This window comes from Shewanella sp. SM73, assembly GCF_025653795.1.
Classification (GTDB): Bacteria; Pseudomonadota; Gammaproteobacteria; order Enterobacterales; family Shewanellaceae; genus Shewanella; species Shewanella oncorhynchi.
Map to the genome: position 1 here is coordinate 230687 of NZ_JAKKRY010000005.1, position 57671 is coordinate 288357.

Below are 57671 nucleotides of genomic sequence, written 5' to 3' on the forward strand. Positions count from 1 at the left end.
GCACCTTTTTCAAGGGCCAACTCGATAGTCGGTAGAGAGGCGCGCAGACGTGCGTCACTGGTGACGACGCCGTTGCTGACAGGGACATTGAGATCTTCGCGGATAAGCACGCGCTTACCTTGTAGATCCAGATCTGACATATTGATAATTGCCATGGTAACGCTTCCTTTTATAATCAAAAAACAAACTGTTTCACACATAGCCGGTATGAATTGACTGCCGCTCGGCGCTCGACATCCCGTCGAATTGACATAAATTCAGTGACCCACAAGTGAATAATCTACTTTTATCAGCCTCGCTTGGCCGCAATCATCGCCAAACTCGTATCTAACATACGATTGGCAAAACCCCACTCGTTATCGCACCACAGGAGTAACTTCACCAACTGACCGGCGCTCACACGGGTCTGGGTACCATCGACAATACTGGAGCGCGGATCATGGTTGAAATCACATGAGACTAAGGGCTCATCAGTATAGCCTAAGATGCCGTTAAATCGCCCATTGGCGGCTGATTCCAGCACCTGATTGACTGTGGCAATATCGACGGTTTTTTCTAAGGTCACGGACAAATCAATGGCGGTCACGTTGATGGTGGGCACGCGCACCGAAATCGCTTCAAACTTATTTTTCATGTGCGGCAAGATCCGCTCAATACCGCGGGCAAGCTTAGTGTCGACAGGGATAATCGATTGGCCAGCGGCGCGGGTACGACGCAAATCATCATGATAAGCATCAATCACTTGCTGATCGTTCATCGCCGAATGGATAGTGGTAATGGCACCGCTTTTAACGCCAAAGTGGCGATCGAGCACATCGATCACAGGCACGATACAGTTAGTGGTGCAAGAAGCGTTGGAAACGACTGTGTGTTCGGCGCGGAGTAAATCGTGGTTCACCCCATAGACAATCGTGCCATCGACATCGGCTGAGGATGGATGACTTATCAGCACTTGTTTAGCGCCAGCATGAATATGGGCTTCGCAGCTTTGACGATCGACTAATACGCCTGTGGCTTCATAGACAATATCTATGTCCATCTCGTGCCAAGGGAGTTTTGCCGGATCGGGCTCGTGGAGGATTTTTATCGCATCGTCGCCAATCAGCATATGATCATCAACAAGCTTCACTTTATGCGCAAACCGACCGTGGGTGGTGTCGTACTGGGTCAGATGAATAATGGCTTCAGGTTTAGCTAATTCATTAATCGCGACAATCTGCATTTGCTGCCGTTTTCCAGACTCATATAAAGCTCGGAGAATAGAGCGGCCGATACGGCCATAACCATTGATAGCGACTCGGATCATTGAGGTCTCAATTTCCTCTTAATACAAAAACGGCCTGCAAACGATTGCAGGCCGCATTATACAGATTAACACTTAAAAAGTTTAACCTTTTGTATTGAATCTAATCCCTTGAGCGATTAGCCCAATGATTTTGCAGCATTCAGCACATTTTCAACGGTGAAACCGAAGTGATTCAATAGCACGTTACCCGGCGCAGACTCACCAAATGTGGTCATGCCCACAACTGTGCCTTCAAAACCGACGTACTTGTACCAGAAATCGGTATGCGCCGCTTCAATAGCCACACGTTTAGTCACAGCACGTGGTAATACAGATTCTTTATAAGCAGCATCTTGCTTATCGAACTCAGTCGTCGATGGCATAGAGACTACGCGAACGTGTTTGCCTTGCTCAGTCAGTGCAGCGGCTGCATCCATTGCCAATTGTACTTCGCTACCAGTTGCGATCAGGATCAGTTCTGGTGTACCCGCACAGTCTTGCAGTACATAAGCACCTTTAGCCACGTTGGCTAATTGCTCAGCGGTACGCGCTTGCGCTTTCAGGTTTTGACGGCTGAAGATCAGTGACGTAGGTGCATTACGGCGCTCAATCGCAGCTTTCCAAGAAACTGCCGTTTCTGCCGCATCACATGGACGCCATACGGCCATATTTGGCGTCATACGCAGGTTAGCTAATTGCTCAACTGGTTGATGCGTTGGGCCATCTTCACCTTGACCGATAGAGTCATGGGTATAAACGAAGATGTTTTGAATACCCATCAGCGCCGACATACGCACTGCGTTACGAGCATATTCCATGAACATCATGAACGTTGCGCCGTAGTTGATGAAACCACCATGCAGCGAAGCACCGTTCATAATGCCACTCATGCCGAATTCACGCACGCCGTAGTAAATGTAGTTACCAGCTGGGTCGTCTTGAATACCTTTAGAACCTGACCACAGTGTCAAGTTAGAACCTGCTAAGTCAGCGGAGCCACCTAACAGTTCAGGCAACATAGCGCCAAATGCACCGATAGCATTTTGTGAGGCTTTACGGCTCGCAATACCTTCGGCTTTGTCCTGTGATGCTTGCACGAATGCCTGCGCTTTTTCTTCGAAATCAGCCGGTAATTCACCTTTCAGAACGCGACGCTCATATTCAGCAGCCAGTTCTGGGTGAGCAGCGCGATAAGCTGCAAACTTCTCGTTCCACGCAGCTTCACGTGCCGCACCGGCTTCTTTGGCATCCCAACCGGCATAAACATCAGCAGGGATTTCAAATGGTGCATGTGGCCAGCCAAGGAATTCACGGGCGGCTGCAATTTCTGCATCGCCTAGTGGCGCGCCGTGACAATCGTGGCTGCCAGATTTGTTGGGTGAACCAAAACCGATAATGGTTTTGCAGCAAATCATTGTTGGTTTATCGGTAACGGCTTTAGCCGCTTCGATAGCAGCACGGATTGCCGCGCTATCGTGACCGTCGACACCGGCAATAACATGCCAGCCGTAAGCTTCAAAACGTTTTGGCGTATCATCGGTGAACCAGCCTTCAACATGGCCATCGATAGAAATACCGTTATCATCCCAAAATGCGACCAGTTTACCTAAGCCTAAAGTACCGGCTAATGAACAGGCTTCGTGGGAAATACCTTCCATCAAACAGCCATCGCCGAGGAAGCAGTAAGTGTAGTGATCAACGATATCGTGACCATCACGGTTAAACTGTGCCGCTAAGGTTTTCTCAGCAATCGCCATACCGACAGCGTTGCTGATGCCCGCACCGAGTGGACCCGTTGTGGTTTCAACACCTGGGGTGTAACCGTATTCTGGGTGACCCGGTGTTTTAGAATGCAATTGACGGAACTGTTTTAGCTCTTCAATTGGTAATTCATAACCAGTCAGGTGAAGTAAAGAGTAAATCAGCATTGAACCGTGACCGTTGGAGAGGATAAAACGATCTCTATCTACCCATTTCGGATTGTTCGGGTTGTGCTTAAGGAAATCATTCCACAGCACTTCAGCAATATCTGCCATACCCATTGGGGCGCCGGGATGGCCTGAATTTGCTTTTTGAACTGCATCCATACTTAACGCACGGATTGCGTTTGCGAGTACTTTACGGGAAGACATGCTCTCTCCTGCTTGTTTGTGGGGTCTAGCGGGCAATTTGGATGCATATTTTCCCCTACATGCCAGTGTGACGCAAACTAAAATTACCATTCACTCAGCAAAAGATGGCCGAATATATACCCAAACAACTTGAAGATGCAGGATTCAGGTCGCTTGGGTATACAAGTCGCAGAAACAAGCCAGTCACTTTGCTCGCGTTTACTTGAGAGGGCATAGCAAGGATCACTTGTAATGGAGAAATAAATTTCTCAAAAACATAGCAAACTTAATACTATGAAATATAAGAAAAATAACCTATTTATGACTGAGCGTAGTCGTTTTCAGGTCACAATCTGAGAGGATTTTTTATTATCGGGGGTGATCGGCAATCGGATTTAAACTAAAATAGCCGTCTAGATGTAGATGCTTCTACACGTTTGAATGCTAACGACGAGATTTTCCTACTATGGCAAAGCACTTGTTTACTTCTGAGTCGGTCTCAGAAGGTCATCCCGATAAGATTGCAGATCAGATTTCTGATGCTGTGCTAGATGCAATTCTGGCTCAAGATCCAAAAGCACGCGTAGCGTGTGAAACTTATGTCAAAACTGGCATGGTATTAGTAGGTGGTGAAGTAACTACCTCTGCCTGGGTTGATATTGAAGAAATCACCCGTAAAACGGTGCGTGAAATTGGTTATACCCATTCAGATATGGGGTTTGATGCAGACTCATGCGCAGTATTAAACGCCATTGGTAAGCAATCACCCGACATTAATCAAGGTGTAGACCGCGCAGACCCTGCAGAGCAAGGTGCTGGCGATCAAGGGTTAATGTTTGGCTATGCCAACAACGAAACCGACATTCTGATGCCTGCACCTATCACCTATGCCCACGCATTAGTGAAACGTCAGTCTGAAGTGCGTAAAAATGGCACGCTACCTTGGTTACGCCCAGATGCGAAAAGCCAAGTCACGTTTGCCTATGATGATGGCAAAATTGTCGGTATTGATGCTGTCGTATTGTCGACTCAGCACAGAGATGACGTTTCACAAGCCGACTTAATTGAAGGCGTGATGGAAACCATCATCAAGCCAGTATTACCAGCTCAATGGCTAAACAAAGACACTAAGTTCTTTATCAACCCAACTGGCCGTTTTGTTATCGGTGGCCCAGTAGGCGATTGCGGCTTAACCGGTCGTAAGATCATCGTTGATACCTACGGCGGCATGGCCCGTCATGGTGGTGGCGCATTCTCTGGTAAAGATCCATCAAAAGTGGACCGTAGCGCAGCATACGCTGCCCGTTATGTGGCAAAAAACATAGTTGCAGCAGGTCTTGCTGATCGCTGTGAAATCCAAGTGTCTTACGCTATTGGTGTAGCAGAACCTACCTCTATCAGCATCGAGACCTTCGGTACCGGTAAAGTGTCTGAAGAAGTGCTGATCAAGTTAGTCCGTCAACACTTTGAACTGCGCCCATACGGTTTAACGGCCATGCTAGATTTAGCACGTCCAATTTATCAAGCGACCGCCGCTTATGGCCACTTTGGTCGCAGCGAATTCCCATGGGAAGCGACTGATAAAGCCGAAATATTGCGCGCTGACGCGGGTCTATAGTCTTAATTCATTTCAATTTTTACACTTAAGACCCATAAAAAACCGCTACCCAGCGGTTTTTTTATGCCTGACATTTAGTTAGATTAATAGTGCTAAGACAAATATGGCAAGATAAAAAGCAGCATATACACAGACCATTAGAGTGCACTGATCCCATGACCGATAACGCCATCTTATTACAGCAACTTCAATCTTGTGCATGGGCTGCCAACGTAGGTCAGCCAGAGGAAACAGCAAAGACATACGGCACATTAGAGGAGATCGCCGCTTTTCTTGAATCCGATCCTGAAGCCTTTTTTGAAACACCTTACGAAATCCAATATGAAAGCCTGTGTGTAACAGATCATGACTTGGCTAATTCGTTAAAAACAAAGGCAGTAGTAAATGATGTGCATGCTTGGATTTCTGACAGCGAAGTCGATGAAATTTCTAAGTCAGCTTACCTCGCCACTTGGAAAATTATTCCCGTTGCAGAAATATGCGCGCTGACATCCGATGACGCTAATACGCTCGCAACACTGCTCCTAGCTGACGTTAAACTTTCAGCCTTTACGAGTGAACGCCTATCTTGGTATCTCTGTGGAAGAATACCCTTTGGTTATATTGGTACTTACCCAAACGGGCAATGGCTGATTCTTTAGGCTTATACGCTAGCACCTTTAATGTTTCTGACTTCATCTAGGATCTATTGAGCTTTCGAGGATGATTTTTAGAGAGCATGCCAATACTGATGCTAACCAATGCACGCTGGGAAACACTATTTCATTTAATGAAAAGCACAGGCCGTGTTTATGATAAACCTGAACATAGACAAACATTCGAAGGCATTCTTTACCACCTTCTAGCAGGCCCCCCTTAGCAAGATTTACCCAAAGAGTTGGACCATTGGAATACGGTCTTTAGACGGTTTTATTTATGATCTAAAAAAACATTCAGGCCTATTTATTCAAAGCTTTAGTGAAAATGGCCGACACGGAATGGGTCTTTATTGATGGCTCGATAGTGCAGACTCACCAGCACAGTGCAGGTGCACTGAGTCATGAGTCATGAGAGTTACCTTATTGTTTAATTGGTAGTGGATACCTTTATCAAACGGGTAACTCTCAGTTTTATCTGTCGCCCATGAATATCAAATAATGGCTAATGCACAGAGTATTCGTTTAGAAACGTACATTCATACCAACCCAGAAGTTACGGGCCTTATCTTTGTTATTAAAATCATCAACGTAAGATGCTGTGTATCCGTTTTGGCCATTGTCGTCAGAGACACAAGTGGTGCTAGTGTCACTACATTCGGTGAAGACAATATCGTATGAAGTAAAATCTTTATCAAACAAGTTATTTACTCGCATGTTGAAGGTGACAAACTCACTCGCCTGATAAGAACCACCAAGATGGAACACGTTATAACCCTTATAGTAGAGTGCAGCATCATTAATGATATCCCAAGAGCGATAACGTTTAGCACGGTATTCAGAGGTCAAGAATACGTTAAATGAGTCGGTCAACTCCCATTTTAATGTCGCGTTTGCCATATGCTTGGCACTGTTGCCGAGTGGACGGCCTTGCTCTGCACCGCTTTTCTGCTCGCTATCTGTGTAGGTATAATTAGCATTTAACGTTAAGGCATCTAGAATTTCCCAACGTCCCGCGAGCTCAGCACCTTGAATAGTAACTTTATCTATGTTGACTGTTTTGCTACTGACTGCATAACCTAAATCAGCATATTCACCCGCATCGGAACATTCTATGCTCGTACCTTTACCACAGGGTTGTGAAGCAATCTTATCGTCAAAGTCATTTTTAAAGATAGTGACGTTAAAATTATGGCCATCGGGATGAGACCAATACAAGGCGACTTCGCTGGACACACTGGTTTCAGCTTCGAGATCTGGGTTACCAAATTGCGGTGAGGTTCCTTGGCCACCAAAGCCAACGACACCATCATACAATTGTGTGGTTTTAGGTGTTTTAAAACCTGTGCTCACCCCACCTTTTACTGTCCACTCATTATTAATGGTGTAAACACCGTATAGACGTGGGCTGAGTTGGTTGCCAAATATTTCATGATCATCATGACGTAAACCCGCAGTAACAGATAAATCAGAAGTCATGCTCCATGTATCTTCAGCAAAAACAGACCACATATTGTGTTCTTGTACTGCGCCCGGCGTACCTTCTTCCATACCAAATACACCGTCTTTCAACTCACCACGAATCACCTGCGCCCCCGTCACTGCGACATGATTTCCTGCAGCTTCAAATGGAATATCGAGTTTCATATCAAGCGTATATTGATTACTTGCCATTTCGCGTTTAGGTCTAGGCAGGAAAGTGGATTCAGCAATCGCTTTACGTTCGGCTTCAGTCATGCCGGTGTAATCCCCTTTACCATCAATCATCTGCAGTAGTAATACTCTTTCAGCAGTGGTAAATGGCAGTGTGCGGCCATTATTTTGTGTGTCTACATAGGATAGTGACACAAAGCTTGTACCAAAATCCCAAGCACCTTCATGGGTTAACGCCCAAGCATCACGGGTAAATTTTTGAGTCTCGCTGTAACCCGCTCGCGGATTTGATCGTCTTGCCCATTCACCACCGCTGGCTAGACAAGCAGCCTCACGGGAACCTACGCCGCCTTTACAGAAGTTACTGGCAATCCAGAGACTATCGATATTATCAACAGTACCAAGCGGATACTCGCGTTCACCGTTATCATTGATCAGTGGCGTATTATCATAATCTTGAGATGAGGAATCTAAATCAAACCAAATTTTGTGATGTTCATTTAGCGTCCAACTTAAACTCCCACCTAACATATGATTTTCGTTATCGACGGTTTTACCGCCACCACCAAAACCGAGTGAACGAGTGCGTACTTCTCCATTGGGATAATCTACTGGTGCATACTCTGGTGTAGACCCCATTCGATCATAAATACTGCCATGAATCGATAACCCAAGAACGCCTTTAATGAGGGGACCCATCACGCTGAAATCGGTAGTGATATCTTCGCCATAGGCATCATTGGTTTGATGAGTTCGGCTGTGAGTGATAGAGCCAGACCATTCGTCGCCCACTTTTTTAGTGATGATGTTCACCACACCACCTAGAGCATCTGCACCGTATAACGTTGATGCTGGCCCACGAATAACTTCAATTCGATCAATAGCATCAAGTGGTGGTACATGACCAAATTGATTGCCACCAAAACTGTTTGGATAAATATCACCATGGTTATTCTGACGCTTACCATCGACAAGGATTAAGGTATAGTCAGATCCCATACCGCGTAGACTGATGGTACCTTGCCCTGTTTTATCACGGGTTTCACCAATATCAACCCCTTCCAAGTCACGCACTGCATCTAGGAGAGTGGTATAAGGTTTTATCATCAAATCTTCTTGGGTGATAACAGAAATACTGGCGGGTGCATCAACCAATTTCTGTTCATATCCAGAGGCAGTAACAACCATAACTTCCATTTTTCTGTCGGGAGCCTCTTCGGCTTGGACAAAATTACCCGTAAATACAGCGGTAATGGCAACTGCCAAGCAAGTTTGACGAAATAACATAAACCTCTCCTGTTTAGTAAACTTAGTTTACAAATGTAACTTATAAATGATTTCGCGAATGATAATGATTAACATTAGCGAGATCAATCAAAAGTTGAATACAACAGAAATAACATTTACGTTTATAAAGTAATCACATTCCAGAAAGAGTTTTTGACATGAACTTTGAAGTTATGAGTGAAGAAAATATCGCGATTGTGGATGCGCTGGTAGACGGCGTTAGGCAATTTAATGCTGGGCTGTTAGGACCTGAGAAATCAGTGCCTTTGACTGTCATTGCACGTGATGAAGCTGGCAAGTTGATTGGTGGTGTGGGTGGCCGGACTATCTATAAAAACTTCTTAATCAATGTTGTCTGGGTTGATGAGCAAACCAGAGGCACTGGGCTTGGGCATAAACTGATGGCACTTGCCGAAGCTGAGGCGAAACAACGCGGTTGCCTAGTAGCCCAAGTGGATACCTTATCGATTCAAGCCCCAGTATTCTATGAGAAACAAGGTTTTGAGATCATAGGCACAGTCACCACGACACCTGAGCGCTACTTTATGGTGAAAAAGTATTGATAATTGGTAAAAGTACTATTGATAAAAATGCACAAATAATATCAATGACTATAAACAGACGAATAAAATAGATTTACTCTATAAAAAAGGAAATTAAATGAAGTTATTTCTTTCCACAATAATATCTTTTCTTATGTTTGGCTGCATGTCTTATACTTCATCGATACCAGAAGGGTATACAGGAGAGCTTGCTACAATTGATGATAGTTTTCAAAGACTAAGTCGAAGTAAAGCAAGTTTTTATTATATAAAGCTAATCGATGGAGAACCTATCCATAATAGCTTAACAGCATCTTCAGCGGCTTCTAATGGAAAAGGCTCGCAATTGATTGCAATGGGCGCATCAAGGTCGATTCCAATCAAACCCATAAACTTATATCTCATCGGCCAAGTCCATCACTCCGCTCCAATCGGATATATTTTTAGCTCAACCTCAAACTATATCATTGAGGGAGAAGTTAATTTTACACCGAAGAAAAACGAAAAATATCTTATTAATGGGAGTTTAAGTGAAGATTACTCTGCGGTATGGATAGAGGATATTAACGGAAATGTTGTATCAAAAGTTATTGAGAAAAGAGGCCTATCTCATGTTTCAATAATTGACTCAGGTCTTCAACCCAAAAAGATAGAACTTTCAAAAAAAGAATTATTCCTCAAATTGGCTAGCGGAGAAAGTGAAAACTTGGTTGTTTCAAAACTAGGCAAGCCGGACAAGATTACCAAATATGGTGGAAATTTCCTGATAGAAAAACCACCTAGCGTAACCTATCAGTATGAAGGCCTTGGAAGTATCCAGTTCAGTGCACAAAAGTCAGCAGCTCTCTTTATCGAACGAGTGACCCCAAACATTGAATGGTCAGATGATATATCATCAATAAAAATGCAGTTAAACAGCACAGGAGCAACATTACAGAGTTTAGCCAAAGGCTATTATCAACAAGATCATATCAAAATAGAGGTGCTAGATTTATTTGCTGAAAAAATCTGGACTGAGAAAAAGAATGAAGATCCCTACGTGATCGATGCTGTTTCTTGGCTTTGTAAAGTGTTAGCCAAAAGCAATAACTCACGCTACAGGTCAATATTACAAAACATTGCAACTGAGGCAAACGAAAATAAACTACGAAAACATGCCAAAAATAGCTTAGACCTATTACCAGTCACGGATGTTGATCAATTCATTCCAACGGAAAATAAATTTTACTGAAAATGAATTAAAACGTGTTTGTGCCTAGTGTTAACTAGGCTTTTATATTAAAAATTGTAAATACTAAACCTTATTTTAGTACAATCTCACTTCAATTTTATATTGAGTTAATTGGCAGTGATTCTATGTAGTTTAATTATGTCGTCAGCAAACATAGACTTACCACAGACTTCTTTGGGGGGAATGTTAAAAGTAGCAATCCAAGACAAGCTGCTGAAAACCTGTTCACCTTTAGTGGCGACCTGAAGGTCAAGTATGAATTTAGCAATGATCGAAATGGGCATTTTGCATGCAGAGTAGACCGATCTGCTCTTGGGATAAAATAGCGCATTCTAACGCGCTTTTGGAGTTTACACGGCTAAGTTCCTTATCGGTCAGTCGCGTAATCACCGTCGAATAGGCATTGGTTCGACCACAATCGAGCCAAATATTCCCCACTTGTACCCAATAATGCTGCACTTGCCCTGAATCGGAGATAAACTCGACTTCAAATCCCCTCGCCTCACATTCATGGTGAGCGCACTCAGATAGGACCAATCTCAAGTTGTCCCAAGCCGATAAATTGACTTCGGCATAGGCCGTTAATAGTGACTCAACAAATTGTACATTCATGTATTTATCTCCGTTATTTAACCTGAACTCGGGTTATTTACACAGTAGAGATTGAATCCTTAATTTCTATCATCGAACAACTAAGCTTGGGTCTTTGCCGCCATTAAATAATAATCTCTTGCCGAAACGGTGAAAAAATCCACAACCTGCATGTGCGCTTTACCCGAGTGAGCGGCAAAGGAACGTTCATTATCTTCAGCAATAAAGGTCAACATATAGCTAAAATGCGGAGCAACTTGGCGACGAATTTCATGGACTAATGCCTCGAAAATCCCTTGCCCACGGTAGGCTTGCTGCACCCATATCGGCCCGTATTGGCAAGAATTGACCTTAGTTAATTTAGGTCCATCCCAATCGAGTTGCCCCAAACGATTCAACAAAGTGCGGTAAATGGGCCAATGTTCGAAAAAAACCCAACGGCCTGCAATCACGTAACCGACGATCTGCTGCTCAACCTGCGCCACTACAATCCAATGGTGCTGCACTAATTCGCTCAATTCACTGTGGGAAAAAGCTTGCCCTTGTAACCCCATACTGGCGGAAGCTAATTCATCATTAAGATGTTTTTTCTCTAGCATCGCTAATAAATCAACATCTTGAGGTAAGGCTAGTCTAATTTTCACAGTGTTCTCACAGCATTATTTCGGCTTTGGGCCCAATTTCAGCCCGCCAGTATACTCGGTTGGGTTAATAGGCACAGCAAGAACAAGGCAATATTTAGGGCTTTGATTTGCTAAATATCCTTTTATTTCCCAAACTTAATGGATATTTAGCCATAGTTAGGCGTTTGTATGTTGCCAGAAACCATTAATCCCAACTTGAGTTTACTTGATACCGATAATCAACAAGTCAATCTCACACGCTGGATGCACCAATGTGAGCTCATCAAAAGCTATTACAACGCCAACACGGTTTTCATATTCCAAAAAATCAGTGCAGGGTTTGAAATCATCGTCAGTTCAATCACTGAAACACCGCAATTTACCGCAGGCACTTTATATCCCCCAGCACTCGAACTCTTCAAACAGATACAAAACAGCCAACCTGATGGTTTATATCAAAACCTCGGCAGCTTTATGTTAGAGGATTTACCAAGGGATTTTGATGGTATTCAGCATATTCTCTCACGTCCTATCGCTTGGCCGGATGGTAGCCAATTTGGTGCCCTGTGTGTACTCAACCCGCATATAACAGAACCACTAGTCAATGCCGCTATGCTCGAACCGTTTCAGATATTGCTGCAACAAGAATTATCTCTGCTTTGCCAGAACCATCGCATTGAATCCCTTTCGATGCGCGACCAAGAAACCGGCATGCTCAATCATTATGGTTTTTTGATGATGGCGCCAAGACAGCTCAATTTAGGCCGCCGCTTTGGCGCCCATGCAGGTATCATCTTCTTTGAATTACTGAGCACGGATAACACTCCAATACCACTCGAAAATAATCACCACAGACTGTTAGGCAAGTTAATCCAAGATACGATAAGAACCGCTGACGTTGCCGCCCATTACAACAGCACTCAATTTGTGGTACTTGCTTTTGTGGATGGTGAACGGGATGTTCTACATATTATGAAGCGAGTAGAAAAGCAGCTAGAACAACAAAACCATCAGCTAAAACTCGATGTGAGCTACAGTTTTTTTACCCCAGAATCCAGCGCCAAACTTGCACCTATGATGGAACTCGCGCGGGGCAAACTCGATTCAATGCGCCCACCTGTATCCCAAGCCGCAGACACGCCAGTAGAACCCGCCATTGACTCAAGCTTGTACGATAATCCCGCCGCAGATTCGGCAGAGCTTTGATTTAATGAAATTTAGACTTAATTAGACAGTACAAAATTACTTGGAATGCTCATCTTGGCGCTTCGCCCATTGGATAAACAGCACCACAGGATAGGGCGACATTAAGACCAACCCTAAACCAATCAGACTTGAGATCAATAACATGCCGCTTATCTCTAGACTCCATTGCGTCAACATATAAAACCCAAGTCCACAAACTAGCATCAATACACCTAACCAATGTAAAAACTTCAACAAATTCAGAGTACTTTTAAATGAGCCTGTCATATAAACCCCTTTAGATCTTACGAAAAACTTGTCACACTATGGCCATAATCATGGAAAAAGGAACCGCAACGATGTTAAAACAAACATTCATTTTAGGTGCATTACTCTTAGGCATCACCGCCTGCCAAAGTGCCGATATAGCACCAAATGATACTATTCCATTAGAAGGCCGCTGGCACATTGAAATGGTTCAAGGCCAACCGACTATCGATTACAGCCCAGCGCAAATTACCTTTGAGGCCGAAGGTAAATTACATGGCAACAACAGCTGCAATAACTTTTTCGGTCAATATACTCAGCAAGGCGAAGAGCTTAAGCTATCTCCTGCCGGTAGCACAATGAAAGCCTGCGTGGATGCCCTAATGCAGCAAGAGCACAAAGTGATGCAAGCTATGCCATTAGTTACCAAAGCAAAATTAGTGCAAGGCCGACTTACCTTACTTAACAGCGACGACAAGCCAGTGTTAGTGTTAAGCCAAATGAAGTAACCATAAAACTTGTCAGCATAAAAAAACCGCCAATGGCGGTTTTTTAGTTAACGAACTAGCAATAAAAGCTCCCTATGCTTTGACACTCTTAGCCGCTGCAATTTCGAGGGCGATATTCTGTTCGGCTATTACGGCGCTTTGATCTATGTCGGCATTATAATGCGCCATATCCAACTCATCTTCAGACTTTGCAATGACAGTCGTCGCCACTAAGTCACCGGAGACGTTTACCACAGTACGCACCATATCTAAAATACGGTCAATTCCCGCAATCAATGCCACCCCTTCTAAGGGAAGCCCTACGGTTGTGAGTACTAAAGTCAACATCACTAAACCCGCACCGGGCACACCCGCAGTACCAATAGAGGCCAACGTCGCCGTTAAAATAATGGTGAGATAATCGACGACAGTCAGGTCGATACCAAACGCCTGTGCCACAAACAGCACTGTGACCCCTTGGTATAATGCTGTGCCATCCATATTGATTGTTGTGCCTAGCGGTAATACGAAGCTAGAGATTTTCTTATGAACCCCCAAATTTTCACTCGCACACTTCATACTCACAGGGAGCGTGCCCGCAGAGCTCGATGTGGTAAACGCCACTAACATGGCATTGCTAATCCCTTTAAAAAACTGCAGCGGGCTTAACTTTGCAAATCCGCGCAGTAAAAAACTATAGAATCCAAGCACATGAATAATACAGCCAAGATACACAGCAATAATAACTTTGATCAGTGGCCAAAGCATATCAATCCCATACTCCCCCGCTACCCAAGCCATTAGCCCAAATACACCGTAGGGTGCGAGCTTCATCACCATGTCGGCCATTTTATACATGGCCTCAGCTAAACTTTCGAACACTTTAATTGCAGGTTTGCCATGCTCGCCAATCAGCACTAAGGCGATACCTAAAACAATCGCAAATACTATAACTTGCAAAATTTGCCCGCTTGCTAAAGCCGCAATAGGGTTCGTCGGCACTATGTCGATCAAAGTATCGACTAAAGAAGGTATTTCTTTGGCAGTTTGAGTCGCGCCTTCTGCCAATGACAAACCTAAACCAGCACCGGGTTGAAGAACATAACCGACAATTAAACCGATAGTGATCGCGATAGCCGTGGTAAAGAGATAAAACGCAAAAGATTTAAAACCAATACGCCCCATCTTGTTCGTATCTTGCATCGAAGTGACGCCCACAATCAGTGAGCAAAACACCAATGGCACAATCAGCATCTTAATGGCATTAACAAACAAGGTGCCTATCGGCTTTAAGTGAGTCGCTTGCTCGCCGAAGATGATGCCCACTAAAATACCTAGCACCATACCGATAACAATTTGCAGCCACAGCGGCACTGACATCCAGCGAGACCAAACACGGCCTAATGCTGACGACTTTTGTTTTGTCATATTGATAACCTTGAATTCGAAACTATGATGGGGCAAAGACCAAAACTAGCGCGCTAGTTTCTCAGTCTAAATGGGGCAATCGCCGAGTCTAGCAGAGGGGTTTTAATCGAGAGATGATCTGGGTCACGTTGAGCTAAACCGCCTTAAAATCAGTAATATTAACCAAACCAACTTTGTTAAATTGGCCACCGAGATGTTAGTTTTTCTGCTTAAGCATCAAAATATTCTGTGACTTTTTTTGGTGCTATTTGCTGACGATAAAGCGACGCAGGCGGTTGCTCACGCTCAATCAAATAACTCCAATAATCGTCATCAAAACCACTGAAAATAAAGTCGGACTTACCGTTAGCTTTTAAGACCAACCACCACCAAACTAAACCCCATAAACCGAAGCTCAACAGCGTTAAAATAAAATGCAGACGATGATTTATCTGTTCATCAGCAGCAATATCATAGACGGGTAAAATTTTAAGTTTATAGCGGCGAGTAGACTTAATAAATCCCATCATTAACTCACTTAGTTCAGCGAAAGGACACTAAAGATAAGCCTAGAAGATAAGACTTTAGTCGTACAAATATCCACAGTAATAAATAATATCAGTGCCTAACCTGCCACTGCCAAACTCGTTATCCCTCGTCGTTCCATGATAAAGTGAATCACAAAATGTTGTTTACTAAACAAGAGCGGTATTGCCAAATAACCGCCTAGGAGTTGTAGTATGTTGATTCGTAAAGCTAAGGCTCAAGACCTAATCGCCTTAGTGCAGTTTAATCAGGCCATGGCCCAAGAAACCGAAGGCCTAGCCTTAGATGAAGCGACACTGGCTCGAGGTGTGGGCACGCTACTTGAGAGCCCGCAAAAAGGGTTTTACCTGGTCGCTGAAATCGCAGGTGAGCTAGTCGGCTCGCTCATGGTGACATTTGAATGGAGCGATTGGCGTGCGAAGGATTATTACTGGATCCAGAGTGTGTATATTCGCCCGAAAAATCGTCGCCAAGGCATCTATGCCAAACTCTACAGCGAAGTCAAACAACTGGCCGAAGCCAATGGTGGTGCCGCCAGCTTCCGTTTATATGTCGAGCAAGAAAATCTCGCCGCACAGCAGACCTATCAAGCGTTAGGGATGAAGCAGAGTTACTACTTAATGTACGAAGAAAAATAAGCGATTCAAATGTTATACGTAATAAAAAAGGATCGGGCCAATGGCACGATCCTTTTCTTTTTACGACTCACGATTCACATTCAAACCGCGTTCCTACTAAGATTAAAACTTAACGAAAGAAGCCAAACAGAATAGCCGTCATTGCCAATAAACCCGCTATAACCACGAAGATATTGCTGATGCGACCACGGTGCGCTTTTAATGCTGGCACTTTGTATACAGCGTACATAGGCATCAAGTACAGGATAGCCGCGATAATTGGGCCACCTAAAGCTTCAATCATATTCAAAATACTTGGGTTTTTGATTGCCACGGCCCAAATCGTCACAAACATAAACACCAGAATAAATTTGTTGATTTTTTGCTCTGAAATGCCTTTCTTATTCGTGTCTAACTGCTTAACAATAATCCCCTTCATGCCTTCTGTCGCGCCCATGTAATGGCCAAAGAAAGAAGACACAATCGCGATAAAGGCGATTAATGGACCAAAGTAGCTCACAAAACCACTTGAATGCACGTTGGCGAGATAAGACAAAATCGGTAGATTCTGAGCTTTCGCTTCGGCCAATTGTGCTGGCGATAATGACAGCACACAAGAGAACACAAACAACATCACAAAGCCCACTAACATCATGGAAGTATTACGTAAAATAACATCAGCTTTGCGAGAAGCATTCGCGCCATGGTCACGTTTCAATGACACAGAAAACTGTGAAATCGCTGGAGAATGGTTAAAGGCAAACACTAAAACTGGAATCGTTAACCAAACTGTGCCTAAAAATGCACCCGCTTCTGGTACAACGAGTAAAGCATCCATTTTCCATTCAGGGATCAGGTAGATAGACATAAAGGCCAAAATACCCACCAGCGGATACACCAGCAATTGTGTCACTTTGAGCATGAATTTCTCACCTGCGACCATTACAGCCATCATACCGAGGATCAATACACCCGATAGAATGAAGCGTGGTGGCGATGCCATGCCTAACTGATTGACGATAAAGCTATCAACAGTGTTGGTAATACCCACACCGTAAATTAATACAATCGGGTAGATAGCAAAGAAATACAGTACGGTAATGGCTTTACCCGCACCAACACCAAAATGCTCTTCAACTACTTGAGTAATGTCGCTACCAGGAATGCTTGATGAACAAACAAAACGAGATAAACCACGGTGGGCAAGATAGGTCATAGGACCGATGATCACTGCCATTAACACAAGAGGCCAAAAGCCGCCCATGCCCGCATTGATAGGTAAAAATAAAATTCCAGCGCCAACGGCAGTGCCGAACAAACTCAACATCCAAGTCGTGTCTTGGCGAGTCCAAGGTAAGTGTTTCGTTGAATCTAGATTCTGTGTGCTTTGAGGTGTTCCAAGAACACTGGTCGCATCTTTTTGCATATAAAAGTTACCTTACGGTGTGACTAGCATAATAAATTCGCGCTAAGGATAACCAAAAAAAGCCCATAAAAGTTGATCTGACACGGCTTTATGTAAGGGAATTTCATAATAAACTGATATTGAGATCTAGATCGCTGATTTAATGTAATAAGTTTTCAATGCAGCATCAAAACATATACATAAAAAGCCACTTAAAAATACAAGATATTCACCTCAAGCCAAATCCAGTGACATTGCATAAGCGCCGAGAAAAACAGCTAACCGGACATGTGTCACAAAAATCAACAAAACAAGACGCGTCACAGCATACTCACGTCTAAGGTAGATCAAGATCACAGTCGTTAATGTTAAATTTTTACAAATCGCTATCAGTCGTAAACACGCATAAAAAACGGCTCATCCGGATTCAACTCCGAAGTGAGCCGCTAACGATTAAAGCGCAAAATCTAACTTATGGTTTTTGTAGTGTCAGCTCAGTTGTCGACACTACAGCTGGGGCTATGTCAGCCTCTTTGAACAACAAAGGACGGAAGCTTTTAGCACTCGAGTACAAGATACTTTGATCGGCAAACGCAGGCGTTAAGATATTACTCGACTCAGAGTAAGTTAAAATCCCCCGCGCCACAGGCCCCTCGTCGGTAAAGTTCACCGCCATCATCCAACTTGACCCGTAACGCACTTGGTATCCTTTCGCCGTTAAACCAGAACTCATCGCCTTGCCAGTGACCACATCCATCACAGCAGCGTATTTGTGTTGCGGGATCAAAGTGTCATCACCCGACAAACTGGTTGAAAACACGTTGAATCCACCTTCAGCATTATGGCTACCCGGCCAAGGTAAACGCGACCCGCTTGGCGTTCCATCTGGCAGCGATTTCTCTACAAATTGCACATCCCCCAATGGCGCATCTAAGGCAAAGCCTGCGGCCTCAAGGTTAAGCGCACTGTGAGCCAAGGCCTTTAAGGCACTACCATCCGTAGTCAAGGTTTTAGGTGTCGTTGCCGCATTAGCGGGATCGAATCCTTGGGTCAACATGGTTGTTTGGCTGAATAGATGGGCAAATTCACGTAGTAAAGCACCACCTTTACTGTCGTTATCTTGCTTACCGTTCCACGCCTTTAATGCCGCACAAGCCGAAGAGACATCCTTAGATAAACTCGCCGACACCACCACAGGTGTACTGCCTTGGGCATCACACTGGGCAATCAAGTCAGGCAGCACTAACTCGGCGAGATAACTGCGATTCGACAGCACAGCTGCTTCGAGTTCTTCCAAGCTGAACTTGCCATCAGCCCCCGCGGCGTCCTGCATTAAACTCAAACCCATCCGTGTCCGCAGTGATAGCTGTCCAGCCTCTGCGCCGTACATAGGCGAGAAGTAAGTCAGCGGTTCATTCAAGTTAGTCGACCAAAAGGAGTCATTGGAGTTTTGCACAAAGTCGCTGCGCTCAAGCTTGGGCGCACGTTCATAGGGCGTAGGACCATCGAAGCTAAACAACGAAGTGTTACCGGGTAAAATCGTAAATCCGGCTTTTGCCTTAGCCGCTTTAATATCCGGTGAGGTTTTTAACAACACGACTGCAGATTCGGATAATCCTGGCACAGTTGAGTCGTCGATATAAAAAGCATTGCCCTCTTTATCGGCGTACATAGTGTTATTGAAGATGACACCATCGTAGTCCTTAAATGCCTGTTGGAACTCTTCTTTGTTCGTCGCCATGTTCATGGCTAACCAATGGTCAACAGGGTCCATAGTCCCCATATTGGCATCTTGGATCATAAAGGCACTGCCATCATCCCAACCAAAAGGCGCTAAAGCGGGAGGAGCTTCGACCATAGGGCCTTTGGCGGTAGTATAAATATCTTTCTCGGCGACCAGCATGCCCGCAGGACCTGCATTCACTAGAACCGATACTGTCTCTTTGGTGATCGGCATAGGTTTACCATCAAACAAATACTGCATCCGATCACCCGAGACTAACTCAAGGTTATACATCACAAAATGCTCAGCGGTAGAGAAGGTATGAGTCCAAGCGAGATCTTTATTGAAACCAATATTAATCGGTCCAGGCATACCCACTAACGAGCCGCCCATCATATCTAAATGCCCTGGGATCGTAATATGGGATTGCCAAAAACGCAGGTTACCCGTATGCGGGAAATGCGGATTACCTAGCACCATGCCCTTACCATTTTCGGTTTTATCCTTCCCTAAACCCCAACCATTTGAACCTAAATCGCGGGGATTGGTCTCTGGTGTCGTGATACGAGCCGCGCGGGCAATCAACTTAGACTGCATATCGGCCACAAACGCAGTTTGGTCTTGGCTAGGCGCAGGCCCAACGATACGCGGCATGTATTCCTGTGCATCTCCTGGGTTCGCGTAAAAAATCAGATCGAGAAAGTTAGCTGCGCCCGGTAATAAGGCGATAGAAAACAAATAAGTCACCACATCTTCTGGCACTATGGGTTTCACCCAAGGCTGACCACCACAGAAAGGTTCTGCCGTTTGTGTGCCCGCTTCGACATCAGCAAGATATTGGTTATAACCAGAGGCAAAACCTTGGATAAGTGCCCGAGAGTTTTCACTAAATTTCGGCCATTTTTCTTCGGCTTGCGCTCTGATCTTTAACGCTTTATAGGCAAAATCTGAGATAAGGTTACCGTTATCTTCCGCCGTAGGTTGACCCGTAGTGAAGTCAATCGACGCATGGGGGCCAAAGTACATAGAACGCTGTGAGTTCGCCTTGATAAAACCATCGGCTAATACACATAAGTTGTCCTGTGCCTGCGCATAACCACTACCAAAACCTAAACTTTCTAAGTTGTCGGCTTGGATATGCGGCACGCCGTAGGTCGTACGACGAATACTGGCTTTGAGTAAACCATTGGGGGCGAAAGCTTGCAGTTGAGTTTCAGGTTCGGTAGGCGTAGTGCTATCTTCGCTATCGTTACAGCCAGTCAGTATTACACCGCAGGCCATTCCCATAGCAATCACGAGTTTGTTGAATTTCATTATTATTATCTCTTGGTTTTGGTTCCTTCAATGACATAGCCTTACTGCCTATTCCAGCCCAAATTACTGAAGGAGCAATAGTTGCATGTCGCTTCCTAGTCCCTAAGGCTGGCTATTGCCTCCCCTACTGTTGGCTTTTTTACTGAGCTTCGCCGACGACTGTGGCAGAATAGAAAACCCAAACGCTTAGACACCTCAGACCATTTAAGCAATGATTCAAACGAGCGTCCACATTAAAATCCAAAATAAATAACTTATATGCAACAAAACATTATTAAGATAAAAGTGGGTTCTAAAAACCCGGTAAAAATCAACGCGGCAACTAACGCCATGGCACAGCTGTTCCCAGAGAGCATCATAGAAGCCAGCGGTATGGATGCCCCTTCTGGTGTTGCAGCGCAGCCAATGACAGATCTCGACACTCGACAAGGGGCGATCAATCGGGTGCGCTATTGTCAACAGCAGGACCCGCAAGAGACTAAAGCCGACTACTATTTTGCGATGGAAGGCGGTGTCGATTGTTTCGACTTTGGTCCTGCCACATTCGCTTATATCGCTATTGGCCATAAAGACCAGCTTGCCATTGGCCGCAGTGCGATTTTACCTTTACCAATGCAAGTTTATCGGGCATTAGAAGCGGGGGAAGAACTCGGGGATGTCATGGATAGGTTGTTCAATACAATCAATATTAAGCAAAAAGGCGGTGCCATAGGTTTACTCACCCACGGCCATGCGACCCGTGAAAGTAATTACACCCAAGCGATTATTCTCGCCATGGCGCCATTATTGAATCCTGATATTTACACAGCAGATTGTTATTAATATGTTGCAAGAGGAGTTAAAGCCCGCTAACTTAGTTGTGACATGCAACCAAACCTATTCGACTATGGCTCAAACAGACGCACCATTGGCTCAAGATCCCGCGAAGCCTGTGACTCAAACTAAGCAAACGACTGAGTCAGGCTCATCCGCCCAACTCAGGCATTTGTCTCGCTATCTGGTGAGAAATTTAGGCATGCTCAACGCCGCCTTTGGGGATTTACCCCTTTCTCCCGTGCAAGCCCATGCCCTGTTTGAGATAGGCAAGCAGTCCCTGACCATCAAAGAGCTTGCCTGCAAACTCAGCATAGATAAGTCCAATGCGAGCCGCGCTATCAAGCATTTGATCGATAAACATCTTGCCCAGAGTCAGGTACATCCACGGGACAGTCGCTGCTTAGTTGTGCAACTGACACCTGCGGGTAAGAAGTTACTCGTTAAATTGGATACTCAGCAGAATCAATTATTCCAAGGGATCTTAGCCCAACTGACTCCATTGCAAACTTCACAAATCGAAGAGGCCCTCGTGTTATATAACCAAGCCGTACATAACGCCAAGCAGCAAAGTGGTTGCCACATTCGCCAAGCCACAGCCCAAGATGATGCCGCAATTGCCAAAGTCATCCGCGATGTTTCGGCCGAATACGGCTTAACCGCGGATAAAGGCTATAGCGTGGCAGACCCGACCTTAGATTGCCTAAGCCAGATTTACTCCCAAGCGGGCGCCAACTATTGGATTATTGAATTAGAGGGCCGCATTTTAGGCGGCGCCGGTATTGCGCCTTTAGCTAACAATGATGGCGTCTGCGAACTGCAAAAAATGTACTTTATGCCAGAAATCCGCGGCAAAGGACTCGCAAAACGCGTAGCGTTAATGGCACTCGATTTCGCCCGCGAAACGGGTTATCAAAGCTGCTATTTAGAAACCACCGCTGTACTAAATGAAGCCGTAAAACTCTATGAGAAATTAGGCTTTGTACATCTGTCGGCTCCCCTAGGGAACACAGGCCACGACGCCTGCGAAATGCCGATGCTGCTAGATCTTAATCAATAGGATATGAAGCAGAATTCCAATCAAAGTAACAATGCCAAACATGTCATCATGCAACTTGTTTGGCATTATCAATTTGTATCACAAAATGTTATTCAAACAGGATCATTTTAATTATCAGTCTTAGGGCATAGTTTTTCTTAACTTAAATGCATTAATATATGGCAATTTTACCTCACTCAATTTTTAATAAATTGAAAGGTGTTTGATATAATTTTGTTAACGGCATTAAATAGGGAACATTATGCTCAGTTGGATTTTTAGTGATAAGAAACTCACACTTAGGGAAATATGCCTAGATAACACGCTTTCGACCTCGGCTAAAATAAAGAAAGTTGATCAATTTCTTGCCGATAGTGGAGATCTCAACTTTATTGATCTCAATGTTTCGCCCTGCAATATATTAGTTCCACTATCTTGCAGTCCTCAGTCCGATTTAGTGCTTATAAAATACTTGCTCAGCAAAGGCGCTAAAATCGAATGTAATGGTTTCAGTGCATTGCATTCGGCTATTGAATATAACAACTCAGAACTCGTTACCCTATACCTAGACTCTAGTGCCAATCTTTACTTTCAAAATCAATATAACAATTGCTGGCTCAACTATCTATTTCATCCTAATCCGCAATATATCTATCAACACCATCAACGTAGAGATATGATCGATCTTCTACTTGCAGCTAACTTAGATATCAATAAACCGGTGAGTTTCTGGACCAATGGTGAATTAAATCACCCACTAGAAATATTATATGATGAACGCAATAAAGATCTGTTCCTGCATATCATTAATAAAGATATCCCATTAGATATTGGCAAATTAAGCCTAATTGAAAATATTATTTCTTCGAGCGAATTTTGGAGAGTAGAAACATTTTCTCCCTTGGTTAAACGCTTCCCTGCATTTAAAAAGTCACGCTATATTATGGCCAACGATAGCAGCTTCTGGGATGATGCCAATTTACTCGAACTATGCGTTTACGCTAAAGCGCAAGACTACACTGAATACCTGTTAGACCATTATCCGCAGCTCAAAGCCGATTCTCACGCCAAAAGTTTGGTCTATGCGGCATTGACCTCAGAATTTGACCTTAGGATTATCGAAAAACTGATTAAGGCCACCGTCGATATCAATCGCATCTATAGGATGACACCGCCTGATGCCGACCATTCACCCTTGCTCAACCAATATATTAATAATGCCCAATTTACCGATCCGAATAAACGGAGTTACATCTACCAAGCCCTTGAACTGTTGCTCAAATATGGCGCTAATCCAAATGCCGAATTTGTGAATACGGGTAAATCCTATGAGATGTTAGTCTGGTCGAATTTACGACTATTGGTTTATCCAATGGTCGAAAAGAAAACCTTTCTGCCCGAGTTTTTCGATCTGTTCCTGCAATATGATATGGATATCAATAAAAAATTTGGTGCGGTGGATGAACCGACCTTACTGACTATCTGCCAGCGTGGTTCAGGGAAAGAAGATCAAGCAACGCTTATCCAAGTGATGGAATATCTGCTCACCAAGGGGCTGGATTTAAGCCTCACCAATATCTATAACACTAACTATGTGTCTGCGGCGGCCATCTCCTGTCGAAGCCAACTACTTGAATGGCTCATTCACCAAGGCGGGGATATTTTTACCCATTGTGGCCACGATAATTCGCCCATTCTACACAAGGCGATTTCGACCTACTGGTGGGATGAAATTACCGGCCATATGCGGCGAAAAACCGTAGAACTATTACTGCGCCATGGAGCAAAGTTAGAAGAATTCTCGGTGGATGAGCAATTTACGCCATTAATGTGCTCCAGTTACTACGGCGCGCAGTCCTGCGTAGAGGCGCTACTCGAACATGGCGCCAACCCCAATGCCATCAATGGTGAAGACACCACTCCTGCCCTTTGCGCTGTGATAGGCGGCAGTTCAATCGAGTTCCCCCGCTTTGAATCAACGGCGGTGCGGATCTTAAGACTTTTGCAGCAATATGGCGCCGACTTAACCGTGACCAATAGCTTAGGCAATAGCCCGCTAATAGCGGCTATTGAGCAAGAATATAAAGAGATTTTCGAAGCGCTGCTGCAAATAGCCTCCTACAGTGAAACTCAGCTTGAGCAAGCACTCAGCAAAGCCCTGCCGCAAAGCTATTTCCAGCGCCGCCTGCTACAAACACTGGGGCGCGAGATACCGCCAGCCCCCACAACCATAGCCCACAATCGCGCAATACCAGCAACAGCTTCGAGCAATGCCGATCCTATGACGGCCAATCCGCAAGCATCTGAGGTGAATGTGACACCTGCGCCCGTCAAGCAAACCAAATTAGAGGTGAGTAATGCGGCGGCAAATCGAGATCAAATCCCAACGCTATTCTATCTCAAAACCAAAGTGCAGAGCTTTTTTAAACTGATCGCCACCGATCCGACGATCACAGTTGAACAACTCAATTCGGTGAGAGTCCTTATTGATCAATTGATAGAAAAACTCGACAACTTTAGCTTTTTCCGCAATCAAGCGACAAAGGCCGAATTTGAGGAAGGTGTTCAGGAATATATCGATGAAACCGTCGAAGAAATTAACGGAATTATCGAGGATGATTATCCAGCGCTTACCGAAGCCTTAGTCGATTCAGTTTGGACGATTTTGCAATACTTTAGGGTTGATATTGATATCGAGACCGCACTTAGAAAGCGCTTTTGGTAACTGTAAGTCACAGATTAACGTCTCTTTGTTAGGGACGTTAATCATTAAAATAGAGTTTGAATTCTCTGTTAGCTAACAAACTTACACCCTTAACTAAAGAAAATGGCTCTTTAAAAGACACAAGTGCCGATAAAATCTATTCAATGAGGAGATTCAACCATATGAAACATCAAGTACTATTTGGTATAAAATCAACAAGTAAAGATGAAAAAACAATTCATAATAAACTCAAAGAATTTCTAGCATTAATAGATAGAAAAACATCTACAGCTAAGAACCCTACTATGCTTGAGAGTTTTTTACCATTCAGGATAAAACATTACCATTGGAATCTAAATAAAGAGACAGGCACATTCATTAAATTATTTCCCAATGTAGATCTTGATGCAAATACTTTCGCACCATCAAAACCAGAATGCAGCTGGTTATTGAGTATCATTTTCCACCAAGATTTTCCTGGATACGAAAGAATTAAATCCGAAGATTATATAATTAGCTTGTTAGACTCATTGAACTATGAATATGAAATGATATATGAAACAGATAGTCGTGATTCAATTAAATATGGCGACATTAAGTAGTAAAAGACTATATTTATTCCCTTAACGCGGGAGATAGTAGCCATTATCTCCCGCAGAAACTATATCTTAGAAATCTTTTAAGTACTAAAGTACCATGCTTAATATCAGCATAAGGGCACTTATGTCAGTAGTCAGTTTACTCAAATCACTGGTGCAAGTGATGTTTTAACAAGCAGTAACTGGCTACGAATGATTTGACGTATCTGATTATGCAGTTCAAATACTCGAGCGCGATCATTAAGATTTAGCGATAGATTTTCCAGCATCACCAGATCCAAATTAAATTCAGGATAATGAAGTGTCATCGACATATAGCCAGATAAATAGCCCGTATGACTGTATTCGACGAGACCATCGTCCTTATTGATCCTCACCCCATAGCCATAGCGCATATTCGGCCATAAGAATTGGATCTCGGTATACGCCGTTGTCATCCGTTGATAACTCTTTGCACTCATCAACTTGCCAGAGTGTAATAGATGCTGAAAGGCGGCATAAGCTGGCACTGAAGCAATCAATCCCCCGGCAGGTAACAAAGCTTCATCAAGCACTAAGTCAGCAGGGGCAATCACCTTGCTTTCCTGTAAACCTACGGCGAGTGAAGGCACTTTGGCGTGAATCGCCTCAATACTGCCAAGCTCAGCGCTCAAGCCATTAAGCTGGTATCGCGTTGCAAACTGCGCCACTTGCTCGGCAAAGGATTGGTGATTGACCTTCTCAAGCACTTGCCCTAAAAGTGAATAACCGAAGTTGGAGTATTCAAATTGGCTACCCGGCTCGAATCGATTAGCCTTACCCAGTTTATCGACACCCGATGTATGCGTCAGCAGTTGGTGCAGCGTAATCCGCTCGTCATATCGACTGGTATTCAATGCATCCGCACTTAGATTTGCCCACGCCACAGTGCCTTTTAGCGCCTTATTCCTCCCATCTGCATCACCAAAAAGATAATGATTAAGCGATAGGTTTAAGTCGAGTTTCCCCGCATCGACCGCCTGCAATATCAAGGTTGCGGTGATTTGTTTAGAAAGTGATGCCATCACAAAGCGCGAATCTTGACTAATACCTTCCCCCTTTTGCAGTTCAAGCTGCGGCTTGCCCTCCTCAAGCAGGATAACACTGCCACTAAATGGCTGCGGCGAATCCTTTATCGCGGCTTGGATTAAGGTCTTAATCTCCGCCACCTTCGATACTGAAGATGCGGTTTGGCTTTCAACGGCAATAGAGTTACTGCCTTGCCCGATTTGCTCTTGTTCAGCACCTGTTTCTAATAACAAACCAAAACTATTGGCACTTGGGAATAATAAAAAACCAGTCAACAGGGTACTAATAACACTCAAACGCATGGGTTATCCTTAACGTAATTAACAAATAATGCTGCCTGCTAGAAAAAAGCAAGCTTATCACAAGCGCTTTTTATGGATAATACAATTTAATCTTTACAATTGAATTATAAAGGAAATATTCCATATAAAAATGACACAACAAAGTGATACCTAGGGCGACGAAGCTAATCCGAACAGTATAAACCAAGTGGCAGTCTTCCCCAGTTTGTAGACTGAATATCTCAAGTTGCAGCGAATACACATTCAAAATGGCTATAAAACGACAATAGTAATAATTATCGCACCTAACATATATAAGCCTGCAGAAAGTGATATCGATTTTAGTGGGCTAAACTCCTCAACTTCCAACGTCTGTATATCTTCAATTTTGACTAGTTGCCCTTCTCCCTCGATCTGCTGTTCCGTTGCACTTTCGACTTGAAATTCCATTTGTTCGCCAGATATTGTGGTGACTTTGACCTTTTCACCTATGTAGCTGGATACCGATTGAGAATCCAATTTAACTTCATTGAGTGAAGAGCATGCGCAGAGGGAGAAACAGATAAGTGATACTACTGCTAACTTTTTCAAACAAGCCTCCTATCCTACAACTATTACATCCATGATAAGTTATACCTGTAGACATAAGCATTTAGGTATATGCTACTCAGCTTATGGAGTTTCGCCCACAAGTTAAAGAAACCTAGACTAAATCCACTTAAATTAAATCCTTTGGATGAGGTTAAATAGCGATCAAATGAGCACTGAACTCATCGATGCGGTTAAAGCCAAAGATACGCTTGCTGTTAAGCGCATTATTGCAAATGACGCTGATCTTGAAGGCGTGGACGATGGCGGGATGACGGCACTCTTGCATGCCTGTGAGTTGCAGTCTTTTGAACTGCTCAAATTATTGGTGGATGCGGGGGCCGATGTGAATCATCCAAACTCGCAGGGGTATCATCCGCTCGATATTGCTTACTGGCAGGGTGAGTTTCGCATGGGATGCTATACCGCTGAGAGTGAGCGCATGGTGAGCTATTTAACACGCCACGGCGGCAAATCCTTTAGCTAGGTGAGGTGCTAAATAGCATCAAGATGCGAAAGCTAAAAACTGCGAAATGATAAAAAGCCCTATAAACAAAAATCGCGTTAAGCTGGGCCTAACGCGATTTTTTATTACTCACTTACAACCTAATCACCAAAGTCATCGAGTAGGATATTTTCTGGTTCAACGCCTAGGCTTTCAAGCATCTTAATCACTGAAGAGTTCATGATTGGAGGACCACACATGTAGTACTCGCAGTCTTCTGGTGCCTTATGATTTTTAAGATAATTCTCATAAATCACATTATGAATAAAGCCAGTGTAGCCAGTCCAATTATCCTCAGGCAATGGCTCAGATAACGCCACATGCCAAACGAAGTTGTCATTCTCGGCCGCTAGGGCATCGAAATCCGCTTGGTAAAACACTTCACGGGTCGAACGTGCGCCGTACCAGAAGCTCATTTTACGTGTGGTTTTCTTACTCTTAAGCTGATCGAAAATGTGTGAACGCATAGGTGCCATGCCTGCACCGCCACCGATAAACACCATTTCTGCATCGGTTTCCTTCACAAAGAACTCACCGAATGGCCCTGAAATGGTCACTGTATCGCCCGCTTTCAGGTTGAAGATGTAAGATGACATCTTGCCCGCTGGCACATTGGCCGATGGCGGCGTCGCAATCCGCACGTTCAGCATAATGCGGCCCTTTTCATCGGGATAGTTGGCCATAGAGTAAGCGCGCAACACTTCTTCATTAACGGTAGAGACAATGTCAAACAGACCGTATTTGTCCCAATCGCCACGGTATTTTTCAGGAATATCAAAGTCAGCGTATTTCACCACATGGGCTGGCGCTTCAATTTGAATATAACCCCCTGCTTTAAAGCGAACATCTTCACCTTCGGGTAACTCAAGCAATAACTCCTTGATAAAAGTCGCCTTGTTATCATTAGAGATCACCTGACATTGCCACTTCTTCACCCCAAAGATTTCTTCGTCGAGTTCAAGTTCCATATCGGTTTTCACTGAGACTTGGCAGGCGAGACGACAACCTTCTTTAGCCTCTTTCTTGGTGATATGGCCCATTTCAGTCGGCAGAATGTCACCGCCGCCCGATTTGATTTTCACTCGGCACTGACCACAGGTTCCGCCGCCACCACAGGCCGACGGAATAAAAATACTCTGACTCGCCAAAGCGCCGAGTAACTTATCACCCGCGGCAACTTGAATGCTTTTTTCGGCATCTTCGTTGATGCTGATTGTCACTTCACCCGTAGCCACTAATTTCTTTTTGGCGATTAGAATCACTATCACCAATAGACAGACCACTAGCGTGAACATGCCTATGCCAATTGCCATTTCCATCGTATTACCCTTTTCTAGCTCTTTTCTAAAAAGAATCTGGTTTCACTTTCTCAATTCTTGGCTCGCCTACTGTAGCTTTACAGCGAGATCCCTGAGAAAGACATAAAGCCCAGCGCCATCAAGCCTGTAGTAATAAAGGTGATACCAATACCTTGTAAGCCTTCGGGAATCGCGTTGAATTTCATTCTTTCGCGCAGTCCCGCCAGCAGTACAATCGCCACCGCCCAACCAAGACCCGAGCCCATCGCAAACACCACTGACTCACCGAAGTTGTAATCACGGTTCGCCATAAAGATCACCCCGGCAAAAATCGCGCAGTTCACTGTGAGCAAAGGTAAGAAGATCCCAAGGGAGTCATACAGGCTAGGAATGTACTTATCCAAAAACATTTCAAGGATTTGCACTAACGCCGCAATCACACCAATGAAAGTGATCAGTTGCAGGTAACTTAAATCGATACCGGGTAATCCCGCCCAAGACAGTGCGCCAGGTGCGAGCACTTTGACGTAAATCAGCTGGTTTAACGGCACGGCTAAGGTCATCACCACAATCACAGCGACACCTAGACCAAAGGCGGTTGACACCTTTTTAGACACGGCCAAGAAAGTACACATGCCCAAGAAGAACGACAGCGCCATGTTGTCGATAAAAGTGGCCTGCAAAAATAGATTTATATAGTGTTCCATATCTGCTCCTTAACCCCGTTTCCGCTGGATCACATTGATAGTCCAGATCAACACACCAATCAGGAAGAAGGCGCTCGGTGGTAACTTGAACATCTCGTTTGGCAAGTACCAGCCACCATTCTCGATGGTGGTAAACACAGGGTGACCGAATAAATTCCCCGTCCCTAACAGCTCGCGTACAAAGGCGACGCTGATCAAAATCAAGCCATAACCTGTCGCATTACCAAGCGCATCGACGACCGCTAAATGCGGTGGATACTTCATGGCGAAGGCTTCTGCACGGCCCATGATGATACAGTTAGTGATAATTAACCCAACGAATACAGAAAGTTGCTTAGATAACTCATAGGCTACATCCTGCAGAACCATGTCGACGATAATCACTAAGGAGGCGATAACCGTCATCTGCGCGATAATCCGCACACTGGTCGGGATAAAGTTACGGATGGCAGAGATAATCAGGTTAGAAAACACCAACACAAAGGTCACTGCCAGTGTCATCACCACAGCGGTTTGCATTGAGTTACTGACCGCCAGTGCCGAACATACGCCCAGCACTTGCATCGCGACGGGGTTATTGGCAAACACTGGCCCCGTTAACATGTCACGCATGGATAAAGTGTTGCTCATTTTGCCTCTCCCAACTCACCTTGCAATTCACCCTGCGTGGCCGTCGCTTTCAGCTGATTGAAGAAGGTTTGAAAGCCCTCAACGCCAAACCAAAACTCCATTGCGCGCTGCACGCCGCGGCCCGTCATGGTCGCGCCACTCACCGCATCGACACCATGAATATCGCCTTCTTTAGCGCCGCCTTTCACAAGACGTATCGAAAACTTGCCTTTTTCATCAAACAATTGCTTACCCTTCCATAGTGACACCCACTTAGGATCAGTTAAAAAATCGCCGATACCTGGGGTTTCACCGTGTTCGTACACGACGAGCCCTTTAATGGTGTTGAAATCGGGTTCAACCGCCACATAACCGTAGATCATCGACCACAGACCTTTGCCATAGAAAGGCACAACCACGCTGTCTAACTTGCCGTTGGCATCGAGCACTTTAAACACGCGGGCATCGTTCGCACGGGTTTTAATCTTGGCAATATCTTTTTTCGGCGCACTTGAAGTCTCAGGATTAATTGCCGCCATACGCTCATCGAAATCGAGGACGTTAGCGTCTGAGTCCACCTTGCCTGTATCTAAGTTGATCAATAATGGCTTAACGGATTTAGCGAAAATTTCTCTAAACTCATTGCCCTGACCTAAGTTCACATCGGCGGCCATCAACACATAGCGCTGTACTTCGTCACGTTTTTTGGCAACTTTACGTTCTTTCAATATGCCTGCAGTGCCTGTGATCATAAAAGAGCACAGGAGGCAGAGCGTGATGGTGAAGATCATGGTCCCCACCACAGTATCTTTCTTAAATACCATGACGTTTTAATCTCCGTTTGATGTTGGCGCGGGCCACCAGATAATCGAACAGCGGCGCCCAAAGGTTGGCGAACAGAATGGCTAACATCACGCCCTCAGGCATTTTGGGGTTAGCGACACGGATAAGCACAGTCATAAAACCAATCAAAGCACCGTAGGCAAACTTGCCTTGGCGAGTGTACGAAGTGGTTACAGGATCGGTGGCCATAAACATCATTGCTAGCGCAAAACCGCCAGTGACAAGATGCCAAGTCCACGGCATTGCCATCATTTGATTGCTGCTAGAACCGATGTAATTACACAGCGTTGCTGTCGCTATCATGCCCAGCAATACACCGAGCACAATGCGCCAATCCGCTAAGCGGCTGATCAGCAATAATGAACCGCCGATCAAAATCGCTAAGGTACTGGTTTCGCCAATCGCGCCCACGGTAAAGCCAAAAAAGTTGTTCCACCAGTTAGGATCGCTAAAGGCGCTAAACCAAGAGTAATCAGCAAAACTCAACTTGCCCGCTGCGGTTTGTGCCAGCGCCGTTGCACCAGAGAAACCATCAACGGCAACGAGCTGTTTAATGGTTGAAACTTCAGATGGATAGGCGAAGTAGATAAAAGCCAAGCCCGCCAGCGCAGGGTTAAGGAAGTTATATCCCATGCCGCCAAACAGCTCTTTAGCCACAACCACACCAAAGGAAATCCCCATGGCCACCAGCCACAACGGTGTCGATACTGGCAAGATTAAGGTAAACAGCAGGGCCGTCACGAAGAAGCCTTCGTGCAACTCTTGACCACGAACCCGCGCAAACACCACTTCCCAAAACAAACTGGTGAGCAGTGCTGTCAGGTAAATCGGCAGATAAAAACTAAGACCATAGAGGAATAAACCTAATATCCCAGTGTCTTGGCTAAGGCTGCCAAACAGGGTATTAAAGATTTCTAACTTCCAAATATCTGGTGTCGATAATCCTCCCGCGAGCGCAAGCTGTGCCTGTAGGCCAATGTTATATAGACCGAATAAAATGGCGGGCAGTAAACACAAACCGACTAGCGTCATGGTACGTTTCACGTCAATCGCGTCACGCACATGCACTTGGCCCTTAGTGCTACGACCATTGGCAATGACGAGTGAGCGCAAAAAGCCCTTCATCGACTTACCCGTTGCGTAGTACTCTTGTTGTAAATCAGAGGCGTCCTGTAAATCAGGTTTTTTCACTTGTTTGGTCATTAACCTTCCCTCTCAATAACATCTAGACAGGCACGTAATTCTTTACCAAAGTCATATTTGCCGGGACATACGAAGGTACACAGCGCCAGATCTTCTTCATCTAACTCCAATGCACCTAAGGCTTGCGCCTCGTCGGTATCACGCACCACTAAGTCTCGAACGAGTAAGGTGGGTAAAATATCCAGGGGCATCACGCGATCTAACTGACCAAAAGCCATCATGGCGCGAGCTGAACCGCCCTGATGAGTCGTAAACTCGAACAATTTAGTCGCACCAAACAGACGTGATGTTACGGCACGAGTGATGGAGAATTTGTCAGAACCACCGCGCACCCAAGGGAGAACATGGTGCTGCGAATCTTCGCTCAACACTGATACTTGGTTGTGGAATCGGCCTAAAAAGTCATGTACGCCCGCCGCGGTATGGCCAGATAACACAGATCCCGATACCACGCGGTTATGGCCAGGTTTGATTTCATCACTCACTAAGGCACTTAGCTCAGCGCCCAATTGAGTGCGCAGTAAACGCGGGTTCAGCACGCTCGGGCCACCTAAGGCGACGATGCGGTCGGTATACAACTCACCGGTTTGGAATAACTTGCCGTAGGCAATCACATCTTGATAACCGATATGCCAAACCTGACGTTCTAAACTCACTGGCAAAGTAAAGTGAATATGAGTGCCCACTAAACCCGCAGGATGAACACCATCAAAACGGCGCACCTCAAGTTGTGGTAATGCTTCTTTAACAATCGCTTCGCCCTTATCCTGGCACAGGTAAACCTTGCCTTCGGTTAAACGGCTCAACACCAGCAAGCCAGCTTTAAAAGCCTCAGTTTGCTCGGCGATAATCAAACGGGGATCAGCGGCCAGTGGATTAGTATCGATAGCGGTGACGAAAATACCTGCTGGCGTGCTATCGAGCGTAGGCACGCGCGAGAAAGGCCTAGTACGCAGGGCCGTCCATAGACCACTCTTCACCAACTGGTCTTGAACGGTTGGTCGAGGGAGAGCGGCAATGTCTTGATGGATATCGAAAGAAATCTGCCCATCGCGGTTTTCACCGTCATCACAACGAATGACGACTGATTGTAGAATTCGACGCTCGCCGCGGTTAATCGCTACGACTTGGCCACTAGCGGGTGCAGTGAACAACACACCAGGCGTTTTTTTATCTTCAAATAGGGCTTGGCCCTTTTGAACAAAATCACCCTCTTCGACCAACATCGTCGGCTTAAGCCCAACGAACTCTTCTCCCAGAACAGCCACTTGGGATGGCTTAGCACCGAGTTCAATGACCTGTCGCGGCTCACCAACAATCGGCAAGTCGAGGCCTTTTTTGATCGTTACAATTTGGTTTGAAAAATCTGCCATCACAAATATCAACCATGAAAAATTTTTAGATAAATTTAGGGTAGAGATTTGTTAACGCAGATTCCGATATTGGCGTCACATTCCGCTGCAAATTCGTAAGTTAGATACGTAAATTTACGCAATTTTGTGACACAGATTCACATCCTTACTTACTGTAATCTGCAAATGTAGTTTTATAACAATTTATTCATAAATACGTCATTACTGATTTAGTAGTACCTAAGGTTTACAAAAATAAGCCAAAATCTCCATTTCAGTGCAGTAAAGCGCTAAAACCGTTAAAAGAGCAACTCAGCGAACAAACTTCAACCAATGGCATGCCTCAAAATGGGGCAGGATGGCTAAACTTGTTGGCTATTTTTAGCGCACTAACATTTCAACCTATGGTTTAACCTTTGCTTTACAGCAAAAGCTTGGTAGCCTCAAACTAAGAGAGTTTCCGTAGGAGAAATAGATGGAATACAGACGCATACCGCATTCTAATCTTGAGGTCAGTAAAATTTGTTTGGGCACTATGACTTGGGGCGAACAAAATACCCAAGCCGAAGCGTTTGCACAGCTGGACTACGCCATAGGCAATGGCATCAACTTTATCGATACGGCGGAAATGTATCCCGTACCACCTAAGCCGGAAACCCAAGGGGAAACCGAGCGTATCCTAGGGCAATATATTAAGGCCCGCGGTAACCGAGACGACTTAGTGATCGCCACTAAAATTGCCGCACCGGGGGGTAAAAGTGATTACATTCGCAAAAATATGGCGCTGGACTGGAACAACATCCACCAAGCGGTCGATGCGTCTTTAGCACGCCTCCAAATAGACACTATCGACCTTTATCAAATCCATTGGCCTGACCGTAATACCAATTTCTTTGGTGAACTGTTTTACGATCAACAAGAGCATGAACATCAAACACCGATACTTGAAACCCTAGAAGCGCTCGCCGAAGTGATCCGCCAAGGTAAAGTGCGCTATATCGGGGTGTCGAACGAAACGCCTTGGGGCTTGATGAAATACCTGCAACTCGCCGAAAAACATGGCTTGCCGCGTATTGTGAGTGTGCAAAATCCCTATAACTTGCTTAATCGCAGTTTCGAAGTCGGCATGGGCGAAATCAGTCACCGCGAAAACTTGCCATTACTGGCCTATTCGCCACTGGCCTTTGGTGCCTTGACGGGAAAATATTGCAACGACCAATGGCCTGAAGGCGCGCGCCTGACCTTGTTTAAGCGTTTCGCCCGCTATACAGGTTCGCAAATGGCTCTGGAGGCGACAAAAGCCTATGTCGATTTGGCCCGCGAGTTCAAACTCACGCCCGCACAAATGGCGTTAGCTTTTGTTAACTCACGTAAGTTTGTCGGCTCCAATATCATAGGCGCCACCGACTTATATCAACTGAAAGAAAACATCGACAGTTTAAAAGTCACCTTATCACCAGAGCTATTAGTGCGATTAAACCAACTGTCCGATCAATTTAGATTACCTTGCCCTTAGTCGATAATCGGGTTAAATAGTGGAACTATGGCATCAGGTAAATGCACCTGATGCTATAGGCTTTTCAGCGGTAGAATCACACCTCAATTGATTAAATGGACCTTATCATGTTCTATATACTTTTTTGGCTAATGCTATGTTTTGTCACTGCAATTATAGCTTCCAGTAAAAACAGATCAGCCGTTTTATGGTTCTTCATCTCATTTATTGTGAGTCCATTGATTGGCATTATTTGCGTTGCTTGTATGCCTGCAATCACGAAAAATGAGGCTCAAGCACACACAAATGAAAATGTTCAAGAAGATAAATCACTTTATCGTGACTGCCCAGAATGCGCTGAAGAAATAAAATGCGCAGCCCGAAGGTGTAAACATTGTGGCTCAGAGGTAGTTCCGCAGGAAATCCCCCAAGTAGAACATGCTGCAATCTTAGATGAAAATGCTGACGGTCAGCCATGCAGTATCTGTAAAAGTAGAAGAACGCATGACCTATATAACGGTGTCGCTATTTGTAATCAGTGTAAAGTTTGGAATTAGTCTGCTACTTGGTTAATTCGATGACCTAATAGCATCAAGAAACGCTCTTGATGCTATCAATTTTAAAAATTAATAATCTTAAAACCTTATTACAAACCTAATCCCTCCTCGTTTAATAAGAGATTCCCCTCCTTTCAAACCTTATCTAGGTTACATTCGGATACAGAGTCCTTTTAAGAAGTGAAATATAGTGGCATCACAGTCACTAGACAGATGTCTTAAGGATAAAAAAATGAAAAAACTTTGCTTTGTAATCACAAGTGTTTTGATGTCAAGCCACGCTCTTGCTGAAAGCAATACCTACATTCGTAACGGTAATATCTATAGTCATCAAGATCAGTTCTTTGCTGGCGCAGGTGTTGCTACTGGTAGTCAGTTTTATAAGGGTCAAGATCACCAGACAGGTGCCTACCTCAATGGCGGCTACCACGGTGAAGACTTCAACGCCGATCTGTCCGGCATCAACTACCGCTTTTTAGGCACGAACGATAGTGCCGTTAATTTCAGTATCTTTGCCGTTGCCAATCCCGGCTTTGATGCCGATGATGCGGATATTTTAACGGGCATGAAGGATCGCAAATTCAGTGGTGATCTGGGTTTAAACGCCGACATTCATTTAGGAAATGGCACGCTATCAACCAAATTCCAACACGATGTCACCAATATTTATGATGGTTTTCAGGCTGATATCACCTATTACCATCCAATAAATGTAGGCTTCGGTGATCTGGTGCCTTATGCGGGTGTGCACTACTTCAGTAAAGACTTCGCAAACTACTACACAGGTGTGACACCATCTGAAGCTACGGCGCAGCGTCCTGCCTATCAAGCCGACGGCACCTTTGCCTATAAGCTAGGCTACGCTTTGGTTATTCCAGTCACTAAGCATTTAGATATTACTCAAGCCACTGGTTACTCGCACATAGGTGCCAACATGGCTGACTCTCCGCTAATAGACAGTAACAACCAGTGGGTTACTACCCTTGGCGTGAACTATAGCTTCTAAACAACCTGACGAGACAAGACCATGACACTTATCAGAAAAACGTTTTTATGTGCTGGATTAGCTCTGATGCTTTCAGCTTGTGCCACTTCCTACGATACCGAAAAGCAATTTTGGTCTTTCGGTAAAGGATTTGAAACCGCACAGATTGCACCCGATAGCTGGCAGATAAGCTTTGTTGGCAATACCAACACTGACCGCGCATTGGCCCGAAAGTACGTCATGCGTAAGTCAGCAGAGTTATGCAAACAAGCGGGTTATAACTACTTCACTTTTACTCACGAACAAACCGATCGTGATGCAATTGGCCAGTTTGGAGTAGGAGCGAGCGCGAGTAAGGATATCTTGTGGGGGAGTTCGACGATGAATCAAGAAACCTCTGTCATGGTCGAAGTCACAGGTTTACATAGCAAGCCAGAAAATGCGAGTTCCCGCATCTATGAAACAGATTACATACTTAACAATGTCAATGTGAAAAGTTAATTGCTCATCAAAAATGCACCAGTCTAGATTCTCGTTAGGTATCAAGGCTGGTGCGTTTTATTTATAACCCCCCCCTGTTCAGCACCAATTCGTTAGGCACTCATTCGTATAGTGAGTTGAGTCATTCTGCCTCTATCTCTAAATCAACTCAGCAGATTAGATTACGTAGGCCTAGCCGCATTGCTCGCTTCAGCTCATGTTAAAGAAACAGACAAAAACGGCTCAAACCTCGCATTATACCAATCGTATTAAACCCCAACTTTAAACTTCAGCCTTGAATTTTAGTGACATGCGAGCCCCACCTAAGTCAGGAGCACGGCCAATACGTAATGGGGACCCCATCCAACAACCAATTCTATCGACAATCGCCAGACCCATGCCATGACCGGAATTTCCCCGGCTGTGCTGACCACGCACAAAAGGTTTAATCACTTGAGTAGATTCCTGTTCATCTATGCCAGGGCCATCATCGTCAACGTGTAACCACGCAATCCCATCTTCCGATGCCAACGTCAGCCGAATCTTTGCCTTACCAAAACGCAGCGCATTATTGAGCAAATTATTCACCTGCATTGATAAGTACTTGGGATCTGTCTTGATCTTGAGCGCTGTGGGATAGGGAACCAGTTCAACTGAAAAATCGGGGTACACTTGACCTTGATACTTTTCGAGTAACCAAGCATTGAGCTCAATCGACTGCCAATCGGGCTGGATATTCGCCTCATCGAGGCGGGCATAGCTGAGCAGTGTCATGACCAACTCTTCCATAGTATCCAGATCGCGGTTCAATCGCTGAAAATACTTCACCCTAAGTTGTTCGCTTTGGGTTTCTTCTAACGCCGCAAGACCAAATCGCAGCCGCGCAATCGGAGTTTTTAAATCATGGGAAACTGCCCGACTAAGCAATTTATTGTCATCGATTAATTGCTGGATGCGATCTGCCATACGGTTGAATTCGCTTTCTATTGTGCCTATGTAGGACGCTTTACTGACCACAATTCGCTGCTGTAATTCTCCCATACCAAATGCTTGAGTCACCTTACTGAGATTAACCAGTTGGCGGATTAAAGGAGACACCCACACCAACAAAATCACCACCACACCGCCATAAAAAAGCATGGTATACAGCTTATTCGCGTTAAAACTCACATCGGCTGGCGTCACTATCTGGGTATTGATATTCAGCACCTGACCCGTTTTAGGCAATAAATAGTGCAAAGAGATGCCGTCATCGGACTCCAGCAATAATGATTCCCCTGAATAAAACTCTGTCTTTAGGGCTGAGGGTAAGACAAAATCCGCTTCATTCACCAAAGACAATTGATCTGCATTTCGCTGATTCCAGTTGTCTATAAACGCATTATTTGGGGCGGGATCGTTATCTAACGTTTGCGCCAGTGAGCCGCCCAGCAGTTTTAATGCCGCGAGGTGAGTTGCTGGGCTAGGCGTTTCATTATCAGGATCAATAAGTGTTGCAAACTCACTTATCGACCAGCCTAGGCTGGCAATGGCCACCAGCACGACCAGCACCAGAGAAGTCATTAACTTCTTCATAAAGCTTGCTCGGCCTCATCGCTGCAAAACAAATATCCCTTGCCACGAATGGTTTTTACTTTATAGGGCTGACTCAACGCTTCCTGCAACTTCTTGCGTAAGCGCGATATGCGAATATCCACCGAGCGGTCTAGGCCATCGTATTCAATGCCCCGCAGTTGGGCCACCAATTCATTGCGACTCACTATCGTGCCCGCCTTCAATGCCAGCAGCCACAAGACATCAAACTCATTGGCATTCAAATCCAGCGGCTGTTTATCAATAGTGACTGATTTTGCCGTCGCATTTAACACTAAAGAATCAAACACTAATTGCTGCTTTTGCTCCTCATCACTCACTCGGCGTAACAGAGCTTTTATCCGCGCTAACAGCACCTGTGGTCGAATCGGCTTAGTGAGGTAATCATCAGCACCGGCATCTAACCCGCGGATTTCATCGCCGTCCTCAACGCAAGCCGTCATAAATAAAATGGGCCCAGTATAAAATGCCCTGGCCTCCTTACACACATCGAAGCCATTCTTAACGGGCATCATCACGTCGAGTAGCACTAAGTCAGGCATCTCATCGGCTATCATCTCTAAGGCAAAATCACCTTGGCTAGCCACTGTGACTCCGTAACCGTGATCCAGTAAATAATCACTGATCCACTCTGCCAGTGAGGTATCGTCCTCTACGACTAAGATATGCTTTGCAACTGACATATTAGAATAACCTCCAACCGGACTGACTCTGTTTAGGGGCCTTATAAACCCATGTCACGACCACTTTAACTTGCGCGAGCGGTTGTACATCATCATTACGGATAAGACTAAAAGTCGCCGTTTTATCCCCTTCAAAACTATATTGATATTCTTGCATAGCTTTGCCAGTCCAGCAGATTAACTGGTGCTGGCGGTCAGTCAGTATGAGGCAGTACTCGCCGCTCGCGGGTGTCTGCCATCGAAACAATACTTCCTGATAGCAAGTTTGCCCTTTATGCAGTGCAATGCAGCGTTCTGGGGTTGCGGTAAAAATAACGGCATCATCCTGACTCCAAGCCCAAAAAGGCGCGCTCAGCATCACTACCGCTAACAATTGATAAAATCGGTTCATGCCCTCCTCCTAAAACACATAGCTAAGAGAAGCATTAAAATACGATGTATAACTCGCTTGATTGAAGGGACTGTCGGTCACTTCTTGGGATAACACATTGAAGCGATACATGGCCCGAAAGACAAAATTTTCACTCAGCGGATAGGCAACCCCTAGCTCCATGCCGTAACTGAAAGAGCTATCCGGCCGATACTCAGGAAAGCGTTCAGTGGCTTCTTCCTTACTGATCCCAAAAAGATAGCGATTCAAGGTGGCAGATGAGTAACCTACGCTCCCCAATACGTGAAAATTCCAATTACGAACCTGCCAGGACTTACCCAATCTGGCAGAACTTTGAATACCTTGATCATCATAATAATCAGATACTAACCTATACTGAAAAACATAGTTATCGCCCCAATAACGTGTGGCACGAAAACCTGCACCAACATAGAGAGAATCTTCCGATAGTAGATAAGCATTGCGGCCAGCTTCATCCAGCGTACTGGGATCCACATCAGGACGGGACCATGAACCTTGCAAGTTAGCCAATAGCAGTTCTAATGACCAATCCTCTGAGCTCCAAAGATTAAATCCCAGATTAATGCCATCTTGAGATTGATGGATCATCTCAACAAACAGCCCTTTGTACTGGTACATGCCACTGACTAACAGCGACAACTGTGCAGAACCAGAATCCGTTTGCCGAACATCGACTTGATTAATCCCGTAAACACTCATGCCCAGCTCAAAATCACCGCCGTCAGCAAGGCGATTAGTTCCTCCAGTAACACTGCTCGCAATATCTGATGCTGCAGCGGTTCTAGGAAGAATGCTCAGCGTTAACACAAGAAGCCAAAGAATACGCATGCCCATTTAATTCACATTTTTAGTCGTTATTTAGCGCTACATATTACAACAGTTTGTTGCAAGTCACTGCACAACCAGTATCATTTTTACGGCAATTGTGTGTCGGATAACAAGATAGACCTATATCCCAAACAACTTGAATCCTGCATCTTCAAATTGTTTGAGGATATACTCACCTCACATTGAGTTAAGGCACAAATGAGGCTCAAGCTAAGATGAAGTGGCGCAGTTAAGTTAACCGCTGTCGTCGTTAGCACACTGAATTATGGGCTAATACATTTAAACAACTCGCACCTTAAACTGCTGCATCGTTTCCCTCAATGAATTAGCCTGCTTAGACAGTGACTCACTGGCTTTCGCGGTTTCGTTAGCGCTGCAGAGAACCAACTCACCCGAATCACGAATCGCATTAATGCGCTCACTAATATCTTCGGCGGTCACGGCTTGCTCCTCACTAGCGGTCGCGACTTGAGTATTAGCCTGAGTCAGTTCAGTTAAGGCATCTAAAATCTCAAATAGGTGCTGCTTGGCTTGATTAACGAGCAGTGACGATTCACTGATTTGCTTATCGTTATTGGCGAAGGATTCAACTGAAGACTTAGCATCTTTCACGAGTGTTTGGATAAGATCGCTGATCTCCTGCGTGGCCGTTTGACTGCGCGTTGCCAATGCCCGCACTTCTTCGGCAACGACAGCAAAACCACGACCTTGATCTCCCGCCCGTGCCGCTTCAATCGATGCATTCAAAGCTAATAAGTTCGTCTGCCCCGCAATCGCATCGACCACTGAAACAAAGTTGAGGATTTTTCCCGTACTTGCCTGAACCTGTTGAATAAGTTGATTTGAATACTGGGCGCTGGCAACCAACTGCTTCGAGATTTTTTCGCTCGCATCGACAACTTCACAACTTTCTTTCACTTTATGCTCGGCTTGTCCCGCTGAATACGAAGCGGTTTCTGCACTACTCGCCACTTCAGTAATCGTTGCTGCCATTTGGGTCATAGAAGCGGCGACTTGGTCAGTGTTATCCTGCTGCCTCAACATAGCCTCACGATTATTCTCGGCCACCGCATTAAGCTCAGTCACCATAGAGGCAATTTCTTCACTTCGAGCAATCACTTGGCCAACAGTTTTACTTAAGGTCCACGCCATTTGATTCATACTGACGGTAAGTTCGCCTAATTCATCCTTGGAATCGACACGTAACTCTTGGTTAAAGTTGCCCTTTTCCATCATGGCGGCAGAATTACGTAACCGATTGATAGATTTGACCATGTATTGACTGCAAGCGATGCCAATCAATAATCCTATGACTAAAGACACTATCGAAATAATCGTTAAGCCATAAATCGCCCTGAGTTCTTCTTCCTCAGTCACAGAAACCGCAGTTTGGGTCATTTGCTCTAAACGCTCAACGAATTGCCTCAGCTCAGTATTAAATTCGTTTTGCGCAATCTCTAAAGATTCAACCCGCTTAGCCAAGGCTGCAGGTTCTTCTTTTTGCTGTATTCCAGTAATCACAGTGGCAAGCAGGGCTTCATAATTACCAAAACGTTGAATAATAGAGCCAATCTCTTGATTTAACTGCTGAGTTTTTTCATGTAATTGCGGATTTTCAGCCTCTTTTAATGCCTCATTGAGCATAGACTGAGTCGAGAGTAACTCCTTGCTAATGTCTTCATTGTGCCTGATAACATCCGCAATAAAAGCCACTAAAATTTGCTGGCTCGATGCGGTTTCAATGTCCGCGGCACGAAACGCTTTTTCTAAAATGACAGAGCTTTCAAGCTGCTTAATGGTGACGTCAGTTGATAATCTCACTAATGGAATATTCTCTTCTGCAATGCCATGAATTTCCTCCGATACACGCTGCATCTTCAACAGACTAAATCCAGACAAAATCAAGATCAGCACTAACATCACCCCAACGAGGGCGATCATCTTATGTTTAATCCGTAAGTCTTTTAAAAGCTTCACCATAAAACTACTCTCCAGCAAAACACTGACAACGAAGGACGTCCAATTTAGGATAGTCGGAGTTTTAACTTTCGGTGGATGAATTAAGCGTAAAGTATTAGCTGAATTTAAAAGAAAAACTTAAACATTAGAAAAATCGCATCATAGCTAAGCTCAATGATGCGTTAGAGTCTAAAACCGTTTAAGGCGTGCGAAATATCTATTAGGCAACAGTTTGAACAGACCTTAGTGAAATTAGGCGTTCAATACCACTGTCCGATACCAACGCCTCAACAAACCGCTAAAACTTGCATTCACATGGCAGATCACAGAAGATCCCATGGCCTTTTTCATTGCCCTTAGCCTCGCCCATGACTCAACCTGCATCGCCTACGCCAAATACTGTGACTAACACAGCGACGAATACAATGGCTGACATTGAAACATCCCATGCCTCGGCGAATGCTATGCCTGATACCACAGTGACACTTGGCTCATCTGAAGCATATCAGCAAAATGCTCAGATTCGGTCGCAATTCCCAGCGTTAAATCAAATGCTTGATGGTTATCCCCTATGTTATCTCGACACAGCAGCCACCAGCCAGAAGCCGCAAATGGTGTTAGATGCCATGGCACAGTTTTACACCAACGACAATGCCAATGTGCACCGTGCAGCGCATCAGTTATCAGCGCGTTCGACCTTAAGCTATGAGAAAGTGCGCGATCAGTTGCAGCAATTTTTGAAGGCAAAACGCCGCGAAGAAATCATTTTTACCCACGGCACCACAGAATCAATCAACTTAGTCGCCTTTGGGCTGACTACCCAATTAAATGCTGGCGATGTGATATTAATCGACGCCGCCGCTCACCACGCCAATATCGTGCCTTGGCAGGAACTGGCGAAACGCACAGGGGCAATCATTAAACCAATCCCGCTCTGTCAGGATTGCCGCTTAGATATCAACGCCTATAAAACCTTGCTCGAGTTAAAGCCTAAAATCGTCGCCCTGTGCCATGTTTCCAACGCCCTAGGTACAGTCAATCCCGTGGCTCAGCTAGTGCAGTTAGCGAAAAAACAAGGTGCTATCACCTTAGTTGATGGCGCACAGGCAGTTGCGCATTTAACGTTGGATGTGACTGAAATCGATTGTGATTTTTACGTCTTCTCAGGGCATAAAATGTATGGTCCCACTGGTGTTGGCGTGCTTTACGGCCGTTTCGACGCGTTAGATAGTCTCGCGCCACTATTAACTGGCGGCGAGATGATTAAACGCGTGAGTTTTGAAGCGACAGAATTTGGCAACCTGCCGAATCGCTTAGAAGCGGGCACGCCGCCGATTGCTGAAGTCATAGGTTTGGGCGCGGCCATTACATTTTTACAAACCGAGCTCATGCCGCAGGTTCAAGCTTATGAAGCTGAACTAGTTAACTATTTACAAAGCCAATTGCGCGCACTCGGTGAAGTGCATTTATACGGCGCCTTTGATGACAATATCGGCGTAGTCGCGTTTAATCTTGCCGGTGAACATCACCAAGATGTAGGAATTTTGCTGGACCAACAAGGGGTTGCCGTTCGCTGTGGCCATCATTGTGCCATGCCATTAATGCAGAGCCTGAATCTTAAGGGCTGTTGCCGTGCCTCTATCGGTATCTACACCAATAAAGACGATATCGACCGCTTTATTGCCGCGTTAGCCTCGGTAAAAGACTTGCTGCTGTAATCCAGCATTTAGCCACTGCTCTACCCAACTCATACGATGCTCAAAATAAGTTAGACAGGATTTAGCCCTATGACAGATTCAATCATGCCTATGCCAAATGAGGCCGATTTTCACTATTTAGTGCAAGATGCCGAAACCTTACTGGCGCGTTTTACCAATGCCCCTAACTGGCAGGAAAGATATCGCCAAATTATGTTGTTAGGGAAAGACTTACCAAGCTTAAGCCCTGAGCTTCGCATCGAGGCCGCTCAAGTAAAAGGCTGCGAGAGTGATGCGTGGCTTTACCATCTAGAACAGGCTGGCAAACACTATTATTTAGCCGACAGCGATGCCCGCATCGTTAAGGGATTGATCGGATTATTGCTTGGTGCCTGCCATGGCAAAAGCCGCACTGAAATCCAAGCATTTGATCCTACAGCTTACTTCAAACAATTGGGCCTAGAAGGTCAGCTCAGCCCATCGCGCACTAACGGCCTTAACTCACTGGCAAAAGCAATGGTTGAAGCCACTCGATAATCATAACCCGAGGGTTTTCATTTACTGTGACAAGCGATAATTGAAACCACTCGGCAACAACAAATAATCACAACTCTAGCTCAGGGGCAAAGGCCAAAAAAGGGATTTAATCAAAGACTTCTACGCCCTAAAAAGGTATAAAGAAGTTACATTTGCGTTATTGATAGGAACCGAGCATGCCCATCAAGGCAGTCAATCACTACCGTCGTACACTCCTTAAAGGTCTTGGCGCAGCAACTCTGTTAAGTCCACTCGCCAGTTTACCTAGCTTTGCCGCCGCACAAAGGCGGATATATGTCGATGGTTTATCCTTCCTACCCGATGACTTAAGTGATGTAACCGCCGCTAAACTCGATGCCTATCTTTGCGATATTTCGGCTATTGAGGCCATAGAACAAGTCGATGGCACTCAAAACTACAAACGCACTTATAAAGCTTGCATGGAAAGCATTAAGCAGGCCGCTAAACGGGTAAGTGATCATCCCGATATTTTACTGCAAGGTCTGAGGGGGCGAGATATTCAACGTGCCCGCGACAGCCAGCGCACTGCGGTATACTTTCAAATACAAGGCGCAGATTGTGTCGAAGAAGACAGCGAAGCTAACCAGTGGGCGCGGGTAGATGAGTTTCATCAACAAGGGCTACGCGTATTGCAACTCACCCACCATTACGGCAATACCTTTGCCGGCGGCGCCTTAGATAATGATGCCAGTGGCGGACTCAATAAACCACTCACGGCCCACGGGCACGAACTTATCGCCAAACTCAATCACGCCAATATCTTGATCGATGTGAGTCACTCCAGCGCTCAAACCGCTTTAGATGTCGCAAAAATTACTAAATCACCCATAGTGCAAAGCCACGGCGCGGCGCGCGGCATAGTAAACCATGCCCGTTGTTCCCCCGATGAAGTGATCCGCGCCATCGGCGATAGCGGCGGCGTATTCGGCGTATTTATGATGAGTTTCTGGCTTACCAATAATGCCGTGCCCACGATTGATGATTATATTCGACAACTGGAATACGTTATGCGTGTTGGTGGAGTGGACTGCGTGGCAATCGCTAATGACTTCCCGCTCCGAGGCCAAGAAAACCTACTGGCACTCGGCAATGACAACGCCAAAGGCATTAAAGAATATCAAGAATGGTGGTACAGCCTGAGGGCGAAAGGCGTGCTAGGTTTTGATGCAGAGCCAAGGCATGTAGTAATCCCCGAGCTGAATCATATCGATCGCATGAGCCGTATCGACGATGCCTTAGCCAAGGCGCGCTTTAAATCTACTGACCGCGACCGTTTTATGGGGGGTAACTGGCAAAGAGTACTCAACAAAGTGCTACTGTAAATGCCATTGTTTTATCGTCATGTTTAATTTACTTTGTCGATAAATTTACTGGCTTATCAGCTTGTTTCAGTCTTGGATATTCTATGCTGACCACACTCGCTATTTTCAATTATCGCTCTCTGCGTGAAATCGTCTTACCCCTAGGACAACTCAATTTGATCACTGGGGCGAATGGCAGTGGTAAATCGAATCTATACAAGGCACTACGTTTACTCGCACAAACGGCGCAAGGCGGCGTTGTCAATGCTTTAGCCCAAGAAGGCGGACTCGACTCCAGCTTTTGGGCGGGACCAGAAAACCCCACCCAAAGTATGCTAGCGGGCGACACCGCCATTGAAGCCACCGTCAGGCAAGCGCCAAAACGCCTAAAGCTTGGATTTGCTGGCGAAGATTTTAGCTATCTTATTGAACTCGGTTTACCCAAACCCGACGCCACCACGCTGTTTGGCTTAGATCCACAAATCAAGCGTGAAGCCATTTGGAACGGCCCTAAGTATCGACCCTCAACGGTATTAGTTGAGCGCCGTGGTCCTATGGTGAAGAGTCGCACTGCTGACGGACAAGGCTGGATAACCTTAGGCGCACACCTGCAAACCGGCGACAGTATTTTTACCGAACTTGCCGATCCAGAGCGCAGCCCTGAAGTGCTAAAGCTTCGCGATAGTATCCGCGCATGGCGTTTTTACGATCACTTCAGAACCGATGCAGAAGCGCCAGCCCGTCGTCCACAATTAGGTACAGCCACGCCAGTATTGCACCACGATGGGCGCGACCTTGCATCAGCAATTCAAACCATTTTTGAGATAGGTGATAAAGCGGCTTTTGATCATGCGGTGAGCGATGCGTTTCCCGGTGCTAAAGTTCGCATTGAACCCCAAGCAGGCGGTATTTTAGTACTCGCATTTCATCAAAATGGCTTATTAAGGCCACTCAATGCCAGTGAATTGTCGGATGGCACCTTGCGTTATTTGCTATTAATTGCCGCCCTACTCACCCCAAGGCCGCCAGAGCTTATGGTGCTAAACGAGCCAGAAACTAGCCTACATCCCGACTTATTACCTGCGCTTGCACGCTTAATCGCTAAGGTGTCGGAAGAGTGCCAGTTGTGGGTGGTTTCCCATGCTAATCGGCTTATTAATGCCTTAAGTCAATTTGAACACTGCAATACCTTAGCCTTAGACAAAACCTTAGGCCAAACGCAGATCCAAGGCCAAGACTTACTCAATACGCCCAGTTGGCTATGGCAGAATCGTTAACCTGTAGCCTTAACCCTAATCAATCGTAAAATACCGCGAGCCATAGGGTTTCTGAACTTATAGAAGTCGAAGCGACTCGATGTTTTTGATGGGGCGGAATCGTTAAGTAATCTCCAGGGGTTAGCCTAACGGGTTCACCTTGTTCAAATTCAAGCGTCGCCTCGCCTTTGAGCAGCATCACCCATTCATGTTGAGTTTGATCGTACCATTGACCTTCGGGCGTAGATTGCCCATTGGAAACGATGCGCTCAATAGTCACAGTGTTATTGCCCGCCAGTTTTTCAAAAGTTTCCGCCGATAAATCTGTGGGTAATTTTGCAAAAAAGTTATCAAGCATTTTGTCTTTATTCCTCTGCTTTTATTAATGTGCCACTCTGATTAAACGGTATTTGGAGCAATCAAGCATTGAGAAACGAATCCATAAACCGCTATGATATGCGCACAGAAATACTCAGTTACCATGAGTATCCCTCAGATAAGCTTATTGTTTTACATATGGATATGGAGATTTCCCCCAATGTCGTTGTTTCGCGCACTCAAAGCCAAGTTATTTCCCTCAAACCAAATTAGCCGCGTTCCAAAAGACATTCATCTTCAAACTGAATCACAAACACTCAGCCAAGAACAAGATTTAACGCAGGAGCCGTCAGTCGCTGCGCCGCTATTCCAGCGTCATTTCAGCTTAAAAATTCATGCGACAAAGGCAGACGCGACTTCTTGCGAAGAAAATGCCGACCACGGCTTAACTCTCTATCACTACGATACGCCCCAAGTCATAGAACTCTTGGGCTGGGAAAACGCCAATGAATGCTGCGACTTCCACCATACCGAATTCGACCGCCTCGAAATCAGCAATCAATTCCCTTTCCCCGAGCAGCACTTTTGGCTCGACAAGGTAAAAGTGTGCAGTATCACCCCAAAAAAGAACAGCCAAATAAAGGCGTTGTGGCAAGTTGAGCTTAACAATCTCGATGCATTATTGATAAGCCACTTTACCCTCGATGCTGACAATATAGTGCAAGGCGATATTCAAGATTACGCCAGCCTAACAGGCCAACTGCACCGCACTTTTCACCAACTCAATACTGAAGATGGTGCGGGTATACTTAGAATCATCACCCAAAGCCCAGGACTTACCCAAGCCGTCGATTCAAACTATTTTGGCGAACGTAATGGCGTGACCCGCCAATTCAATGCCCTAGGTACCCTGTTATTTGAAGGCAACTTTATTAATGATCAGCAACTTGGAACACAAACGTGGTATGACCATGAGGGCAAGATCAATCAAATAGAAGATCGCCATCCCCAAGGTCAATTTATTCAATACTTTTATGGCAATGGTCAGCTTAAAGAAACCGCCGAACAAGATAGCAATGGATATTATATCAATACGTTAACTCGCTACTATGAATCTGGACAAATACAGCTGATCCGGCCCTTAGTGCAAGATGTTATCCACGGAATTGAAAAGCAATATTACCCTGATGGTTCACTAGAAGCTGAAAGATATTACAACCAAGGCTATGAATATGAAGCCGTTTGGTATCATCCCAATGGAGCGATTAAACAAAAAGTGTTTAACGATGTGACGGGCAAAGTCATTGAAGAGTTTTACGACTCAGGTAAGCCTGCATGGCGTGAACCCTTCAATACCGAAGGCCAATTACATGGCGAACATGTAAAATGGTATCCCAATGGTCAACTTGAAGAAAAAATCTATTTTGAGAATGGTAAAGAACAAGGCATGGCCCTTTGGTATCATGACAATGGTCAACTCGCCCTTGAGATCTATCTTGAAAATGGACTCAGAGAAGGTCTATTTAGAAGCTATTATAAAAGTGGCGTGCTTTCGGCCGAAGGCCAATATAAAAATAACCTCTCGGTAGCCCCTTTTATTGAATACCACGAAAACCAGCAAATTCAGATGTACTTACCGCACACACAGGGCAACCGTGATGGCACTGCTCGCTGGTTTTATGAAGATGGCACGATACGTACAATTTCTAAATATGAAGTTCGTGATGGTCAAGGCTACCTCAAAGAGTCCAGCTTTTATAATAACAAAGGGATCCTCGAATCCTATCAGAGTCACTCGAATACCCGCTGCGGCTATAATCTTGATAATAATCAAAGGGAATACTATCAAGAAGGTATTGCCGATACTCGCATCGAATATTATGAAGATGGTGCCATTCGCTGGTTACTCACCCGTACGCAAGGGGATTTATTTAGCTCTAAATCCTTATCCCCTCAGGGTTTAATTTTAGAAACTGGCACAATCCAAATTACTAATGGTCGTTACCTCGATATCGGCCATTGGCAACGTTTTACGCCCCAAGGAAAAGTGTACCGCGAAGCCTGGCTAGATGAACAAGGCCAACTGATAGAAAGCCGTCACTACTTTGATTTTCATGAAAATATAGCAACTCAGGAAGATGAAGAACCTGAATGGGATAGCCCAGAAAATCCTAGTTATGATTATGATGAAGACGATGCTGATGGGCAAAGTAACGGACCAAATAACCGTACGGATAACAGCGAACATCATGCTAGCAATAGTAGAAATAACGCATATTTATCTCGTCAGAAGTATCACGCACCCAATGGCAATACCACGACAAAACAGCGAGAAGATAAAACAATAGCAGTAGATGTCGCCGCTCACACCGAAGAACCCATATTGGCTTATCATTTAAAATTTGATGATGAAAGCAAACTTTATGCAATGAAACGCTATCATCCCAATCGCCAGATTGCCGAAGAAGGTAATTTACAAATTCAGGGACAAGAGCAATTCTGGGTCGGCATCCACAATCAATACGATGAGCAAGGCAAACTCAAGCTTTCCGAAACCTATACTATGGCGGGCGAACCGATAGAACACTCCACTAGCACAAGTAGGATAGTGTTAAATTAATCAAGCAGATTTGAATCACACTCGATAGCGAGGATAGGTAAGCCCAGATAAAACTTGGCTTACCTTACTCACATTAACCGTCAGCTTGCGATAACAATTCCAAGCTTGATAGCACTAAATGAATCTAAGTCGCAGCACTAAAACTTAAGCCACGGCACTAAAACTAAAGTGCAAAAAAACTAAAGCGCAAAAGTGGCGATGGTCTTTTGAATACCCACAACATCCGTGCCACGCTTGAGCTCTTTTACTAAAGGTTCGCTCTGGCCTGAAATCCAAATTTTAAGCTCGGCATCCATATCAAAATGCCCTGTCGTTTCCACTTCAAAATGGGTAATGGATTTATAAGGTATTGAATGGTAAGTAACCTTCTTGCCTGTAAGTCCCTGCTTATCAATTAAGATCAGGCGTTTATTGGTGAAAATAAACAAATCACGGATCACTTTGTAGGCGAGTTTTAATTCTTCTTGAATGCCCATGATAGGCCTTAATTCCTCGGCTAATTCCTGTAAATCAACCTCAGCAGCATTACCGAGTAAACCGTCTAACAATCCCATTTTAATATCCCTTATTATTAATATTATTTTCAATAAGATATCTGCTCATTACCGCATGTGCAATATAGGGCTTTGATGAAAATATGGGAGTAGCGATGGTGAGAGCAACATCAATGAGAAGTAGGCTGTTATAGGCGCGCAGATGCAAGCTGAATAGGTGCTAGGAGCATTGCACTCGGGCAATGCTCCTAATGACAAATGTTAAAGGTGCTTCTGGCCTCGCACTTGACGGTTTTCGCCGACCACCATCATTTCGCATTTAGGGCAGTCGAATACCAACTTGAGCACATCATTGCCGATTTCAAGCACCATAGGATCGGCCTTGATCCCTGGCACTTCTTTCGGACACAGATTGAAGTTAAAGCGTAAGCAATGCTTAGTGATCATCAATGGCACGTCTTCAGTGACGCCATTTTTCTCATAGGTATCTTGGATTTCAATCACGCCATGGCGTTGATAAAAATCCTTGGCCTTTTCGTTGGCAACGTTGCCTAAGTAACTCAAATGCTTGACGGGATAGACTGCATCTTGATTATGCTTCCACGGCAGTGGACGCACGTAGCCTTGCATACGGGCAGCCTCTAGAGCGGCCACACCATCACGGCGCAGACCATTGAGCACAGACGCAGGCAAGAACCAAGCTTGAGCCGTATCGATACTAATGCTACGGGCAACAAAGTCGGTACTGCCGAGCTTACCCAGTTGAGTGCGGGTATTTTGTAAGGTCTTATCGACATCTGTCGCAGGTGTCTTCTCAACTGTTAAATTGACTGTGGCGGTTAGGCCATAGATATCCGTCAAGGTCAGCGCCAGTCCATCTTGGGTGTCGCTCAACCGTAAATCGACGCCGATAATCCGCTTAGAAGATTCTTTCGATAACAGGGCTTCGAAGGCTTGGTTATGGTTACGATATAAAGTCATGCCGACCTTTAAATCCTTTGGCACCTGCAATATATGCAGTTTTAACCCTTCGGCGCGGTTAACCCGCAGGCCTTGCAGCTTGTCATCGGACTGCTTTGCCATGGCAAAATTCGCGGGGAAAAACGCTAAGCCATCGCCGTTATTAAACTCATGGCTAGAGCTCACTTGGATAAAGTCTTTGCCTATGCTGACCACTTTACCGACTTCTTCGCCTATGTATTTTGGCGAGCGGAAATCTTTAATGCCTTGGCTACGTTCGTTAACAAAGTAATCTGTGCTGCCACGGTTAAAGGTCTTTTCTGGATCGGGGATAAAAGAATGTTCACAGCGGCCGTGGGACGAAGCCTTAAACTCAGGGCGACGCGCCATAATCGCATCCAACTTTTGGCGATAATGCGCAGTGACGTTTTTAACGTAACTTAAATCTTTTAAGCGACCTTCAATCTTAAACGAGCGAATGCCCGCATCGATGAGCGCTTCGAGGTTTTCGGTTTGGTTATTGTCTTTTAAAGACAATAAGTGTTCATTCTGCGCTAACACATCCCCTTGACGGGTTTTAAGATTGCCCGGCAGACGGCACATTTGCGAGCATTCACCGCGGTTAGCACTGCGGTTACTAAAGGAATGGCTCAAATTACATAAGCCACTGTAAGCCACGCACAAAGCACCGTGGATAAAAAATTCGAGTTGCATATTAGTATGCGCGGCGACATCACGGATTTGGCTTAAGCCCAATTCACGGGCAAGCACCACCTGAGAAAAACCAACTTGCTCTAAAAACGCCACTTTTTCTGGACTGCGGTTATCCATTTGGGTACTGGCATGCAGGGCAATCGGCGGCAAATTGAGCTGTAATACGCCCATGTCCTGCACAATCAGCGCGTCAGCTCCCGCTTCGTACAATTGCCAAATGAGTTTTTCGGCGTCGGCCAGTTCGTTATCCATCAAAATGGTATTGAGGGCGACGAATACCTGAGCATGATATTGATGAGCATAAGTACACAGGCGCGCGATATCTTCAACACTGTTACCCGCCGTTGCCCGCGCACCAAATGCAGGACCACCTATATATACCGCATCGGCACCATGGCGTATGGCTTCGATACCGTAGTCAGCATTTTTTGCAGGCGCCAATAACTCAAGACGGTTATGGACGTGAGAAAGATTCTCGGGAGTGTATATCTCTGGCTGGCTCATGGCTTCACAGACTCAAAATGATCATTAACGAAAAGGACGGGAGTATAACAAAAACTCAAATACAGCTCTATCAGCAAATCATCAACTAATCCGCTTTACTTTTGTCAGCAAGGATAATGGCACAGCCGATCTTTTGGCCTCACACTTGCGCCCTCAAGCCTAGCAGAGTATCTTTGCCCCGCATTGACGAATAGGCACTATTTATGACTGATTTTATTTACCAACCACCGACCACTCCTTGGCTCGATATTCTTTATCAAGATAAAGACATTATCGTCATCAACAAACCTTCAGGATTGTTGTCTGTGCCCGGTCGCGACCCCGCCCATTACGACAGTGTCTATGCCCGGGTAAAAGCTGAGCATCCCCATTGCCAAATCGTCCATCGCCTCGATATGGCGACCTCTGGCGTGATAGTTGTCGCCCTTATTCGTAGCGCCGAGCGGGAATTAAAACGTCAGTTCCACGATAGAGAAACCAGCAAAACCTATTATGCAAGGGTTGCAGGTCATGTCAAAAATGACACTGGCAGCGTTGATTATCCACTGATCTGCGACTGGCCAAATCGCCCTAAACAGAAAGTCGATCATCTTGTTGGCAAACCGTCTTTGACTCACTACCAAGTAATGAGCCGCGCCAAACGCTCAACGCTGGTTAAACTAATGCCAATCACAGGCCGCTCACACCAATTACGGGTGCATATGATGGCGCTAGGACATCCGATCTTAGGTGATGGTTTTTATGCCGACTCACTGGCAAAATCCTTAGCGCCTCGACTATTACTACATGCAGCAGAGCTCACCATCAAACATCCCTACTCGGGTGTCAGTATGACTTTTAGCGCAAAAGTCCCTTTTTGTGAGCCTTTGGGCGAACAATGATCACTAAAATCAAATAATACGGGCAAAATCGGTAGCAATTCCCCATAAAAAAACGTAACTTTATGACAATTCACTACGTTATAGAGAGTTTATTTATGGATACCGCATTTCAGCGCGATCAACTCGATAATCATATCCTCGAAGCCCTAATGCAGGATGCCCGCACACCCTTTGCCGAACTCGCTAAACGCTTTAGCGTGAGCGCCGGCACTATCCATGTTCGGGTAGAAAAAATGAAGCAAGCGGGGATCATTACAGGTGCGCAGATCACGGTAAACCCTAAAGCCTTAGGCTATGACGTTTGCTGTTTTATCGGTATCAACCTTAAAAGTGCTGGCGATTACCCCGCAGCTATCGCCAAACTCAACGCTCTCGAAGAAGTCGTCGAAGCCTATTACACCACAGGCAACTACAGTATTTTCGTCAAGGTCATGTGCCAATCCATCGACGGCTTGCAACACGTGCTCATCAATCGCATCCAATCTATCGATGAAATCCAGTCGACGGAAACCTTGATCAGCCTACAAAACCCAATCGTCAGAGCGGTTAAACCTTAAACAGGAAAAACAGCAAACACCTACAAACAACATAACAAATACCAAAGTGTGATTAACATCTTTTTTACCGCAAAAGTGTTAACCATACGATACTTTTGTGTTACAACTTCATTGCTACCGCCAAAGAGCGCAGCAGAAACTATAACAATTCAGCTACAGGCACGTTTAATAAAGTGCTGAAAGCATTAATTGACAAGGAAGAAGTTGTGAAGACAAAACTATCGATCGCTATCTCCGCTGCACTACTCTCAAGCGCAGCTATTGCTAACAGTGAATTTACATTTAAACCTTACTCTCCAGAAATAAGCGCGCATGATAAATATACTAAACCGCAAACATCAGCCACTAACCTCGATGCTCCACAACGTTTTATTGTTGAGATGGAATCTCCTGCACTAGCTAAGTATAGAGGCGGCATCGGCAACTTCGCAGCAACAGCTTTAAATTCGAAAAAAGAAAAACTAGATATTCAATCTACTAATGTCAAAAGCTATTCAAGTCACCTAGCTAAAGAGCAAAACGCTTTTGCTAGCAATTTAGCTAAAATTGCGCCAAATGCAAAAGTGGAACGTCATTTCCAAACACTTTTTAACGGTATAACAGTTGTTGGCCAAGGACTAAGTGTTGAAAAAATAGCCAAAATGCCTGGAGTGAAAGCAGTATACCCAGAGGCTATATATGAAACTAACATGGATGCATCACACCAAGTGATTAATACCCCAGCTATGTGGGAAGCCGTTTCCGGCATGGCTAATGCGGGCAAAGGAATGAAAGTTGCTATTATTGATGGCGGCATTCGTCCGGAAAACCCCATGTTTACCGATGCAGGCTTCACAGCACCCAGCGGTAGTCGACCATCGGATGACTACTGCTCGACTGTCGATGCTTCATTCTGTAACAACAAGCTGATCGTTGCGCGTTGGTCACAGCCAACATCACCTGTGTGTCCTAATGAATACATGAGTCCACTTAGCTATGGTGGTCACGGAACTCACGTTGCAGGTACCGCTGTCGGTAACAAGATATCAACTACTTATAAAGATATTCCCGTTCAACTATCTGGTGTAGCACCAGCAGCTTACCTTATGGTCTACAAGGCTCTTTACAGTAAGCCTGATTGCACAGGCGGAACCGGCTCTAACATCATGTTAATGGAAGCCTTAGAGCATGCTGTTAATGATGGTGCAGATGTAATCAACAACTCATGGGGGGGGAGTGCTGGTAGTGATCCAGCTAGCAGCCCATACAAAACCATGTTTGAAGCTGCAGAAGCTGCGGGGGTTGTTGTAGTTAGCGCTGCCGGTAACGATGGTAATGGTCCTCAAACTATCGGCTGCCCTGCTTGTATTGAATCAGGAATAACTGTTGCTAACACTACAACAGGGCGTTTTTTCGCTAATAGCTTTAATACCGGTGGTGATGATTTACTTGCTATCCCAAGTTCTGATGCAGTGCTTTCAGAAGATATTACCGCTCCAGTGATTGCGGCCGTTAATTTAGATGCTGAAAATGCCAATGGTTGTGATGCCTTTGCTGCGGATTCGTTCAAAGATGGCATTGCATTGATTTCTCGCGGAACATGTAACTTCTCATTAAAAGCCACAAACGCAAAAGCTGCAGGCGCTAAAGCCCTTGTAGTTTATAACAATGCGGCAGGTGCACCAACGACTATGTCTATGCCTGGTGAACCATTCCCTGCTGTCATGATTACGAAAGATGCAGGTTTAGCCGTAATTGAAGCCATGGGAGATGCTGCAACAACAAGTACGATAGTTGCAAAAACTAAACGTATCATGGTTTCTGAACTTGCTGATAACCTAAATAGCACCAGTTCACGCGGTCCTGATGGCAACCAAAATATTCTTAAACCGGATATTGCAGCACCTGGTACCAACATTCTGTCAGCTTTTTCTCCTGATGATGGTGGTGAAGACTTTAATATGATCTCTGGCACCAGTATGGCAAGCCCGCACGTAGCAGGTGCTGCAGCTATGATGCGTCAATTACATCCAGATTGGTCTGCAAACGATATTAAAACTGCTTTAACATCAACAGCTAAATTTGATGATATTTTAGATGATGATGCAACAACACCAGCCACACCATTTGGTATGGGTGCTGGACGCATGGATTTAGATGCTGCAGCCAAAGCTATATTAACGTTCGACAAACCATCCATCGCATCAGACTCTTGTGTTGGTCCATGTACTTTCACTCGAACGGTATATAACAAGAGTGACGCAAAAACATCTTGGAACTTATCAACTTCATCCGATAGTACAGGTATAACAGTATCACCTTCTAGCTTAGAACTTGCCGCAGGAGCCTCTGCCACGTTTACTGTAACCGTTGACTCAACTTTCGCAGAATATGGTGAGTGGATTTTTGGTAATGTAATGATAAGCAGCACCGAAGGACTGCAAGATGCTCACTTACCTTTGGCTGTGTTAGCTAAAGAGTCAAGTGATGCCTCACTGATTTCGACTATGAGCAAGAAAACCGAACTTAACGCAACCGATGCGATTCCAATATCAGTTGTGATTAACAATAACTCATTTGACAGTACAGTGACTATTACAGCGCAAGCACCAGAAGGCACGAAACTAACATCGAAAGATGATGTAAAAGTTAGCTTAGCTGGCGCGACGCAAAATGGTTTACAAATCAACGAAGATATAGGCAACATTACTTGGGTTGGGTCAC

General features: G+C 45.0%; 51 protein-coding genes and 1 pseudogene (2 of these 52 running past the window's edge). 25 read left to right on the forward strand and 27 right to left on the reverse strand.

Annotation, left to right across the window (positions count from 1 at the left end):
• From L5M51_RS09730 to tkt, 3 genes are all read right to left on the reverse strand, one after another.
• Positions 1–155 carry the start of a phosphoglycerate kinase gene (locus L5M51_RS09730; RefSeq protein WP_263172504.1) on the reverse strand. 1021 nt of this gene lie to the left of the window's left edge, so only the first 155 of its 1176 coding nucleotides appear in the window; it begins with the start codon at positions 153–155; its stop codon lies off the left edge, out of view.
• 134 nt (positions 156–289) lie between these two features.
• A complete protein-coding gene (epd, locus tag L5M51_RS09735) occupies positions 290–1306 on the reverse strand; it encodes an erythrose-4-phosphate dehydrogenase (protein ID WP_105250098.1) in 1017 nt (338 codons plus the stop codon).
• 116 nt (positions 1307–1422) lie between these two features.
• Positions 1423–3417: a transketolase gene (tkt, locus tag L5M51_RS09740; protein ID WP_028761630.1), complete on the reverse strand. Its 1995-nt coding sequence runs from the start codon at positions 3415–3417 to the stop codon at positions 1423–1425.
• A gap of 445 nt (positions 3418–3862) precedes the next feature.
• Between tkt and metK the strand changes: the two genes are divergently transcribed.
• From metK to L5M51_RS09755, 3 genes and pseudogenes are all read left to right on the forward strand, one after another.
• Positions 3863–5014, forward strand: a complete 1152-nt coding sequence (gene metK / locus L5M51_RS09745; RefSeq protein WP_028761631.1) for a methionine adenosyltransferase — start codon at positions 3863–3865, stop codon at positions 5012–5014.
• A gap of 155 nt (positions 5015–5169) precedes the next feature.
• Positions 5170–5655 carry a hypothetical protein gene (locus L5M51_RS09750; RefSeq protein WP_212599760.1) on the forward strand — a complete coding sequence of 162 codons (486 nt, stop codon included), beginning with the start codon at positions 5170–5172 and terminating at the stop codon, positions 5653–5655.
• A 77-nt stretch (positions 5656–5732) separates the two neighbouring features.
• Positions 5733–6061: pseudogene (locus L5M51_RS09755) on the forward strand (transposase); the annotation flags it as partial.
• 113 nt (positions 6062–6174) lie between these two features.
• Here the strand turns inward: L5M51_RS09755 and L5M51_RS09760 are convergent.
• Complete coding sequence (locus L5M51_RS09760) at positions 6175–8589, reverse strand: TonB-dependent receptor domain-containing protein (protein WP_131525102.1); 2415 nt, start codon at positions 8587–8589, stop codon at positions 6175–6177.
• Between the two features lie 158 nt (positions 8590–8747).
• Here L5M51_RS09760 and L5M51_RS09765 point away from each other — a divergent pair, with 158 nt between their 5' ends.
• Together L5M51_RS09765 and L5M51_RS09770 are read left to right on the forward strand one after the other, a co-directional pair.
• Positions 8748–9152 carry a GNAT family N-acetyltransferase gene (locus tag L5M51_RS09765; protein ID WP_263145245.1) on the forward strand — a complete coding sequence of 135 codons (405 nt, stop codon included), beginning with the start codon at positions 8748–8750 and terminating at the stop codon, positions 9150–9152.
• A gap of 97 nt (positions 9153–9249) precedes the next feature.
• Positions 9250–10362 carry a hypothetical protein gene (locus L5M51_RS09770; protein WP_263145247.1) on the forward strand — a complete coding sequence of 371 codons (1113 nt, stop codon included), beginning with the start codon at positions 9250–9252 and terminating at the stop codon, positions 10360–10362.
• Between the two features lie 261 nt (positions 10363–10623).
• On the opposite strand, the gene L5M51_RS09775 is transcribed toward L5M51_RS09770, so the two are convergent.
• Together L5M51_RS09775 and L5M51_RS09780 are read right to left on the reverse strand one after the other, a co-directional pair.
• Entirely contained in the window at positions 10624–10974 is a 351-nt protein-coding gene (locus L5M51_RS09775) for a hypothetical protein (protein ID WP_131525100.1), read from the reverse strand.
• Positions 10975–11054: 80 nt separating this feature from the next.
• A complete protein-coding gene (locus tag L5M51_RS09780) occupies positions 11055–11597 on the reverse strand; it encodes a GNAT family N-acetyltransferase (protein WP_263145251.1) in 543 nt (180 codons plus the stop codon).
• Positions 11598–11765: 168 nt separating this feature from the next.
• On the opposite strand from L5M51_RS09780, the gene L5M51_RS09785 reads away from it, so the two are divergent.
• On the forward strand, positions 11766–12782 hold the full coding sequence (locus L5M51_RS09785; RefSeq protein ID WP_263145254.1) for a GGDEF domain-containing protein: 1017 nt from the start codon (positions 11766–11768) through the stop codon (positions 12780–12782).
• Positions 12783–12818: 36 nt separating this feature from the next.
• On the opposite strand, the gene L5M51_RS09790 is transcribed toward L5M51_RS09785, so the two are convergent.
• Positions 12819–13049: a hypothetical protein gene (locus L5M51_RS09790; RefSeq protein WP_028759411.1), complete on the reverse strand. Its 231-nt coding sequence runs from the start codon at positions 13047–13049 to the stop codon at positions 12819–12821.
• Between the two features lie 71 nt (positions 13050–13120).
• Between L5M51_RS09790 and L5M51_RS09795 the strand changes: the two genes are divergently transcribed.
• Positions 13121–13537 (forward strand): META domain-containing protein, encoded by a 417-nt coding sequence (locus tag L5M51_RS09795; RefSeq protein WP_113939802.1) that lies wholly within the window; start codon positions 13121–13123, stop codon positions 13535–13537.
• Between the two features lie 72 nt (positions 13538–13609).
• On the opposite strand, the gene L5M51_RS09800 is transcribed toward L5M51_RS09795, so the two are convergent.
• Together L5M51_RS09800 and L5M51_RS09805 are read right to left on the reverse strand one after the other, a co-directional pair.
• The gene (locus L5M51_RS09800; RefSeq protein ID WP_263145256.1) at positions 13610–14944 is read right to left on the reverse strand and encodes a dicarboxylate/amino acid:cation symporter; all 1335 of its coding nucleotides are present in this window, start codon (positions 14942–14944) and stop codon (positions 13610–13612) included.
• A gap of 209 nt (positions 14945–15153) precedes the next feature.
• Complete coding sequence (locus L5M51_RS09805; protein ID WP_113939800.1) at positions 15154–15450, reverse strand: hypothetical protein; 297 nt, start codon at positions 15448–15450, stop codon at positions 15154–15156.
• Positions 15451–15663: 213 nt separating this feature from the next.
• On the opposite strand from L5M51_RS09805, the gene L5M51_RS09810 reads away from it, so the two are divergent.
• Entirely contained in the window at positions 15664–16107 is a 444-nt protein-coding gene (locus tag L5M51_RS09810) for a GNAT family N-acetyltransferase (protein ID WP_263145257.1), read from the forward strand.
• 109 nt (positions 16108–16216) lie between these two features.
• On the opposite strand, the gene L5M51_RS09815 is transcribed toward L5M51_RS09810, so the two are convergent.
• Together L5M51_RS09815 and L5M51_RS09820 are read right to left on the reverse strand one after the other, a co-directional pair.
• Positions 16217–17512, reverse strand: a complete 1296-nt coding sequence (locus L5M51_RS09815; protein ID WP_028761640.1) for an aromatic amino acid transport family protein — start codon at positions 17510–17512, stop codon at positions 16217–16219.
• A 451-nt stretch (positions 17513–17963) separates the two neighbouring features.
• Entirely contained in the window at positions 17964–20528 is a 2565-nt protein-coding gene (locus L5M51_RS09820) for an acylase (RefSeq protein ID WP_263145259.1), read from the reverse strand.
• A 258-nt stretch (positions 20529–20786) separates the two neighbouring features.
• Between L5M51_RS09820 and yjjX the strand changes: the two genes are divergently transcribed.
• From yjjX to L5M51_RS09840, 4 genes are all read left to right on the forward strand, one after another.
• Positions 20787–21350, forward strand: coding sequence for an inosine/xanthosine triphosphatase (gene yjjX / locus L5M51_RS09825; RefSeq protein WP_263145262.1), 564 nt, complete (start codon positions 20787–20789; stop codon positions 21348–21350).
• Between the two features lies 1 nt (position 21351).
• Positions 21352–22401: a bifunctional helix-turn-helix transcriptional regulator/GNAT family N-acetyltransferase gene (locus L5M51_RS09830; protein ID WP_263172506.1), complete on the forward strand. Its 1050-nt coding sequence runs from the start codon at positions 21352–21354 to the stop codon at positions 22399–22401.
• A gap of 241 nt (positions 22402–22642) precedes the next feature.
• Positions 22643–25105 (forward strand): ankyrin repeat domain-containing protein, encoded by a 2463-nt coding sequence (locus L5M51_RS09835; protein WP_263172508.1) that lies wholly within the window; start codon positions 22643–22645, stop codon positions 25103–25105.
• A gap of 161 nt (positions 25106–25266) precedes the next feature.
• Entirely contained in the window at positions 25267–25686 is a 420-nt protein-coding gene (locus L5M51_RS09840; RefSeq protein ID WP_263145267.1) for a hypothetical protein, read from the forward strand.
• 140 nt (positions 25687–25826) lie between these two features.
• Here L5M51_RS09840 and L5M51_RS09845 read toward each other — a convergent pair whose 3' ends face one another.
• Positions 25827–27032 carry a serine hydrolase domain-containing protein gene (locus tag L5M51_RS09845; RefSeq protein WP_263145269.1) on the reverse strand — a complete coding sequence of 402 codons (1206 nt, stop codon included), beginning with the start codon at positions 27030–27032 and terminating at the stop codon, positions 25827–25829.
• A gap of 252 nt (positions 27033–27284) precedes the next feature.
• Positions 27285–27602: a hypothetical protein gene (locus tag L5M51_RS09850; RefSeq protein ID WP_173497308.1), complete on the reverse strand. Its 318-nt coding sequence runs from the start codon at positions 27600–27602 to the stop codon at positions 27285–27287.
• Positions 27603–27768: 166 nt separating this feature from the next.
• On the opposite strand from L5M51_RS09850, the gene L5M51_RS09855 reads away from it, so the two are divergent.
• Positions 27769–28086 carry an ankyrin repeat domain-containing protein gene (locus tag L5M51_RS09855; RefSeq protein WP_254451428.1) on the forward strand — a complete coding sequence of 106 codons (318 nt, stop codon included), beginning with the start codon at positions 27769–27771 and terminating at the stop codon, positions 28084–28086.
• Between the two features lie 119 nt (positions 28087–28205).
• Here L5M51_RS09855 and nqrF read toward each other — a convergent pair whose 3' ends face one another.
• From nqrF to L5M51_RS09885, 6 genes are all read right to left on the reverse strand, one after another.
• Positions 28206–29423 carry an NADH:ubiquinone reductase (Na(+)-transporting) subunit F gene (nqrF, locus tag L5M51_RS09860; protein WP_105250115.1) on the reverse strand — a complete coding sequence of 406 codons (1218 nt, stop codon included), beginning with the start codon at positions 29421–29423 and terminating at the stop codon, positions 28206–28208.
• Between the two features lie 77 nt (positions 29424–29500).
• Positions 29501–30109 carry an NADH:ubiquinone reductase (Na(+)-transporting) subunit E gene (gene nqrE / locus L5M51_RS09865; RefSeq protein WP_105250116.1) on the reverse strand — a complete coding sequence of 203 codons (609 nt, stop codon included), beginning with the start codon at positions 30107–30109 and terminating at the stop codon, positions 29501–29503.
• Between the two features lie 9 nt (positions 30110–30118).
• Positions 30119–30739: an NADH:ubiquinone reductase (Na(+)-transporting) subunit D gene (locus L5M51_RS09870; protein ID WP_028761892.1), complete on the reverse strand. Its 621-nt coding sequence runs from the start codon at positions 30737–30739 to the stop codon at positions 30119–30121.
• Complete coding sequence (locus tag L5M51_RS09875) at positions 30736–31542, reverse strand: Na(+)-translocating NADH-quinone reductase subunit C (RefSeq protein ID WP_105250117.1); 807 nt, start codon at positions 31540–31542, stop codon at positions 30736–30738. The genes L5M51_RS09870 and L5M51_RS09875 overlap by 4 nt, the downstream gene beginning before the upstream one ends.
• On the reverse strand, positions 31532–32764 hold the full coding sequence (locus L5M51_RS09880) for an NADH:ubiquinone reductase (Na(+)-transporting) subunit B (protein WP_028759366.1): 1233 nt from the start codon (positions 32762–32764) through the stop codon (positions 31532–31534). The genes L5M51_RS09875 and L5M51_RS09880 overlap by 11 nt, the downstream gene beginning before the upstream one ends.
• Complete coding sequence (locus L5M51_RS09885) at positions 32764–34137, reverse strand: Na(+)-translocating NADH-quinone reductase subunit A (RefSeq protein WP_263172509.1); 1374 nt, start codon at positions 34135–34137, stop codon at positions 32764–32766. Before L5M51_RS09885 ends, L5M51_RS09880 begins: the two co-directional genes overlap by 1 nt.
• A gap of 454 nt (positions 34138–34591) precedes the next feature.
• Here L5M51_RS09885 and L5M51_RS09890 point away from each other — a divergent pair, with 454 nt between their 5' ends.
• The 4 genes from L5M51_RS09890 (at position 34592) to L5M51_RS09905 (ending at position 37654) form a co-directional block, all read left to right on the forward strand.
• The gene (locus tag L5M51_RS09890) at positions 34592–35632 is read left to right on the forward strand and encodes an NADP(H)-dependent aldo-keto reductase (protein WP_263172510.1); all 1041 of its coding nucleotides are present in this window, start codon (positions 34592–34594) and stop codon (positions 35630–35632) included.
• A gap of 107 nt (positions 35633–35739) precedes the next feature.
• Positions 35740–36168, forward strand: a complete 429-nt coding sequence (locus L5M51_RS09895) for a hypothetical protein (protein ID WP_173246641.1) — start codon at positions 35740–35742, stop codon at positions 36166–36168.
• 232 nt (positions 36169–36400) lie between these two features.
• On the forward strand, positions 36401–37174 hold the full coding sequence (ompV, locus tag L5M51_RS09900; RefSeq protein ID WP_173246644.1) for an outer membrane protein OmpV: 774 nt from the start codon (positions 36401–36403) through the stop codon (positions 37172–37174).
• 21 nt (positions 37175–37195) lie between these two features.
• Entirely contained in the window at positions 37196–37654 is a 459-nt protein-coding gene (locus tag L5M51_RS09905) for a CC0125/CC1285 family lipoprotein (RefSeq protein WP_028761861.1), read from the forward strand.
• A gap of 261 nt (positions 37655–37915) precedes the next feature.
• On the opposite strand, the gene L5M51_RS09910 is transcribed toward L5M51_RS09905, so the two are convergent.
• The 5 genes from L5M51_RS09910 to L5M51_RS09930 form a co-directional block, all read right to left on the reverse strand.
• Positions 37916–39208, reverse strand: coding sequence for an ATP-binding protein (locus L5M51_RS09910; RefSeq protein ID WP_263172511.1), 1293 nt, complete (start codon positions 39206–39208; stop codon positions 37916–37918).
• Entirely contained in the window at positions 39205–39909 is a 705-nt protein-coding gene (locus L5M51_RS09915) for a response regulator transcription factor (RefSeq protein ID WP_219250366.1), read from the reverse strand. Before L5M51_RS09915 ends, L5M51_RS09910 begins: the two co-directional genes overlap by 4 nt.
• Before the next feature lies 1 nt (position 39910).
• Positions 39911–40300 (reverse strand): DUF3019 domain-containing protein, encoded by a 390-nt coding sequence (locus L5M51_RS09920; RefSeq protein ID WP_263172514.1) that lies wholly within the window; start codon positions 40298–40300, stop codon positions 39911–39913.
• Between the two features lie 9 nt (positions 40301–40309).
• Positions 40310–41149 carry a MipA/OmpV family protein gene (locus tag L5M51_RS09925; RefSeq protein ID WP_028761859.1) on the reverse strand — a complete coding sequence of 280 codons (840 nt, stop codon included), beginning with the start codon at positions 41147–41149 and terminating at the stop codon, positions 40310–40312.
• 279 nt (positions 41150–41428) lie between these two features.
• The gene (locus L5M51_RS09930) at positions 41429–43129 is read right to left on the reverse strand and encodes a methyl-accepting chemotaxis protein (RefSeq protein WP_263172515.1); all 1701 of its coding nucleotides are present in this window, start codon (positions 43127–43129) and stop codon (positions 41429–41431) included.
• 347 nt (positions 43130–43476) lie between these two features.
• On the opposite strand from L5M51_RS09930, the gene L5M51_RS09935 reads away from it, so the two are divergent.
• The 4 genes from L5M51_RS09935 to L5M51_RS09950 all read left to right on the forward strand — a co-directional run bounded on the left by L5M51_RS09935 (position 43477) and on the right by L5M51_RS09950 (position 47941).
• Positions 43477–44826 (forward strand): cysteine desulfurase, encoded by a 1350-nt coding sequence (locus L5M51_RS09935; protein ID WP_131523710.1) that lies wholly within the window; start codon positions 43477–43479, stop codon positions 44824–44826.
• A gap of 69 nt (positions 44827–44895) precedes the next feature.
• Positions 44896–45342, forward strand: a complete 447-nt coding sequence (locus tag L5M51_RS09940) for a SufE family protein (protein ID WP_219250370.1) — start codon at positions 44896–44898, stop codon at positions 45340–45342.
• Between the two features lie 176 nt (positions 45343–45518).
• Positions 45519–46685, forward strand: coding sequence for a membrane dipeptidase (locus L5M51_RS09945; RefSeq protein ID WP_219250371.1), 1167 nt, complete (start codon positions 45519–45521; stop codon positions 46683–46685).
• Between the two features lie 83 nt (positions 46686–46768).
• Positions 46769–47941, forward strand: a complete 1173-nt coding sequence (locus L5M51_RS09950; RefSeq protein ID WP_219250372.1) for an AAA family ATPase — start codon at positions 46769–46771, stop codon at positions 47939–47941.
• 19 nt (positions 47942–47960) lie between these two features.
• On the opposite strand, the gene L5M51_RS09955 is transcribed toward L5M51_RS09950, so the two are convergent.
• Entirely contained in the window at positions 47961–48278 is a 318-nt protein-coding gene (locus L5M51_RS09955; protein WP_263172518.1) for a cupin domain-containing protein, read from the reverse strand.
• A gap of 180 nt (positions 48279–48458) precedes the next feature.
• Between L5M51_RS09955 and L5M51_RS09960 the strand changes: the two genes are divergently transcribed.
• A complete protein-coding gene (locus L5M51_RS09960) occupies positions 48459–50858 on the forward strand; it encodes a toxin-antitoxin system YwqK family antitoxin (RefSeq protein WP_263172520.1) in 2400 nt (799 codons plus the stop codon).
• 179 nt (positions 50859–51037) lie between these two features.
• Here L5M51_RS09960 and L5M51_RS09965 read toward each other — a convergent pair whose 3' ends face one another.
• Both L5M51_RS09965 and L5M51_RS09970 read right to left on the reverse strand, forming a co-directional pair.
• On the reverse strand, positions 51038–51412 hold the full coding sequence (locus tag L5M51_RS09965; protein ID WP_105250128.1) for a PH domain-containing protein: 375 nt from the start codon (positions 51410–51412) through the stop codon (positions 51038–51040).
• 201 nt (positions 51413–51613) lie between these two features.
• A complete protein-coding gene (locus tag L5M51_RS09970; RefSeq protein ID WP_263172521.1) occupies positions 51614–53530 on the reverse strand; it encodes a peptidase U32 family protein in 1917 nt (638 codons plus the stop codon).
• Between the two features lie 203 nt (positions 53531–53733).
• Between L5M51_RS09970 and rluA the strand changes: the two genes are divergently transcribed.
• The 3 genes from rluA to L5M51_RS09985 form a co-directional block, all read left to right on the forward strand.
• Positions 53734–54411, forward strand: a complete 678-nt coding sequence (gene rluA / locus L5M51_RS09975) for a bifunctional tRNA pseudouridine(32) synthase/23S rRNA pseudouridine(746) synthase RluA (RefSeq protein ID WP_263167566.1) — start codon at positions 53734–53736, stop codon at positions 54409–54411.
• Positions 54412–54506: 95 nt separating this feature from the next.
• Positions 54507–54968, forward strand: coding sequence for a transcriptional regulator AsnC (gene asnC / locus L5M51_RS09980; protein ID WP_006080290.1), 462 nt, complete (start codon positions 54507–54509; stop codon positions 54966–54968).
• 206 nt (positions 54969–55174) lie between these two features.
• On the forward strand, positions 55175–57671 hold the 5' portion of the coding sequence (locus tag L5M51_RS09985; protein ID WP_263172523.1) for a S8 family serine peptidase. 1367 nt of this gene lie beyond the right edge of the window; 2497 of the gene's 3864 nt are visible here — the first part of the coding sequence; the start codon lies at positions 55175–55177; its stop codon lies off the right edge, out of view.

Bases quoted from the DNA above. Each gene is read 5' to 3' on its own strand.
- epd (WP_105250098.1), bottom strand. From the start codon at position 1,306: ATGATCCGAGTCGCTATCAATGGTTATGGCCGTATCGGCCGCTCTATT.
- tkt (WP_028761630.1), bottom strand. From the start codon at position 3,417: ATGTCTTCCCGTAAAGTACTCGCAAACGCAATCCGTGCGTTAAGTATG.
- metK (WP_028761631.1), top strand. From the start codon at position 3,863: ATGGCAAAGCACTTGTTTACTTCTGAGTCGGTCTCAGAAGGTCATCCC.
- L5M51_RS09750 (WP_212599760.1), top strand. From the start codon at position 5,170: ATGACCGATAACGCCATCTTATTACAGCAACTTCAATCTTGTGCATGG.
- L5M51_RS09760 (WP_131525102.1), bottom strand. From the start codon at position 8,589: ATGTTATTTCGTCAAACTTGCTTGGCAGTTGCCATTACCGCTGTATTT.
- L5M51_RS09765 (WP_263145245.1), top strand. From the start codon at position 8,748: ATGAACTTTGAAGTTATGAGTGAAGAAAATATCGCGATTGTGGATGCG.
- L5M51_RS09770 (WP_263145247.1), top strand. From the start codon at position 9,250: ATGAAGTTATTTCTTTCCACAATAATATCTTTTCTTATGTTTGGCTGC.
- L5M51_RS09775 (WP_131525100.1), bottom strand. From the start codon at position 10,974: ATGAATGTACAATTTGTTGAGTCACTATTAACGGCCTATGCCGAAGTC.
- L5M51_RS09785 (WP_263145254.1), top strand. From the start codon at position 11,766: ATGTTGCCAGAAACCATTAATCCCAACTTGAGTTTACTTGATACCGAT.
- L5M51_RS09790 (WP_028759411.1), bottom strand. From the start codon at position 13,049: ATGACAGGCTCATTTAAAAGTACTCTGAATTTGTTGAAGTTTTTACAT.
- L5M51_RS09795 (WP_113939802.1), top strand. From the start codon at position 13,121: ATGTTAAAACAAACATTCATTTTAGGTGCATTACTCTTAGGCATCACC.
- L5M51_RS09800 (WP_263145256.1), bottom strand. From the start codon at position 14,944: ATGACAAAACAAAAGTCGTCAGCATTAGGCCGTGTTTGGTCTCGCTGG.
- L5M51_RS09805 (WP_113939800.1), bottom strand. From the start codon at position 15,450: ATGGGATTTATTAAGTCTACTCGCCGCTATAAACTTAAAATTTTACCC.
- L5M51_RS09810 (WP_263145257.1), top strand. From the start codon at position 15,664: ATGTTGATTCGTAAAGCTAAGGCTCAAGACCTAATCGCCTTAGTGCAG.
- L5M51_RS09815 (WP_028761640.1), bottom strand. From the start codon at position 17,512: ATGCAAAAAGATGCGACCAGTGTTCTTGGAACACCTCAAAGCACACAG.
- L5M51_RS09820 (WP_263145259.1), bottom strand. From the start codon at position 20,528: ATGAAATTCAACAAACTCGTGATTGCTATGGGAATGGCCTGCGGTGTA.
- yjjX (WP_263145262.1), top strand. From the start codon at position 20,787: ATGCAACAAAACATTATTAAGATAAAAGTGGGTTCTAAAAACCCGGTA.
- L5M51_RS09830 (WP_263172506.1), top strand. From the start codon at position 21,352: ATGTTGCAAGAGGAGTTAAAGCCCGCTAACTTAGTTGTGACATGCAAC.
- L5M51_RS09835 (WP_263172508.1), top strand. From the start codon at position 22,643: ATGCTCAGTTGGATTTTTAGTGATAAGAAACTCACACTTAGGGAAATA.
- L5M51_RS09840 (WP_263145267.1), top strand. From the start codon at position 25,267: ATGAAACATCAAGTACTATTTGGTATAAAATCAACAAGTAAAGATGAA.
- L5M51_RS09845 (WP_263145269.1), bottom strand. From the start codon at position 27,032: ATGCGTTTGAGTGTTATTAGTACCCTGTTGACTGGTTTTTTATTATTC.
- L5M51_RS09855 (WP_254451428.1), top strand. From the start codon at position 27,769: ATGAGCACTGAACTCATCGATGCGGTTAAAGCCAAAGATACGCTTGCT.
- nqrF (WP_105250115.1), bottom strand. From the start codon at position 29,423: ATGGAAATGGCAATTGGCATAGGCATGTTCACGCTAGTGGTCTGTCTA.
- nqrE (WP_105250116.1), bottom strand. From the start codon at position 30,109: ATGGAACACTATATAAATCTATTTTTGCAGGCCACTTTTATCGACAAC.
- L5M51_RS09870 (WP_028761892.1), bottom strand. From the start codon at position 30,739: ATGAGCAACACTTTATCCATGCGTGACATGTTAACGGGGCCAGTGTTT.
- L5M51_RS09875 (WP_105250117.1), bottom strand. From the start codon at position 31,542: ATGGTATTTAAGAAAGATACTGTGGTGGGGACCATGATCTTCACCATC.
- L5M51_RS09880 (WP_028759366.1), bottom strand. From the start codon at position 32,764: ATGACCAAACAAGTGAAAAAACCTGATTTACAGGACGCCTCTGATTTA.
- L5M51_RS09885 (WP_263172509.1), bottom strand. From the start codon at position 34,137: ATGGCAGATTTTTCAAACCAAATTGTAACGATCAAAAAAGGCCTCGAC.
- L5M51_RS09890 (WP_263172510.1), top strand. From the start codon at position 34,592: ATGGAATACAGACGCATACCGCATTCTAATCTTGAGGTCAGTAAAATT.
- L5M51_RS09895 (WP_173246641.1), top strand. From the start codon at position 35,740: ATGTTCTATATACTTTTTTGGCTAATGCTATGTTTTGTCACTGCAATT.
- ompV (WP_173246644.1), top strand. From the start codon at position 36,401: ATGAAAAAACTTTGCTTTGTAATCACAAGTGTTTTGATGTCAAGCCAC.
- L5M51_RS09905 (WP_028761861.1), top strand. From the start codon at position 37,196: ATGACACTTATCAGAAAAACGTTTTTATGTGCTGGATTAGCTCTGATG.
- L5M51_RS09910 (WP_263172511.1), bottom strand. From the start codon at position 39,208: ATGAAGAAGTTAATGACTTCTCTGGTGCTGGTCGTGCTGGTGGCCATT.
- L5M51_RS09915 (WP_219250366.1), bottom strand. From the start codon at position 39,909: ATGTCAGTTGCAAAGCATATCTTAGTCGTAGAGGACGATACCTCACTG.
- L5M51_RS09920 (WP_263172514.1), bottom strand. From the start codon at position 40,300: ATGAACCGATTTTATCAATTGTTAGCGGTAGTGATGCTGAGCGCGCCT.
- L5M51_RS09925 (WP_028761859.1), bottom strand. From the start codon at position 41,149: ATGCGTATTCTTTGGCTTCTTGTGTTAACGCTGAGCATTCTTCCTAGA.
- L5M51_RS09930 (WP_263172515.1), bottom strand. From the start codon at position 43,129: ATGGTGAAGCTTTTAAAAGACTTACGGATTAAACATAAGATGATCGCC.
- L5M51_RS09935 (WP_131523710.1), top strand. From the start codon at position 43,477: ATGACTCAACCTGCATCGCCTACGCCAAATACTGTGACTAACACAGCG.
- L5M51_RS09940 (WP_219250370.1), top strand. From the start codon at position 44,896: ATGACAGATTCAATCATGCCTATGCCAAATGAGGCCGATTTTCACTAT.
- L5M51_RS09945 (WP_219250371.1), top strand. From the start codon at position 45,519: ATGCCCATCAAGGCAGTCAATCACTACCGTCGTACACTCCTTAAAGGT.
- L5M51_RS09950 (WP_219250372.1), top strand. From the start codon at position 46,769: ATGCTGACCACACTCGCTATTTTCAATTATCGCTCTCTGCGTGAAATC.
- L5M51_RS09955 (WP_263172518.1), bottom strand. From the start codon at position 48,278: ATGCTTGATAACTTTTTTGCAAAATTACCCACAGATTTATCGGCGGAA.
- L5M51_RS09960 (WP_263172520.1), top strand. From the start codon at position 48,459: ATGTCGTTGTTTCGCGCACTCAAAGCCAAGTTATTTCCCTCAAACCAA.
- L5M51_RS09965 (WP_105250128.1), bottom strand. From the start codon at position 51,412: ATGGGATTGTTAGACGGTTTACTCGGTAATGCTGCTGAGGTTGATTTA.
- L5M51_RS09970 (WP_263172521.1), bottom strand. From the start codon at position 53,530: ATGAGCCAGCCAGAGATATACACTCCCGAGAATCTTTCTCACGTCCAT.
- rluA (WP_263167566.1), top strand. From the start codon at position 53,734: ATGACTGATTTTATTTACCAACCACCGACCACTCCTTGGCTCGATATT.
- asnC (WP_006080290.1), top strand. From the start codon at position 54,507: ATGGATACCGCATTTCAGCGCGATCAACTCGATAATCATATCCTCGAA.